The sequence below is a fragment of the Kitasatospora sp. NPDC056273 genome (genome assembly GCF_042268845.1).
Classification (GTDB): Bacteria; Actinomycetota; Actinomycetes; order Streptomycetales; family Streptomycetaceae; genus Kitasatospora.
The window spans coordinates 50785-108244 of sequence record NZ_JBHJSJ010000014.1; the positions used below are offsets into that span (position 1 = coordinate 50785).

A 57460-nucleotide genomic window follows, 5' to 3' on the forward strand; every position below is an offset into this window, starting at 1 on the left:
TCTCCCCCGCCAACCTCGCGGGGCGCCGAATCGGGCGCGGCGGCCCCCCCCGGGGATCGGGCGGCACGGCAGCGTTCGTAACGGGCGGGACGGGGTCAGGCCGTGAAGTAGCCGCTCAGGTCGGCGATCACGTGGGTGTCACCCCAGTTGTTGAAGAACGTCACCCGGCCGTCCACGACCGGGACGACGACCAGGTTGGCCCTGGTCTGCCCGGCCGTGAAGTTGAGGTTCGACACGCCGGGGCGGTCGGTGCCGTGCGGGTAGACGATCAGGTGGCCGTCCGCCGTCGGCTCGGTGACCGTGACGTTGAGGACCACGGCGGTGACGCCGCTGACCGGCACGCCCTCCAGGCCCGTCACCCGCATGCTGACGATGCCGCCGCCGCTCACCGCTCCGGCTCGGGCGCCGACACCGTTGCGGGTGTCCAGCAGCCGGACGGGGGTGGTGGGGGAGTAGGTCGAGCCGGAGTCGCCGTAGTAGCCGGTGACGTCGGCGATCAGGTCGACGTCGCCCGCGCTGTTGCGCAGGTCGACCTTGCCGTTGACGACCGGGACCGTCACCAGGTTGGCGACGATCTTCCCGGCTTCGTAGTTGAGGTTGGAGACGTTCGGCAGGGGCCGGCCGTCGGGGTAGACGATGATGTGGCCGGAGCCGGTCGGGTTGACGGCGGTGACGTTCATGACGACGGCGGTGACGCCGGTCGCCGGGACGCCCTTGACGCCGGTGACCTGGAGGCTGACCACGCCGCCCGCGCCGACCCGCTGGGCGGGGGCGCCGGTGCCGTCCCGGGTGTCCAGGAAGCGGGCCGGGGTGATCGGGGAGAAGGCCGATCCGGTGGCCCCGTCGGTGTAGTAGCCGGTGACGTCGGCGATCAGGTCGACGTCGCCCGCGCTGTTGCGCAGGTCGACCTTGCCGTTGACGACCGGGACCGTCACCAGGTTCGGGACGATCTTTCCGGCTTCGTAGTTGAGGTTGGAGACGTTCGGCAGCGGCTGGCTGTCGGGGTAGACGATGATGTGGCCGGAGCCGGTCGGGTTGACGGCGGTGACGTTCATGACGACGGCGGTGACGCCGGTCGCCGGGACGCCCTTGACGCCGGTGACCTGGAGGCTGACCACGCCGCCCGCGCCGACCCGCTGGGCGGGGGCGCCGGTGCCGTCCCGGGTGTCCAGGAAGCGGGCCGGGTCGATCGGGACGAACCGGCTCTTGGACGGGGTGGTGGCGGCGGTGACGGTGAAGGCGTCGGGGAGCGAGACCCCGTAGACGCCGTCGAGTTCGATGCTGTAACCACCCGGCGCCAGGCTCCTGGTGTCGAGCAGCACGTCGAGCGCGGTGCCGTCGGCGTTCACCGAGACCGTCTCCAGGAACTGCGTGCCGGAGGCACCACTGCCCACCAGCTTCGCCTTGCTGCCCAGGGTCAGTCCGGTGCCCCGGATGACGGCCTGGACCCTCGTCCCGGCGGCCCCGGTGGAGGGGCTGACGGACGCCAGGACGGGCCGCGGCCGCGGTATCGGGCAGGAGGAGTCGCAGGTTCCCTGCACGCTGTACTCGACCGGCGTGCCCGCGAGGGCGTTGGTCACGACCAGCACGGCCTGATCGGCCTGGGAATCGGACAGGCACCGGCCCCCGAAGACCCCGTAGGAGGAGGCGCACTGGTAGCCGTATTCGTCGGTCCACTTGGAGCCCCGGAACAGGCGCAGCTGCGGGACGTCGGTGAGCCCGGTGGCGCTGCTGGTGCCGACCACGTTGAAGGACTGATTGGCCTTCATGTCGACCACCGCGCAGTAGGCGGTCGAGTCCTCGGTGAGAACCCCGCTGTGCTGCGGGAAGCCGTCGACGGAGGCCGGGTTCGCGGCACACTCGGGAGCCCAGCCCGCGGCCGTCTGGAACTTCCAGGCGTCCACGCTGCTGTGGATCGGCTTGCCCTGGTACCCGGAAGCGAGCACGAGCGCGGTGTACGTGCTCGACCCCGTGAGCCGGCAGGAGACGCCGAACTGGGTGCAGAGCGGCTTGCCCTCGCCGTCGATCACGCTGAGCAGCGCGTTCTTCCCGTACGGGCCGTCCGAGGTCCGGATGCCCAGCGTGTACTTGTCGCTGCTCGCGCCGGTGAGCCGGACGCAGCGGGCGTCCAGCGCCGAGGCCAGGTCGAAGGAGGCGCCGGGGCCGCCGACCCTGGTCGAGGCCGGGACCAGGCAGTTCGCGCTCGACGAGATGTCGCGCCGGGCGATCTTGTAGGTGTCCGCTCCTCCCCAGCCGTTCAGCAGCGCGGTGTACGGGACGTCGGTGGCGAGCCGGCAGGTCTTGGCCGAGTTCCCGTAGGAGACCGCGGTGCAGACCGGCACGCCGGCCGCGTCGAACACCGTCACGTCGGCGTTGAGCTGGTTCCTGGTGTTGGTGTAGTCGATCAGCTCGGATACGGAGTGCCGGTCGGCGGGCAGGAGCAGGCAGGCCTGCGGTGCGGCGGCCGTCAGCGGGACCTCGACGCCCCAGGAGCCGTCGAACCCGCTCTGCGGCCAGGCGGTGCAGCCGGCGGTCTCCTCGGTCCGGTGGACCACCAGTCCGTAGGCCTTGGACGGGGTGCCGGTCAGCACGACGCGGAACGGGGCGGTGCCGGTCAGCTTGCAGGTGGTGGAGCCGCCGATGTCGCACTGCTTGGCGCCCGAGGCGTCGACGACCCGTCCGCCGGCCGTGGTGCCGTCGGCGGGCGGCCGGTTGATCAGGTAGACGCCCTTGCCGGAGGCGGTCGGCAGGGTCAGGCAGAGCTGCTGGCCGGGCCCGCCGAAGGTACCGGTGGCCGGGCCGGCCGTCAGGCCGGTGTCGTTGGCCGCGACGCAGCCCCGGGTCTCCTTGGCGGAGTGGAAGGCCAGGCCGAACGCGCCGACGGAGACCGCGTACGGGTCGACGGCCCAGGTGTAGTCACCAGGCGGCAGCTCGCAGGAGCCCTGGGAGCAGAGCCCGCCCTGCGGGGCCCCGTCGGCGGTGTACAGCCCGCCGGCGACGGAGCCGTCGCCCTGGAGGACCGTCCCGAACTCGTACTGTGCGGACTCCGGGACGCGCAGCGTGCGGCAGCGGGTGACCGGGGTCGGGTCCGGGGAGACGCCGAACGCCTGGGGCTCGACCAGCGTGCAGCCCTCCGGGTGGGAGAGCCGCGCCGCGAAGAAGTCGTACGTCAGGGCGGTGGCGTTGTAGCGCTGGGCGGTGATCCGGTACGGGGCGGTGCCGGTGAGGCGGCAGTCGGAGGAGGCCCACTTGTCGCAGACCGGGGTGCCCGTGGCGTCGTAGACGACGGTGGTGGCGCCCCGGAGGGTGGCTCCGGTGCGGAGCATGTCGCCGGCGGCGAGGCCGTTCACCTGGTAGCAGTCACCGGCCGAGCCGAGCGCCAGGTCGCCCTGGTACACGGTCGGGGCGCCGAGGGTGAGGTCGGCGGGGCCGATCGTGCGGCAGGCGGTGGTGGACCGCAGCGGCAGGTACGAGAGCGCGAGCGCGGTTGGCGCGCTGGTGACGGTGCCGACCTTCAGCGTGTACGTGCCGGCCCGGGTGGTGGCGCAGCGCAGGGACTGGCTGCTGCCCCAGCTCGGGCCGACCGGGTCGTCGCAGGTCACGGCGGTGCCGTCGGGGGCGACCACGGACGGGATCAGGGATCCCTGGGCGGCGGCGATCTGTACGAGCAGCAGGTCCTTCTGCTGTGGCAGGTCGATGCCGAAGGTGACGGTCCCGCTCTGGTCGACGGTGCAGCTCGCCACGGTGTTGGGCTGCAGCGCCGCCGGGCACGGGCCGCTCGGGTCGGCCTGCCGCAGCTGCTGGGCGAGGGCCTCCTGGTCGGCCTTCCGGTCCGGTGCGGCGGCGGCTGCGCTGCCCTCGCCCGCGGCCGGGTTCGGAGCCGCGGCCGGAGTCGAGGTCGGGTCCGGCTTGACACCCGGGTCCGCCGGGGCGCCCGCCTGCGGCGAGGCGGTGGCGGCCGTCGGTGCGGCTCCCACGGCCTGGGCCGGGGCGGCCTGGCCCATCAGTGAGGCCAGGACGGTCAACAGGAGGGCTCCGGAGGCGGCTGCGCGGCCTCCTCCCCCTCGCTTTCGTCGTACTTGTCTGCCGATCGGCAGCACGTTCATCTACTCCCCCCACCTTGGACAGGTCGTGCGCACGGAAAGCGCACATGTGATCGAGCGGGCGGAGTCTAGCGGGGCGTACACGGCTGGTGCCACGGGATAGAAGGCCCTGACCAGCCGCTTCCGTTCCTCGTGCCGAAGCCGTTCCGGCCGCCGGTGGCGTGACGTACCGTCCGTCGGTATGGCCCTCGATCAGGCGCGCGTGAACCAGCTCTTCCTCCCGGACACCTACGCGCACGGCGTTCCGTACGAACTCCTTCGGGAACTCCGCGAGTTCGCCCCCGTCTGCTGGGTCGAGGAGCCCCCCGTCGGCGGGTGGCCGGGTGGGCCGGGGTACTGGGCGGTGCTGCGGCACGCGGACGTGAAGCACGTGCTGCGCAGTCCCGAGCTGTTCTCCTCGCACCTGGGGGCCACGCAGATCCGTGACCCCGACTCCCCGGCGGACCTGGCGTTCGCGCGGGCGATGATGCTCAACCAGGACCCGCCCGACCACTCCCGGCTGCGCCGGATCGTCGCGGGGGCGTTCACCCCGCGCGCCCTGGCGGAGCTGGCCGGGGCGGTGGACGGGCGGGTGCGGGAGCTGGTGGAGGAGGTGCGTCCGGCCGGTCGTGCGGACTTCGTGCGGCTCGCCGCCGACCTGCCGGTGTGGACGCTGGCCCGGGTGATGGGTGTGCCGGAGCAGGACCGGGGGTTGCTGCTGGACTGGGCGAACCGGGTGATCGGCTACCAGGACGCCGACTACGCCCACTCCGGCACCGCCGATCCGGCCGCGCTCACCGAACTCGGCCGTGCCGCGCTCGCCCGCCGTCCGACCACCCGGACCGGTCCGGACGGCCGCCCGGTCAACCCCCGTTCCCGCGCCGCCCTGGCGGACATGTTCGCCTACGCCCACGGCCTGGCCCGGCGGCCCGCCCCGGGCGGCCTGCTCTCCCGGACGCTCGAAGCGGGGCTGACGGTCGAGGAGTTCGAGACGATGTTCTTCCTCTTCGCCGTCGCCGGGAACGAGACCGTCCGCAACGGCCTGCCCGGCGGCCTGTACGCCCTGCTGAGCCATCCGGAGCAGTACGAACTGCTATGCGAGAGACCGGAGTTGGTCCCCACCGCCGTCGAGGAGATGCTGCGCTGGTGGCCGCCCGTCATGGACTTCCGCCGCACCGCGACACGGGACGTGGAGCTGGGCGGACGGGCTATCCGGCGGGGGGACAAGGTGGTGGTCTACCACGCCTCCGCGAACCGGGACGGGGCGGTGTTCCCCGACCCGGACCGCTTCGACGCCACCCGTAGCCCGAACGACCACGTGAGCTTCGGGTACGGCCCGCACTTCTGCCTCGGTGCCCAACTCGCCCGCCTGCAGCTGAGGTCGGCGCTGCGCTGCCTGGTCGAGCGGCTGCCGGGGCTCCGGCTCGTGCCGGGGCGGCCGCCGCGGCGGCTGGTCTCCAACTTCCAGAACGGGCTCAAGTCACTGTGGGTCCAGTGGGGTTGAGGCGGCCCTCCGGATGCGCCCGGTGTGCCCGGTGCGCCCGGTGCGTCACTCGAAGCGCTCGGGGTCGCCGGCCCCGCGCCGGGTGATCTCCGCCTCGCCGCTGGAGAAGTCGACGACCGTCGTCGGTACCGTGCCGCAGTCGCCGGAGTCCAGCACGGCGTCCAGTTGGTGGTCGAGCCGCTCCTTGATCTCCCAGCCCTGGGTCATCGGCTCGTCCTCGCCGGGGAGGAGCAGGGTGCTGGAGACCAGGGGCTCGCCGAGCTCGGCGAGCAGGGCCCTGGTGACGACGTGGTCGGGGATCCTGACGCCGACCGTCTTCTTCTTCGGGTGCAGCAGGCGGCGCGGCACCTCCTTGGTGGCGGGGAGGATGAAGGTGTAGCTGCCCGGCGTCGCGGCCTTGATCGCGCGGAAGACGTTGTTGTCGATGTGGACGAACTGGCCCAGTTGGGCGAAGTCCATGCACATGAGGGTGAAGTGGTGGCGGTCGTCGAGGCGCCGGATCGACCGGATCCGTTCGAGGCCGTCGCGGTTGTCCAGCTGGCAGCCCAGGGCGAAACAGGAGTCGGTCGGGTACGCGATGAGGTCCCCGGAGCGGAGGCCGGCGGCCACGGAGCCGATGGTGCGCGGCTGGGGGGACTCTGGATGCACGTCGAAGTACTTCGCCATTGGTCGACCCTAAGCGATCCCGGCCCCCGATCGGTGCACGGCGGGCCAGCGGGTACGGGCAGCAGGTACGGCCAGCGGGTACGGGCAGGGCGGCCGGCCGGCCGCCGGAGCGGTCAGCCCGCGCAGTCCGGGCACAGCCCCCGGTAGGTGACCTCCGCCTGCGCCACGACGAACCCGAAGCGCTGCTCGGACGGCAGGTCGGCCAGCGGGTCGCCCTGCGGGTGGACGTCGCGGATGGCGCCGCAGCCCGTGCAGATCAGGTGCTGGTGCGGGTGGTGCGCGTTCGGGTCGTAGCGCTTGGCGCGCCCGTCGGTGGCGACCTCGACGACCTCACCCAGGGTGACCAGTTCGCCGAGCGTGTTGTAGACCGTCGCCCGGGAGATCTCCGGGAGGCGCTCGGCGGCCCGGGCGTGCACCTCGTCGGCGGTCAGGTGCACGTGCTCGCCGTCCAGGACCTCGGCCACGACACGCCGCTGGGAGGTGAGGCGCCAGCCGCGCCCGCGCAGCCGCTCCAGGAGGTCACTCATATCGGTTCACCTATTCAGGTAATGGGGAGGACCGGAGTTTACCAATGCGCTTCCGGTGCCCTCCGGATCCCGATCGGATATGGGCTTGGTGTCTTTCTTGACTTGGATTCCGTCCACCGTAGGATCGGCTCCGGCGCTAGCCTGGACAGCAGCAGCACGTGACTCCCGGCACCACTCCCGTCACCGCCGTACGCGGTGCCGAGCGGGAACACCACGGGGCGCACCAGGCCAGACCGCAGCAGTAGGTGCCGTAGGTAGCAGATGAAGACACCGTGATCCGCCTTGTGAGGGAAGGATTCCCATGTCTGACAACCACGATGCAACCGGCGTAGAGGCGAACGCGGAGGGCTGCCCGGTGAACCACGGGCGCGCGCCGCACCCCACCCAGGGCGGCGGGAACCGCCAGTGGTGGCCGGAACGGCTCAATCTGAAGATCCTCGCGAAGAATCCCGCCGTGGCCAATCCGCTCGGCGCGGAGTTCGACTACGCCGAGGCCTTCAAGACCCTCGACCTCCCGGCCGTCAAGCGGGACATCCAGGAGGCCCTCACCACGTCGCGGGACTGGTGGCCGGCCGACTTCGGCTACTACGGCCCCTTCATCATCCGGATGGCCTGGCACAGCGCCGGCACCTACCGGATCAGCGACGGCCGCGGCGGCGCCGGCGGCGGCCAGCAGCGCTTCGCCCCGCTGAACAGCTGGCCGGACAACGCCAGCCTGGACAAGGCCCGCCGCCTGCTGTGGCCGGTGAAGAAGAAGTACGGGCGCGCCTTGTCCTGGGCCGACCTGATCATCCTGTCCGGCAACGTGGCCCTGGAGGGCATGGGCTTCCGGACCTTCGGCTTCGGCGGCGGCCGGGTCGACGAGTGGGAGCCGGACGAGGACGTCTACTGGGGCCCCGAGACCACCTGGCTCGGCGACGAGCGCTACACCGGCGACCGCCAGCTGGAGAACCCGCTGGCCGCCGTCCAGATGGGCCTGATCTACGTCAACCCCGAGGGCCCCAACGGCAACCCCGACCCGCTCGCCGCCGCCCGCGACATCCGCGAGACCTTCTACCGGATGGCGATGAACGACGAGGAGACCGTCGCGCTGATCGCCGGCGGCCACACCTTCGGCAAGACCCACGGCGCCGGCCCGGCCGACAACGTCGGCCCGGACCCCGAGGCCGCCCCCATGGAGCAGCAGGGCCTCGGCTGGAAGAGCAGCTTCCGCACCGGCGTGGGCGCCGACGCGATCACCAGCGGTCTGGAGGTCACCTGGACGGCCACCCCGATCACCTGGGACAACAGCTTCTTCGAGACGCTGTTCGGCTACGAGTGGGAGCTCACCAAGAGCCCGGCCGGCGCCTGGCAGTACAAGCCCAAGGACGGCGGCGGCGAGGGCACCGTGCCGGACGCGCACGTCCCGGGCAAGCGGCACGCCCCGAACATGCTCACCACCGACCTCTCGCTGCGCTTCGACCCGGTCTACGAGCCGATCTCCCGGCGCTTCCTGGAGAACCCGGAGGAGTTCGCCGACGCCTTCGCCCGCGCCTGGTACAAGCTGACCCACCGCGACATGGGCCCGGTCGTCCGCTACCTCGGCCCGGAGGTCCCCGCCGAGCACCTGCTCTGGCAGGACCCGCTGCCGGAGGTCACGTACCAGCGGATCGGCGCGGCCGACGTCGCCGACCTCAAGCGGCGGATCACCGCCACCGGCCTGTCGGTGTCCGAGCTGGTCTCCACCGCCTGGGCGGCCGCCTCCTCGTTCCGCTCCAGCGACAAGCGCGGCGGCGCCAACGGCGGCCGCATCCGGCTCCAGCCGCAGATCGGCTGGGAGGTCAACGAGCCCGACCGGCTGGCCACGGTGCTGCGCGCCCTGGAGGGCGTCCAGCGGGAGTTCAACGCGCAGGCCGGCGAGAAGCAGGTCTCGCTCGCGGACCTGGTGGTGCTGGCCGGCGGCGTCGGCGTCGAGCAGGCCGCGAAGGCGGCCGGCCTGGCTGTCGAGGTGCCGTTCGAGCCCGGCCGGGTGGACGCGCCGCAGGAGCTGACCGACACCGAGTCCTTCGCCGCGCTGGAGCCCAAGGCGGACGGCTTCCGCAACTGGGTCGGCAAGGGCAACCGGCTGCCGGCCGAGTACCTGCTGCTCGACAAGGCCAACCTGCTGGGCGTCAGCGCCCCCGAGCTGACCGTGTTGGTCGGCGGCCTGCGCGTGCTGGGCGCCAACCACGGCGGGTCCGCGCACGGGGTGCTCACCGGGACGCCGGGCGTGCTGACGAACGACTACTTCGTCAACCTGCTGGACCTGGGCACCAGTTGGAAGGCCACCTCGGAGGACGCGCACACCTTCGAGGGCCGGGACGAGTCGGGCCGGGTGAAGTGGACCGGCACCCGCGCCGACCTGGTCTTCGGCTCGAACGCCGAACTGCGGGCCGTCGCCGAGGTGTACGCGAGCGACGACGCCAAGGAGAAGTTCGTCGAGGACTTCGTCGCCGCCTGGGCCAAGGTCATGAACGCGGACCGCTTCGACCTGGCGTGATCCGCACCCGCGGCTGACGCGGCGGGAGCCCGGGGTGTCGACCCCGGGCTCCCGCCGTCGTTTCCGGGCTCCCGCCGCCGTTACCGGGCGGCGTCCGCGGACCCCACGCTGACCAGCCCGGTCTCGTACGCCGCGACCACCACCTGGGCCCGGTCCCGCAGGCCCAGCTTGCCGAGGATCCGGGCCACGTGCGTCTTCACCGTCGCCTCGGACAGCCCCAGCCGGGCGGCGAGTTCGGCGTTGCTGAGGCCGCGGGCGAGCAGCGCCATCACCTCCAGCTCGCGCGGGGTGAGCGTGCCCAGCTCCCGGTGCGGGGCGACGGCGGCGGCGCCCGGGTCGTCCGGGCGGGCGAAGCGCTCGACCAAGCGGCGGGTGATCGCCGGGGCGAGCAGCGCGTCCCCGGTGCGGACCAGCCGGACGGCGGCCGCCAGGTGCTCCGGGGTGACGTCCTTCAGCAGGAAGCCGCTGGCCCCGGCGGCCATCGCCGCGTAGACGTAGTGGTCGAGGTCGAAGGTGGTCAGCATGATGATCCGGGGCGGCTGCCGCGCCCCGTCCGCCAGGATCCGGCGGGCGGCCTCCAGCCCGTCCAGGCCGGGCATCCGGATGTCCAGCAGCACCACGTCCGGCCTGGTGCGCCGGACGGCGGCGACGGCCTGTTCGCCGTCCTCGGCCTCGGCCACCACGTCGATGCCCTCCGACTCCAGGATCAGCCGGAACCCGGTGCGGACCAGGGCCTGGTCGTCGGCGACCACCACCCGCAGCGGCTGCTCGTTCATGAACTCTCCAGGGGGACAAGGGCCTTGACGCGGTAGCCGCCGCGCGGCCGGGGGCCGGTGTGCAGGGTGCCGCCGTAGACGGCGAGGCGTTCGCGCAGGCCGAGCAGGCCGCGTCCGTTGCCGGTGGCGGCGGCGCCGGTGGGGCGGCCGCCGGTGTCGGTGACCTCGACCAGCAGCCGGTCGGGGGCGTACTCGACGGTCACCGCGGCGTCGGCGCCGGACGCGTGCTTGACGGTGTTGGTGAGCGCCTCCTGGACCACCCGGTAGGCGGCCAGCTCGACCCCGGGCGGGACGGGCCGGCGCTCGCCGCGGACGGTCAGCTCGACCGGCAGCCCGGCCTGCCGGACGCCGTGGACCAGCGCCTCCAGGCGGCCGAGGCCCGGCTGCGGGCTGAGGTCGGCCTCGGCGGCCGGGTCGCCGGCGCCCTCCGAGTCGATGGTCAACAGGCCCATCACGTGCCGCAGTTCGGTCATCGCCGCGCGCCCGCCGGACTCCACCGCGGCCATCGCCTCGCGGGCCTTGTCCGGGGCGGTGTCCAGGATCTTGCGGGCCGCCCCGGCCTGGATCGTCATCATGCTCACGTTGTGGGTGACGACGTCGTGCAACTCCCGGGCGATCCGGGCCCGTTCGAGCTCCACCGCGCGCTCCAGCGCGGCCAGCTGCCCGCGCTCCAGGGCGGAGAGCCGCTCCCGCCCCTCGTCCACCCGGCGGCGCCACATCCGCAGTTCGTAGGCGACCGCGAACACCGGCACCAGGACCAGGACGGCCATCACCCCGTTGGGGAAGTGCGGCAGCTTGGCCGCGGCGAAGAGCACCACGAGGGCGGCGGTCGCGGCCGGCAGGCTCAGCAGCAGGGCCGTCGCGCGGCGCCCGTACGCGGCGGCGCTGTACGCGGCGACGATCACCGCCACGCCCGCCGCGTACGCGATGTCCTCCGACTCGTGCCGGACCAGCAGCGCGGCGGGCAGGACCACCCAGAGCACCGCCAGCGGGTGGCGCCGGCGCAGCACCAGCGGCAGCGGGACGAGCGGCACCAGCAGCAGCAACAGGCTGTGCCGGTCCGGATGGCCGGGGTTCTGCGCGATGGTCGCGTAGCGCCCGCCGGTGAGCGCGAGGAAGAGGGCCAGGGCCAGGTCGAAGGCCAGGCCGCGCCTGGTCGGCCGGTGCGGCGGCGGTCCGCCCGGGCCGCCGGCCAGCCGGACCGCCGCGCGCAGCCGCCGCACCGTCGGATGGTTGATCACCGGGACATTGTGGGGGCCGCGGGCGCCGGGGGACAGCCCCGCGGGTGGCGGGCGGCGGGTACACCCGGCGACTACGTCGGAAGGATGACGCCGCGCCCGGGTCCGCCGGACGCGGTAGCGATGGTGCGGCGGACGGCTGACGCGGGCGCGGGCCGCCCGTTCGTACCTTCGTCCTCGTCAGCAGGCGGGCAACGACGAGGAGCGGGGACATGAGCGGCGATCCGGTGATCGAACTGAACGGGGTGAGCCGTCACTACGAGGGCGCCCGGGCGGCCCTGGACGGGGTCACGCTGAGCGTGCGGACGGGGGAGTCGGTGGCCGTGCTCGGCCCGTCCGGCAGCGGGAAGTCCACCCTGCTGAACCTGGTCGCCGGGCTGGACCGGCCGAGCGCCGGGATGGTCACCGTGGCCGGGGTGCGGGTGGACCGGCTGGGCGAGGCGGCCTCGGCCCGCTACCGGCGCGGCACGATCGGCATGGTGTTCCAGTTCTTCAACCTGCTGGACGACCTCACCGTGGCCGACAACGTGGTGCTGGCCGGCGAACTGGCCGGCGTCCCGCGCGCCGAGGCCCGGCGCCGGGCCGCCGAACTGCTGGAGAGCCTCGGCATCGACCGGCACGCCCGCGCCCACCCGGGCCGGCTCTCCGGCGGTGAGCGCCAACGCGTCGCGGTGGCGCGGGCGTTGATGAACCGGCCGACACTGCTGCTGGCGGACGAGCCGACCGGGGCGCTGGACTCGGCCTCGGGCGAGGACGTCAAGGAGCTGTTCCGGGAACTGCACGAGGACGGGCAGACCGTCCTGCTCGTCACCCACGACCTGACCCTGGCCGAGGACTGCGCCACCCGTACCGTGCGGATGCGGGACGGCCGGGTCGAGGCGGACTCGGGTCCGGGGTCGACTTCGGGGCCGGACGTGGCTTCGGGTGCGGCTGCGGCTGCGGCTTCGACTTCGGGTGCGGCTCCGGGCCCGGCGGTGACGGCATGAGCGCGCTCGGCAGGGTCGTCCGGGCCGGTGTGCGCAGGCGCCGGACGCAGTCCGTCGCGGTCGGGCTGGCCGCCCTGGTGGCCACCACCTGCTCCGTCCTCGGCGGCTCGCTGCTGGTCGCCTCCCAGGACCCCTTCGACCAGGCCTTCGACCACCAGCACGGCGCCCACCTCACCGCGCGCTTCGACGGCGCCCGGGCGAGCGCCGACCAGCTCGCCGCCACCGCGCACGCCCCCGGGGTGGCGGCCGCGGCCGGGCCGTACCGCACCGTCACCGTCGACCCCGAGCCGGGCCCCGGCCTGGGCATGCCGCCCGGGGTGACGATGGGGCCGATGACCGTCGCCGGGCGTGGCTCGGCCGCCGTCGGCGTCGACAACGTCACCCTGGTCCAAGGGAGTTGGCCGCAGCAGCCGGGCGAGGTGGTGGTCGACGCCGGATACCACGACCAGCCGAGGGGGCTAGGCGGCAGCCTGCGGGTGCCCGGCCTGCCGGGGGCGCCGACCCTCAAGGTCGTCGGCCTCGCCCGCTCCGTCAGCCGTACCGCCGACGCCTGGGTGACCCCGGAGACCGTCGCCGCCCTCACCGCGCCCGGCAGCACCCCCGGCTACCAGATGCTCTACCGCTTCAGCGACGCCGGCAGCGCCGACGCCATGGCCGCCGACCGGGCCGCCGTCACCGCCGCCGCCCCCGCCGGGGCGCTCACCGGCGCCCAGTCCTGGCTCACCGCCAAACAGGGCTCGGACCGCAACACCGCGCTGTTCCTGCCCTTCATGGTCGCCTTCGGCCTGCTCGGCATGGCGATGTCCGTGCTGGTCGCGGGCAACGTGGTGGCCGGCGCGGTCGGCACCGCCACCCGGCGGATCGGCGTGCTCAAGGCGCTCGGCTGCACCCCCGCCCAGGTGGTGCGGGCGTACGTCGCCCAGGCGCTGGTCCCGGCCGCCGTCGGCACCCTGCTCGGGGTCGTCGTGGGCAACGCGCTGACCGTCCCGGTGCTCGCCACCACCGGCTCGCTGTACGGCACCGACACCTCCGGCCTCGTCCCCGGGGTGGACGTCGCGGTGGCCGGCGGCACCCTGGCCGCCGTCGCGCTGGTCGCCTGGGCCGCAGCCGCCCGGGCCGGCCGGCTGCGCACGGTGGACGCGCTCGCCGTCGGCCGGACCGCGGGCGGCACCCGGCGGGACGTCCTGGCCGCCCGCGCCGCCGCACTGGCCGCCCGGCTGCCGCTGCCCAGGCCGCTCAGCCTCGGCCTCGCCCAGCCCTTCGCCCGCCCGGCCCGCGCGGCCGGAATGCTCGCGGCGGTGCTGTTCGGCACGGCGGCGGCCGTCTTCGCGGTGGGCATGGGCGGGACGATGAGCTGGGTGCAGGAGGCGAAGACCCGCGACGCGGGGGACGTCGCGGTGCACCCGGTCCGGCCGGACGGCCCGCCCGGAACGGCGCCGGCCAGGCCCGCCCCGGCCGACCGGGCCGACCGGGCCGTGGTCACCGCCGCGCTGGACGCCCAGCCGGGCACCGCCGGGTACCTCGGCAACGGCACCGAGGACGTCACCGTCCCCGGGGTGGCCGGCGCCACCACGGTGACCGCCTTCGACGGCGACTCGTCCCGGGCGGGCTACAAGATGGTCAGCGGCCGCTGGTACCGGGGCCCGGGCGAGGCCGTCGCCCCGTCCACCTTCCTGACCGAGGCCTCCGTCAACCTCGGAGACCAGGTGACCTTCACGACCCACGGCCGGGCCGTCACCGTCCGGATCGTCGGAGAGGTCTTCGACCCGCACGTGCAGACCAACGAACTGCTCACCGACGCCGGCAGCTACCCGCCCGGAACGGCCCCGACCCCCGACTTCTGGTTCGTCAAGCTGAAGCCGGGCACCGACCGCGCCGGTTACGCCGCCGCCCTCACCGCCGCGCTCGCCCCGGCACACATGACCGCCGACACCGGCGGGCCGCACGGCTCCAGCGGCTCGATCGCCGCCCTGAACTCGCTCACCGCCACGCTCACCCTGCTGCTGCTCGTGGTCGCCGGGCTCGGGGTGTTCAACACCGTCGTCCTGGAGATCCGCGAGCGCACCCGGGACACCGGCGTCGCCAAGGCGCTCGGCATGACCCCGGCCCAGACCGTGGGCGTCGTCCTCGCCTCGGTCCTGCTGGTCGGTGCCGTCGGCGGCGTGATCGGCCTGCCGGTGGGGCTGCTGCTGCACGGCCTGACGGTGCCCGCGATGGGACACAGCGCCGGGCTGAACTTCCCGCCCGCCGCGCTGGACGTCTTCGGCACCCCGGCGCTGGTCCTGCTCGGCCTCGGCGGCGTGCCGATCGCCCTGCTCGGCGCGCTGCTCCCGGCCGTACGGGCGGCGCGGGCGCGCACCGTGGACGCGCTGCGGGCGGAGTGACGGCGGGGGCCGTACGGAACCGGACGCCCGGTCCCGTACGGCCCCCGCGCGGCTCAGAAGGCCCCGTGCCGTTCAGGAGGCCCCCGCGTCGTTCGCCTTCTGCTCGGCCGCCCGGACCCGCTCGGCGAACTCGCGCGCGTCGATCCGCTCGACCGAGGCCCCGTGCCGGGCGGCCAGCTCGTCCGCCGGGGCGGGCGAGGACTCCCGGAGCTCCACGGCGAGCAGCGCCCCGCCGTCCGGCACCCGGGGCGAGAGCATGATCAGCCCGGCGCCGCCCTCGCTCGCCTGGTGCTCCTCGGCCGCGTTGCCGAGCGCCGCGCCGGCCGCGAAGCCCAGCAGCACGCCGACCGGCCCGCCGAGCAGCCCGATCAGGCCGCCCAGCACACCCGAGCCGACGGTCGCCACCCCCGCGCCCCGGGTGAAGGTGTCCGCGACTTCCAGCAGCCCGTCGGCGCTGCGCTCCATCGCCGCCACCATCCGCAGGCCCGGCAGGTGCTGCGCCTCGTCGAAGGCCGGGCGCCAGGCGGCGGCGTCGGGGAAGGTCAGCAGGACGACGTTGTGCTGGTCGCTCATCGCGCTCCGATCGGGCCGGGGCCGGAGGTGGCCGGGCTTCCATCGTGACCCCCGGTGCGGGGCGCTGCCACCCCGGCGGCCTCAGCGCGGTTCGTCCGCCGGGTGGTTGAACACCGGCCCGAGGTCCGGCGGGAGGTGTTCGACGAGCAGGGCGACGGCCTCCTCCGGGGTGGTGGGCGTGCCGAGCACCCCGGCGCCGCCCTGGCCGCGGACCTGGTAGCCGCCGCCGTCCAGCGGAACGGCGAACGGCACGCCCGCGGCGGTCCACGGGGCCGAGGTCGACAGGCTGAAGTGCAGGTCGTGGTGGCTGGTCCAGGGGAAGAGCCGGCCCAGCCGGGGCTCGGCGCGGGCGGCCTTCAGCAGCCGCACCAGGCCGTCGTGGCAGCTGCCGGGGCCGTGCCCGATGTCCTGCTGGAGCCACTCCCAGGACAGGACGATCCCCTCCCAGCGGGCCTCCACCGCGGCCTCGGGACCGATCGCGCGGGCGGCGGCGACGTCCGGCAGGACGGGCTTGGGCAGGGCGCCCCTCTGATCATCTGATCGCATGGTGAGCAGTCTGCCCCAGCGCTGCCCGGAACGGAGAGGGTCGTCGAGTCGGGGCGGCTTCGCCGGTCGAACGTCAGTCAGTCCGAGGCATCCTGTCGGTCGATCAGATCATCGAGGCGGATTCCTCGCACCGGGCTGTCGCTGCCGTCGCCGCAGGCTACCCGGCCGCGCCGCGCAGGCGGCGCCAGGTGCGGCCGACGGAGGCGAGCCCGGGGCGGCCGTCGGCGGGGGTGGCGGACTCCCAGGTGCGGGCGGCCTCGGTGAGGGTTTCCGCGGGTTCGGCCGGGGCTGCCGGGGCGTGGGGGGTACCGGTCCGGGCGGCGCGGGCGGCGCGCAGGAGGTCCTCCGGTCCGAGCGCGTCGAGCCTCGTCCGGGCGTGGGCGAGCAGGGCGGCGCAGGCGTCGGTGATCGCGGGCTCGCCGAGCGGGCGGGCCGGCAGGCCGAGGCCTTCGGCCAACTGCCCTTCCAGGGCGGTGCGCAGGTCCTGGACGGAGAGGTCGCGGACGGTCAGCGACAGGTGGGCGGACAGGCCCCCGGCGCCGACCGCCCGGTGGGCGAAGCCGCGCGGGATGTAGAGCACGCCGCCGGGTTCCAGGACGCCGTGCAGCCGCAGCGGGGAGCGCTCGTCCTCGGGGAGTTCGCCGAGCCGCCAGTCCGCCGTCGTCGGCGCGTCGTGGACGTACCAGGTCTTGCGTCCGGCGGCCTGGAGGACGAACACGTCGGCGTCGTCGCGGTGCACGGCGAGGCCCTGGGCGCCGGCCGGGGTGACGAAGAAGAAGGCCTCCACCCGCCGGTCGAGTTCCTCGGACAGTCGGGCCACCAGTTCGCCGGTCGGGCGGTGCCACTGGTCGACGCAGCGCAGCAGCAGGGTCGCCCCGCGGCGCAGCTGGGCGAGCACCTTCGCGCGGTCCGCGAAGCCGTGGTGCGCCGTGCCGTTGACGGTGCGCGAGGTGGTGAAGGCCTCCGGCGGGATGGTCACCTTGTCGGAGCGGACCATCTCCAGGTAGGGCGTGCGCAGCAGCCCGCCGTCGAAGGCGGCGTCGAGTTCGTCGAGGTCGAACGGCGAGGCGGGCGCGGCGGGCGAGGCGGGCGCCTCCGGGGCCTTCCGGGGGAAGAGCGCGGGCTCGCGCTGCCACTGGCGGCCGGTGAAGCCGTCGACGTCGCCGACCCAGTCGGCCAGTGTGGGCGATTCCATGGTGTGTCCCGTGGTGTCAGGGGTCTTCCGGGGCGGCGGGGGTGTTCCGGAGGCGGCGCCGGGGCGTCAGGCCCGGACCCGCGCCTCGAACCGTACGGCGAGCAGGGAGCGCAGCGGCACCTGCGCGTCCTGCCGCGGGCTGTGGACGACCAGCCGGTTGTCCAGGGCCGCGGTCAGCAGCTGCTCGGCCAGCGGCACGATCAGGTGCTTGGCCCAGCAGCGGGCGCCGTCGAAGCCGAAGGGCATGAACCCGGGTGTCTTCTCCGGGTCCGCGACCCCGTCCCAGCGCTCGGGGCGGAAGTCCAGCGAGTCGGACCAGTAGTCGGGGTGGCGGTGCATCAGCAGCGGGAAGAGCGCGACGTCGTCCTCGGGCCGGATCTCGGGGTGGAGTTCGGTGTACGCCGCGCCGCCGTTGCGGTAGAGCATCCAGGCGGGCGGGAGCAGGCGCAGGGTCTCCCAGAGGACGTCGGTGAGCTTGGCGCGGTGCTCCGGCCGGTCCCGTTCCGGGCCCATGAGCCACAGGGCGTTGCCGGCCAGGGCGGCCACGCCGTCGCAGAGGGTGGCCGTCGCCCGGCGGTACATCGCGATGGCCTGCTTGCGTTCCAGCGTCTCGTCGGCGCCGCGGATCAGTCCGGCCAGTTCGGTGCCCCCGTCCTGGTCGGCGGAGCCGGGCCAGGCGGTGACGGCGCGGTCGACGAGCCGGGAGAGGGTGTCGGAGCGGGTGACGCCGCGCTTCGACAGCAGGGAGACCGGCAGCGGGTCGTCGGAGAACAGCCAGCGGCGCAGGTAGGAGGTGCCCGCGTAGGGCCAGGAGCCGGCCATGCCGCGCGCCGGGGGCGGCGGCTTGCGGATGCCCGCCATGGCGTCCTGCCCCAGTGCGCGGATGGTGCGCGTCGCGCTGTCGTGGGGGATGTCGGAGCCGGCGGCGGGCTTGTAGACCGATCGCTCGGTGGAAAGGACGGGGCGGGCCGCGACGATTTCGGCCATCAGCCGGGAGTCCGAGACGCCGACCTTCGACGGGTCGATCCGGAACACCTTCTCGTCCCTGGCCAGCAGCTCCTGAATCCTCGGGGCGAACACGAGGGAACGGCTGCGCGCGGTTGCCGTCGCCATTTCTTCCACGGGAATCCGGCCTCCAATGCGAAATGGCAGGTCAGTGTGTTCGGCGTGGCGCGCGGAGGAATCCCGGACGCGCCGTGGCGCCGGCGGGGGCACGGCCGACCCGGCCCCCGCCAGCGGCTGGACACGTTAGATAACGTGCAGCACCCACGCGTGGTTCGCGAGGTCGTCGTTCTTCTTGAACTTCTTGACGAGCGCCTTGACCATCTTCATGACTAACTCTCCATTCCGGGGATTGGCGGGTGTGGCGAGAATGCCGCACCCGAGCCGTCAGAGATATTCGGCATTCCGTTGCCGGAGGCCGAACCGGTTGATCTGTTCATGGACACTAACCGAAACTTCGCCGCCCGGACACCCCCTCGGCAGAGGAATATGCGATCTCTTACGGGCCGTTGACGGCCTATTCGATGGCCGAATCGTTATAACCCCTGGATATCCCCGGGCGGGGGGGTCGGAACGGGAAAGCGAAAGGGCCCCGCGAAGTCGCGGGGCCCTGCTGCCTGCGGCAGTCGGTCGGTCGTGGGGCGTCGGTGTCAGTTGTAGGTCGTGGTGACCGTGACGCCGCCGAAGCCCTGCTGGGCGTAGAGGCTGAAGAAGACGTAGCCGGCCGGCGGGTTGGTGATGGTCAGGGTCTCACCGTTGCCGCCGGTGGCGGACTTGGCCGTGGAGGAGCCGGTGGTGGCCCAGGAGCCGGCGTTGTAGTAGAGGTCGGCGTTGCCGGTGCCCCCGCTGGTGGTGATGGTCAGCTGCTTCACGCCGGCCGGCAGGTTCAGGAAGCTGTAGCTGTAGTTCCCGGTGGTGGCGGCGACGTTGTCGCGGCGGCAGTTCTTGTCGTACTGCCGGGCGTCGGTGGCGGTGCAGAGCGGGGCCTTGGGCTGCTCGGTGGTGGGCAGCGAGCCGCAGTTGTCGGCGGCGCAGGCCTTGAGCCAGGTGGCGAAGTCGGCGTCGTACGCGGTGCCGATGGTGGTCTTCAGCAGCGTGCGGGCGCCGTTCCAGTCACCGGCGCGGTACTTGGCGAGCAGCGCGTCGACGTCCTGCGGGTGCGACTGGAGCATGTAGCGGACGGCCAGGTAGCCCCAGTTGTAGATCCGGGTGGAGTCCGCGTTGTCGTAGGTGGTGTCGAACAGGGTGCTCAGCGCGTAGGTGCCCTTGCCGGCCTGGGCGACCGCGTCGTCGTAGTGGGCGCCGCGGTAGCTGTAGGAGACGTACTCGGCGAGGCCCTCGACCCACCAGATGGTCGGGGTGGTCATGCCGGCCTCGAAGTCGCCGTACATGTCGTAGCGGCCGTCGAGGTAGTGGGTGTACTCGTGGTTGAGGTTCCAGATCTGGAACTGGGGGCGCAGCCAGGAGGCCTCGTGGGCGATGAAGCGGGCCTGGTTGCCGACCGTGGCCGGGTTGCCCTCCTCGTACATGCCGCCGTTGTCGACGTCGATCTTGTACATCTCCCAGGCGTACAGGCTGTAGTTGTAGTAGTCGTCGAAGACGACGACCTCGAGGTTGGTGTTGTTGTCGTTCGGAACCGGGCCGTTGTCCTTGACCACCTTGTGGAAGAACGCGTCCTGGTTGACCAGGCTGGTGCAGGTGTCGGCGAGCTGCTGCGCGGTCATGTCCTGGGCGCGGATGCGCAGGTTGGCGTTGCAGGTGTGGTCGACGGTGAGCACCAGCGGCACGAGCTTGGCCGGGACGTCACAGGTGCCGTAGTAGGAGCAGTTGCCGGCGTCCTTCTTCTCCGTGAACCAGAGCAGGTTCATGGTGAGCGGACCGGTGTTGCCGACCAGCGGGTAGCGGTTGATCAGGTCCTTGACGATCGGCCGGCCCTGGGCGCGCAGCGCGTCGTTGGCGACCAGGTTGCCGAGCTGGATGCCGATCTTGGTGACGGTGTCGCCGCCGTTGAGCTGGCCGCTGTTGCGGGTGACGAAGGACGACACGGTGGTCGCGAAGGCCGGGTCGGCCTGGAGGGCGGAGACGAACTCCGGCAGGTCGAAGCCGCGCTCGATGACGGTCTCGGTGTTGGCGACGGCGGTGGCCATCGTGGCGGGCCAGCTGCCGGTGTAGTCGTTCAGCAGCCGCTTGACGACGCCGGTGTAGCGGGCGTTCTCCTGGGCGCTGTCGATCAGGGTGACGGCCTCGGCGAGGGTGGCACCGTTGGCGTCGGTGGCGTCCTTGCTGTGCGGGGCGGCGTAGAAGGCGTCCAGCGCACCGCGGATGGCGGTCTGGAGGCCGGTGCCGTACGGGCCGACGACGTCCTTGTTGTACCACTGCACGTAGTAGCCGGCCCGCAGGAAGAGCACCAGCTGCCCGGCGGAGGTGGAGTTGTCGCCGGGGTAGGTGGCGGCGGTGTCGCGCAGGGCGTTGGCGACGGTCACCATCTGGGCCTCGTTGAAGGCGCCCTTGGCGTCGTTGCCGGTCAGCGTGAACAGGGTGTTGACGCAGTCGAGCCCGGCCCCCTTGACCTGCTGGACCAGCGCGGCACCGGACTTGCCGGTGAAGGCGGAGACGTCGCAGGCGGCGGCGGTGAGCGCCCGTGCCGACCTGGCGGCGCCGACGGTGCTGCCCGCCGTCGGGGCGGTGGCCTTGGCCTGCGGGTCCGAGACCAGCGGACGGGCGTCCTTGGGGGTGTCGGGGGACTTGGGCACCGGGATCGTGCGCGGTGCGGCGGTCTGGCCGGCCGAGGTGGCGGGCTGACCGGCCGGGGCGGCCGCGGGGGCGGCGGCCTGCGCCGCGGGTGCGAACAGGCCGAGCGAGAGGAGGAGGGCGGTGCCGAGCGCAGGGAGTCTGCGCGCGCCGTCCTTCGCTATCGAGGAGGGACGCATCTGTGGGGGCCTCCGGGGCCGTTGAGGGTGGGGGTGGCCGCGCTGCGTGGGGCGCACGGGCCTTGCTGTGTGACATGTAAAATGGCACAACGGCGAACACGGAGGGAAGCCCCGGGAACGGATTGCCGGTCTACGAGACCGAAACGTTGCCGGAGGGGCGCCGGTGCGGCGGAGTGACGGGCCGCCGGGGTGACGGGGCGTGCGGGCCGGGCGGGTCGGCCGGGTCGGCCGGGTCGGGGCGAGTCGGCTGGGCCGGGCAGGCCGGACGGGTGGTCAGCGGCGGTCATTGTGCCCGACGGGACGTGCGGGAATAAGCAGGAGCCCATGCTTCGTTCTTGCAACTGATACGCAATAGTGTTGTCCCGGCACGATCACCACCGTTCAACCCGCCGAAAGGGGCCGTGTCCTGATGGGCACCTACACGCTTCCCGACCTGCCGTACGACTACTCCGCGCTGGAGCGGGCGATGTCGGCCGAGATCCTGGAGCTGCACCACTCCAAGCACCACGCCGCGTACGTCAAGGGCGCCAACGACACCCTGGACCAGCTGGCCGAGGCCCGCGACAAGGAGCAGTTCGGCGGCCTGGTCGGCCTGCAGAAGACCTTCGCGTTCCACCTGTCGGGCCACGTGCTGCACTCGCTGTTCTGGCAGAACCTCTCGCCCGAGGGCGGCGACCGCCCCGAGGGCGAGCTGGCCGACGCCATCACCGAGCACTTCGGCAGCTTCGACGCCTTCAAGAAGCAGCTCACCACCGCCACCACCGGCGTGCAGGGCTCCGGCTGGGGCATCCTGTCCTGGGAGCCGCTCGGCCAGCGCCTGATCGTCGAGCAGGTCTACGACCACCACGGCAACGTCGGCCAGGGCACCACCCCGCTGCTGGCCTTCGACGCCTGGGAGCACGCCTACTACCTGCAGTACCGCAACGTCCGCCCGGACTACGTCACCCGCCTGTGGGACGTCGTCAACTGGCAGGACGTCTCGGACCGCTTCGCGGCCGTCAAGAGCGCCTGACCCGGTTCGGGTGACGGAGGGCCCCGGACCGGTCGGGCGGTCCGGGGCCCTCCCCTTGCGCCCCAAGGGGCGTCCCGCGCGGGCGCGTTGACGCCGGGCGCGGCCGACACCCCGGCGGACCGGTGATTGCACCGTTCCGCTCGCTCGATTCAACCCGGCGTTCGCCCGCGGGCCGCATACGGTCCGTATGCTCGGGCCACTGTCGGTGACCGGCGGTCGACGGCCGCCCGGCCCGTCCGCTCGTGTCCTGAGCGAAAGGCCGTGCGATGGCCCCGCGTCTCTCCCTCGTCGTCCCGATCTACAACGTCGAGCGCTACCTCGGGGAGTGCCTGGACTCGATCGCGGCCCAGACGTTCGAGGACTTCGAGTGCGTCCTGGTCGACGACGGCTCGACCGACGACGGCCCCGTCATCGCCGAGGAGTACACCGAGCGGGACGGGCGCTTCCGACTGGTCCGGCAGCGGAACCAGGGCCTCGGCGCCGCCCGCAACACCGGCTGGCGCCACCTCACCCCCGGCACCGAGTACCTGGCCTTCGTCGACAGCGACGACGTCGTGCCACCGCACGCCTACCAGCTGATGATCAGCACCCTCGACGGGACCGGCTCCGACTTCGCCGCCGGCAACGCCCTGCGGCTGCGCACCTCCGGCCTCAGCCCCTCGCACGCCCACCGCCGCCCGTTCCACGAGACCCGGCTGCGCACCCACATCGGCGAGACCCCCGCCCTCGTCACCGACCGCACCGCCTGGAACAAGGTCTACCGGCGCTCCTTCTTCGACGGCGCCGGCCTGACGTACCCCGAGGGCATCCTGTACGAGGACGCCCCGGTCAGCGTGCCCCACCACTTCCTCGCCGCACGCGTCGACGTGCTCGCCGACCCGGTCTACCACTGGCGGGTGCGCGAGGACGGCGACCTCTCCATCACCCAGAAGAAGACCGACCCGCGCGGTGTCGTCGACCGGGTCCGCTCGATGGAACTCGTCCGCGAATGGCTGCTCGCCCGCCCCGAACCCGCCTTCGCCGAGCACCTGCGCGCCTACGACCGCAACTGCCTGGTCGAGGAGATCCCGATGTTCTTCTGGACCGTCCCGGACGGCGACCGCGCCTACCGCGCCGCCTACCAGCAGCACGTCGCCCGGCTCCTCCGGGCCATCGGCCCCGAGGCCCAGGCCGGCCTCAGCCCCCAGCTCCGCCTCAAGTACCGGCTCACCCAGGCCGACTCCATGCCCGCCTTCGTCGCCGTCCAACGCGCCCACCGCCTCGCCCGCCGCACCCGCCAGGCCCTCCGCCGCTGAGCCGGGGGGGCGCGGGGCGGACGGGTACGGCGGCTCAGCGGACGGGACCGGCGCGGTCGGCGCTGTGCAGGAGGACGGGCAGGGCGGCGGCCAGCCGGTCGTACTGGTCGTGCGGGTCGTGCTGGTCCTGCCGGGCGGCGAACGGCAGCCGCAGGCGGCTGCGGAAGCCGTCGACGGCGGAGAAGGCGGGCCCGGGCACCACCAGCACCCCGGCCCGACGGGCCAGTTGGGCGGTGGCCTCGGCGTCGGTGCCGGGGAGCTCGACCCACAGCGCGGAGCCGCCGGCCGGCCGCTCCCAACGCCAGTGCGGCGCCTGCGCGGTGAGCAGCCGCTCGGCCGCGGCGAGGCGCTCGCGCAGCTGCGCGCGGCGCCGGGCCCGCGCCTCCGGCAGCCCCTGGAGCAGCCGCACCGCGAGCAGCTGCTCCACCACCGGGCAGGAGAGGTCGACGGACTTGCGGAGCTCGGCCAGGCGGTGGATGACCGGGCGGGAGGCGCGGATCCAGCCCAGCCGCAGGCCGCCCCAGTAGAGCTTGGAGAGGGTGCCGATGGTCGCGGCCGTGCCGTCCGGCAGCTGTGCGGCGAGCGGGGGCGGCGCGCCGTCCTCGGACAGGGACAGCTCCGCGTACGCGTTGTCCTCGACGGTGTACAGGCCGCGCTCGGCCAGGACGGCGACCCAGGCCCGTCGGGTCGGCCCGCTCATGGCGCGCCCGGTCGGGTTGTGCACGGCCGGCTGGAGGTACACCAGGCGCGGGCGGATCCGGCCGGTCAGCCGGGCCAGGGCGGCGGGCCCGTCGTCGTGCGCGTCGGTGGCGCGGGCCGCGCCGGAGCGGGAGCCGTACGCGGGCAGCGGCACCAGGCGTGCGCCCCGGGCGCGCAGCGCTTCCAGGGCGCCCCGGTAGGTCGGGTCCTCGACGACCACGGTGTCGCCCGGCTCGACCAGCCCCTGGGTGATCAGCCAGAGCGCCTGCTGGGACCCGGCCGTGACCAGGATCTGGTCCGGCGAGGTCGGCAGGCCGGCCACGCGGTACTGCTCGGCCAGCAGCTCGCGCAGCCGCGGCAGCCCGTACGGGAGGTAGCCGTCACCGGCGAGCGCGGCGGTGAGGTCCCGGCCGGACAGCGAGTCGAGGGCGTCCGCCACGGCGGGCAGGCCCTCCAGCGCCCCGCTGGAGAGGTCGACGACGCCGTCCCGGGTGCCGAAACTGGCGAGCCGCCCCTCGCCGACGGGCTCGCCGACCGCTCCCGAGGCGCGCAGCCGCGAGCCGCTGCCGTGCCGGCTCTCCAACCGCCCCTCCGCCTCCAGCAGCCCGTACGCGGAGGTGACGGTGGAGCGGCTGACCCCGAGGGCTGAGGCCAGCGCCCGCTGCGAGGGCAGCGCGGTGCCGGGGGCCACGTCGCCGCGCTCGGCCAGCTCGCGCAGCGCGTCCGCGAGCAGCCGCGGCAGGGCCCCCGGGCCATCGGCGGCCCAGCCGGTGAGCAGGCGCGACAGGCGGGTGGCGGGGATCCGGTCCATGCCGTCCATGATGCCCCGGTGGCCCCAGCCGCCATCCGGCCCGGTGGCCAGGCCGGATGGCAGGCCACTTGCCCGCAAGTGGTCTTTGCCGCCGTCCCGGCCCCGCCGGATGATCGGGGCACCGTCCGTTCAAAGGAGCAGGGACATGGCGACCGTCGTACTGGTCGGGACACTGGACACCAAGGGCGCGGAGTACGCGTGGCTCGCCGAGCGGCTGCGGGAGGACGGCTGCGAGGTGGTCATGGTCGACGCCGGCGTGCTGCCGCCGCCCCCCGGCACGCCCGCCGCCGACCTCGGCCCGGAGGAGGTCGCCCGGGCCGCCGGGCACGACCTGGCGGCGCTGCGCTCCGCGGGCGACCGCGGGGCGGCCGTGACGGCGATGGCTCAGGGCGCCGAGCGGCTGGTCGGCGAGCTGTACCGGTCGGGCCGGCTGCACGCCGTCCTGGCGGTGGCGGGCAGCGGCGGGTCGTCCATCGCGGCCCGCGCGATGCAGGCGCTGCCGGTCGGCGTGCCCAAGCTGCTGGTGTCCACCATGGCGGGCGGGGACGTGGCACCGTACGTGGGCAGCAGCGACGTCACCCTGATGTACAGCGTGGTGGACGTCGCGGGCATCAACTCGGTGTCCTCGCTGATCCTCGGGAACGCGGCGGCGGCCGCCGCGGGCATGGCCGTCCGGCACGAGCGGGTGCTGGCCGCCCCGCGTCCGCACGGCCGCCCGCTGGTCGGCGCCAGCATGTTCGGCGTGACCACGCCCGCGGTCGACGCCGCCCGCGAGCGCCTGGACGAACTCGGCTACGAGGTCCTGGTGTTCCACGCCACCGGAGCCGGCGGCCGGGCGCTGGAGAAGCTGGTCGCGGGCGGCTTCCTGGCCGGCGTCCTGGACCTGACCACCACCGAACTCGCGGACGAACTGGTCGGCGGCGTGCTCAGCGCCGGGCCCGACCGGCTGACCGCGGCCGGACGGGCCGGCATCCCCCAGGTGGTCGCGCCGGGCGCGCTGGACATGGTCAACTTCGGCCCCCGGGAGACCGTTCCGGAGCGCTTCGCCGAGCGCCGGCTGCTGGTCCACAACCCCACCGTGACCCTGATGCGCACCACCGCCGAGGAGATGTCCGCCGTCGGCGCCGACCTCGGGCACAAGCTCAACGCGGCGCGCGGCCCGGTGACGGTGCTCTGGCCGCTCGGCGGGGTGTCCGCCGTGGACGCGCCGGGCGGGCCGTTCCACGACCCGGCCGCCGACCGGGCCGGCCTGGCGGCGCTGCGCTCGGCGCTGGCCGGCGGCCCGGTCGAACTGCGCGAACTGGACGCCCACCTGAACGACCCTGCCTTCGCCGTCGCGGCCGCCGACCGGCTGCACCAGCTGATCACCGCGCACGCCTGACCGTTGCCGTTACCCCCCATCGAACGACACCCACCGAACGAGGAGCCCACCCGTGAACCGCACCGAAGCCCTGGCCCGCCTGACCGCGCAGATCACCGCCGGGAAGCCGGTCATCGGAGCCGGCGCCGGCACCGGCCTGTCCGCCAAGTGCGCGGAGGCCGGCGGCGTCGACCTGCTGATCATCTACAACTCGGGCCGCTACCGGATGGCCGGCCGCGGCTCGCTGGCGGGCCTGATGCCGTACGGCGACGCCAACGCCATCGTGCTGGAGATGGCGGGGGAGGTCCTGCCGGTGGTCCGCGAGGTGCCGGTGCTCGCCGGGGTGTGCGGCACCGACCCGTTCCGGATCATGGGCAACTTCCTGGACCAGCTGAAGGCCGTCGGCTTCACCGGGGTGCAGAACTTCCCCACGGTCGGACTGATCGACGGCACGTTCCGGGCGAACCTGGAGGAGACCGGGATGGGCTTCGGCCTGGAGGTCGACATGATCCGCCAGGCCCACGAGCGCGAACTGCTCACCGCCCCCTACGTGTTCCACCCGGAGCAGGCCGCCGACATGGCCCGGGCCGGCGCCGACGTGCTCGTCCCGCACGTCGGGCTCACCACCAAGGGCTCCATCGGCGCGGCCACCGCGCTCACCCTCGACCAGGCGGCGGCCGCCGTACAGGAGATGCACGACGCCGCGAAGCGGGTCAACCCGGAGATCATCGTGCTCTGCCACGGCGGCCCGATCGCCGAACCCGAGGACGCCCGCTACGTGCTGGAGCACACCACCGGGATCGCCGGGTTCTTCGGCGCCTCCTCGATGGAACGGCTGCCCACCGAACGCGCCATCACGGAGCAGGCCCGCGCGTTCAAGTCCCTGCCGCTCGGCTGAGCACGGCGGGCGGTGGCCGGACGGCGGCGTACCCGGGAACGGGAGCGCCGCCGCCCCGCCCTCCCGGCGGCGGGAAGTCCCGGTGCCGGCGCGGTCCGCGTCCCGACCGACGACCGGTCGGTCGGTCGGTCGAGGACCTCGCCCAGGACGTCCTCCGGGCCGCCGCCTGGTAGCGGCGGAGCCCCGCAAAACGGTTGGCAGGCTGCCACCCGCCCCGGTGAGAATGGGCGGATGATCGCCGCCGCGCCCCAGGGCCCCGTCCAGCCGCCACCCGTCGTCACCGAGCTCGCGGCCGGACGGCCGGTCCGGGCCGTCTGGGAGAACGAACTCGGCGGACTGACCTTCCAGCTCGGCCACGGCGACACCCGGCAGTTCGTGAAGTGGACGCCGGCCGGCAGCGGCACCGGCACCGGCATCGACCTCGCGGCGGAGGCGGTCCGCCTGCGCTGGGCCGCGAGCTTCGCCGTGGTGCCACCGGTCATCGGCGAGGGCGCCGACGAAACCGGATCCTGGCTCGTCACCCAGGGCCTGCCCGGCCGGTCGGCCGTGGACGAGCACTGGAAGCGCGACCCCGCCACCGCCGTCCGCGCCATCGGCGCCGGCCTGCGCGCGCTCCACGACGCACTGCCCGTCGCGGACTGCCCCTTCGACTGGTCCGCCGAAGCACGCCTGACGAACGCCCGGGCCAAGGCGGAAGCGGGCCGCACCGACCCGGCCGACTGGCCGGAGGAACTGCGCCACCACGGCACCGTCGAACGCGCCCTGGCCACCCTCGCCGACATCCCCCCGATCGACCACCTCGTCGTCTGCCACGGCGACGCCTGCGCCCCCAACACCCTGATCGGCGACGACGGCACCCACACCGGCCACGTCGACCTCGGCACCCTCGGCCTCGCCGACCGCTGGGCCGACCTCGCCATCGCCACCTGGAGCACCCAGTGGAACTACGGCCCGGGCTGGGAGCAGCCGCTGCTCGACGCCTACGGCATCGCCCCCGACCCGGACCGGACCGCCTACTACCGGTTGCTGTGGGAACTGACGGACTGAGCCCCGCATCGGCCAGGAGGTGGCCGCTGCGATTCTCGAACAACCGGGGCCTGGCGAGATCCCGTACCGCATCCGCGCATGAGCGATAGGTGGTGGCCGTCCTCTCGGAGTGGCCGGACATGGTCGAGTTCCGGCTCACTGCCGTCCAGGCGGGCATCCGGCGCGTCCGGCTGCCACCGCAGCCGGACGCGCTCAACAGGCACCAACTGCTCCGGACCCCAGAGCCGAGGGGGCGCGCAGGGGTGTGCCCGGGAGCGGGTGCGGTCCTACCGCAAGGGCTACCCGTTCGCCGGGTCGTCGAGCCAGGCGGTGTGCCCCTCGGGCGTGACGGTCAAGCCGAACCGGTCCGGCCCGGGGCGGTCGTTGTCGAGCCACCAGCGGTGAGCGGCCTCGACCTCCTCCCAGAGCCGGCGCCGGCCGTGCTGCCACACCGTGTAGCGCTCGGTGTTCTCGCGGCCGTCCCAGTCGACGGCCGCCCAGGAGCCGCCGTCGGTCGTTGCCACCCAGAGGCGGGTCACCACGCCTTCGACCTCGGGGCCGTGGTGCCAGGCGTACCAGAGGTCGCCGAGGCGGTGGCCGAGGGCGAACTGGGTCTCGAAGGCGGAATCCGCGACAGCCCACGGGTCGAGGGCGGTCGTGGACTCGGTGGGCACGTGCTCGTCCAGGGCGACGTCCCGGAAGAGCCGGAGGTCGAGGCGCTGGGTACGCATCAGCATGAAGGCGCTGTCAGGGGTGTAACGGCCGCTGGCGGTCCCGTCGTCGCCGACGGTGAGGCGGAGCAGTCCGCCGTGACTCCAGTCGTCGCACCACGGGGTGAGGATGACTCCGCCAGGCCGGCTCTGGCGGATCCAAGCGTACGGAACCCGCCGTACCGAGCACGTGGCCACCACACGGTCGTATGGCGCTTGGACGCCCCAGCCGAGACCTCCGTCACCCCGGACCACGGTGGGGGCGTAGCCGGTGGCCTTGAGGTTGGAACGAGCGAGTTCGGCGAGGACGGGATCGATCTCGATCGTGGTCACGTTGGCGTCACCCAGCCGGTGGGACAGGAGAGCTGCGTTGAACCCGGTGCCCGTGCCGATTTCGAGGATCCTCATCCCCGGTTCGACGTCCAGGAGTTCGAGCATCCGGACGACGATCGACGGGGCGGAAGCCGAGGAGGACGGAAGGGCGTCGGACGGGTCCTTCACCTCCTGCCCGTCGTTGATCTGCGTCACCACCGGCTCGTCCGCGTAGGCGGCGGCCAACCACCGGTCGGGCTCGCGTCCACGGTCGCACGGCGTGAGGGAGCCGCCGTCGGGCCCCAGCCAAATGCGGTCAGGGAGAAAACGGTGGCGCGGGGTCGCTTCGGCCGCCTTGCGCCACTCCGGGGCCACGTCGTGGCCGAGCTGGCGGGAAACAGCCTGCAGCAGGCCGGTCGTTCCGGCCTGCCGCAGACTCTTCTGGCTGGTGGTCACTTCTTGTCGTTGTCCTTGCCGTGCTTGCTGGTGGACTTTCCCGACTGGTGATCCTGGTTCTGCGGCGTCGTGTTGAAGTCCTTCTTGCCGGCGTGCTTGCCCTGACCGCCGTCGTTGGCGCCGCTGCCGCCGCCGGAGCTTCCGCCCTTGCCGAGGCCCCATCCCATGGGAGTCTCCTACCTGGTCGTGGTGGTCGTCGTGGAGTTGCGGCCGGTCGGCCCGCTCACCGGCATGTCCGGCCCGGGGCCGGGAGGCGCCGGCGGCCTCGGGGGTTTGGGCTGTGGGGTGGTCATGTGTCCGCTCCTGTCGTTCGCCGCGTCCGCGTGTCATGGCCGTTCTGGGACTGCCGAGTTCGATCCGGTTCGCCCTCGTCCGCACTGTCGGCCGCGCATCCAGAATCGAGTCACCGAACGCAGTCGGCGATGTCCAGACGGTAATCTCACGGTGGAATGGATCGATTGACGAGGGGTTCGCCTCATGGGCACTGCGCTCGAACCGATCAGGCTGGCCGACCTCGCCTGGCAGAACGAGCAGGTGCGGTGCGCGCTGCGGGACCGCGATGTCGCCGCGCTGTTCCGCTATGTGCAGCACCACAGCGGCGCGAGTCAGGCCCGGTTGGCGGTTCAGGTGGGTATGACGCAAGGCCGGGTGAACGAGATCCTCAACGGCCGTCGGCTGGTGACGAAGCTGAACGTCTTCGAGCGGATCGCCGACGGGCTCAACCTTCCCGACGATGCGCGGCGGCTACTCGGGCTGGCACCACGGCCGGACGGCCGACGGGCGTCCGGATCAGCCTTTGATCTGGCAGCGTTCCCCGAGATCGTCCGTGTGTACGGCGACCAGGAATCGGCCTCCGCCGAGATCCAGTGTGCGGCGGGATCGGCAGCCGAACTCGACGTCCTGGCCGTGCGTGGCCTTGGTCTCCTCGCCCTGCGGGATTCCCTGTTGCGTCAGCACCTGCGCCGCGATGGCGGCCCCGCCCCCCGTCTGCGGGTGCTGCTCCTCGATCCGGAGTCGCCGGCTGCCGAGTTCCGTGCCGCCGAGATCGGAGAATCCACGGCTTCGCTGGCCGGAGGTATCCGACTGGCGGAGGCCCGGCTGCGGGAGCTGTCCGACTACGGACAGGTCGAGGTCTACCGGTACCGCACGATGCCTGTGTGGCGGATCATCCGGCTGGACCGCACCCTGTTCGTCGGAGCCTTCGACGCGGATTGGGAAGGGCACGAGTCGGCAACCTATAAGGTGCTGCCCACTCCGCACGGCCCCTTGTACCGGGGCTGGTGCCGGCAGTTCGATGCCATGGTGGACAGTGCCGAGCGTGTGATCTGAGGGAAGGCAGAGGGATGGCGATCGAAGCGGAGCTCAAGGCGATCGTGCGGGACCCGGAGGGCGTGCTCAAGCAGCTGGAGGAGCGGTACGGTTCCGGCCGGGCCGAGGTCTACCGGGACACGTACTATGACGCGCCGGACGGCAGTCTGATGGGCGCTGACCGGGAGCTGCGGATCCGTACCGTGCACAGCCAGGACGACACGCGCACCGTGCTGACGTACAAGGACGCCCGGGTGGACGAGGCGTCCGGGTCGAAGCCGGAGGCCGAGACCAGGGTCGCGGATGCCGACGCGATGCACGAGATCGTCCGGGGCCTCGGCTTCACTCCGCGAATCGCGTTCGAGAAGCGGTGCCGCAACTACAGCTTCCAGCAGGACGGGTGGCCTGTGCTGGCCACGCTCGTTCGCGTTCCGGAACTGGATGGCGCGACGTTCATCGAGGTGGAGACATCGGTTGCCACGGCGGCTGAGCTCACCCCCGCCCTCTCCCTGGTCCGTGCCGTACTCGGAGAACTCGGCATCAGCGAGGACGACTTGACCACCGAGTTGTACACCGATGCGGTTGCGGCGGCCCGGCCCGCGTAACGTCGGTCGTGGCGTGGATGAGAGGAGTCGGCAGTGACGGACGATCTGGGCTCGGTGGCGAGGTTCCTGTTCGAAGCCGGGACGCTCAAGCAGACCAAGCGCACGGGCTGGTGGATGGCCGGTGTCCGTGACCCCGAGTCGGTCGCCGAGCACTCCTGGCGGGCCGCGTTGATCGCCTCGGTCATCGCCAGGCTCGAAGGCGCCGATCCGGCGCAGGCCGCGTTCCTGGCGGTCTGGCACGACTCCCAGGAATCGCGCACCGGGGACGTCAACCACCTGGGCAAGAAGTACGCGCCGAGTGCGGATCCGGTGGCGGTGACGGCCGACCAAGTCGGGGGAATGCCGGACGTCCTGGCCTCGACCATCAGGGACCTCGTCGCGGAGTACGAGGCGAAGGAGTCGTTGGAGGCGGTCTGCGCCCGGGACGCGGACAAGCTGGAATGCCTGATCCAGGGCGTCGAGTACAAGGCGCAGGGCTACGCGAACGCGCAGCGGTGGATCGACAACAGCCGCGGCCGGCTCACCACGAAGACCGCGAACGACCTCGCCGATGCCGTCCTGGCGACCGATTCCCTCGACTGGCTGCGGGCCGCTCTCGGCGAGAAGCCGATGTGACGCGGTCAGCGGCGGGCTCCCTCCGGCCAGATCACCCCGACCGGGACGCCTTCATGATGCGGAGGCTCATGGCTCACGCGGCCTTCTGCTGTGCGACCTCGCGGGTGCGCTCCAGGAGTCGGCGCACCGTGCCGTTGGCGGCGTGGGCCGGGAGGGCGGTGTTCAGTGCGCGGAAGTGTTCGTCGCCGCGGACGGAGCTGAGCGTGACGTAGTCGTCCAGGAAGGTGTCCCAGGTGGCGCAGGCGGCTTCGACGTGGCCGAGTTCCATCTGCCGACGGGCGAGCAGGCCGTTGCCGTGCACGCGGCCCTGCTTCTCGTTGGCGGGGCGGGCCCGGTCGGAGAGCTGGAGCTCCTTGACTGCCCCCGGGAGGTCGCCGAGTTCGTACAGCACGTGCGAGACGTGGAAGTGGTACGCGCTCTGGTCGTAGCCGCCGATGGAGTCGTTGCGGCCGTCGGCCTGGGCCAGCGCCGTCTCGGTCTCGGCGAGGCGTGCGAAGGCCTGGCGCCGGTCCTTCACCATGGCGGCGCCGTGCGCCTGTTGGCCGGTGAGGAAGGCCCGCAGGCGGGGGCCGGAGGCCGGAGCGGCCTCGGCGGCCGAGTCGGCGAGTTCGAGGGCTTTTGGACCGTAGCCGAGGTTGGACGCCTGGAGTGCCATGCCACGCAGGGTGCGGCAGTACGTCACGTGGTCCTGGGCTTCCCGCGCGAGCTTGAGGGCCTGGACGTAGTACTTCTGGCCGAGGCCGTGGGCGGTCTCGTACATCGCCATCCAGCCGGTGAGGTAGGTGAGATCGGCGGCTGCCGACAGCAGGTCGGCCTTCACCTGGGTCGTGCCGGACGCCTGGAGCCAGGGCCCGACCGAGTTGACCAGGAACGCCGCAGCCATCGGGCGGGCGTGGGCGGCGCCGAGCTCGTCGAGGATGCCGGCGATCCGGTCGGTCACCGTCCGTACGGTCTGGACCTCGCCGTCGCCGACACGCACGGTTCGGCCCGCGGCGGCACGGGTGATCCGCTCGGGGCTCTCGTCGAACTCCGGCAGTGTCAGGGTCAGTGAGTAGAGACCGGCGGTCAGGACGCCACGGCGTGAGGGGTCCATGTCGGACCTGCCGATCGACCGTGCGGCGAGCTCGGGGTTGGGTGTGCGCGGTCGAGGGGTCATCGCGGTCCCGTCCTCTGTGCAACCGGTTCAACGGCTGCATCAGCATCTCCGGTTCTCCACGTCGATGTACCCGAGTTGACTCGTTGTCAGCCGTTCGGGCGACGGAAGAGGGCCAGAACGGGCCTGGCATGGCGTGGAGTTGTCGGGCTGCGACCGGATGGGATTCCCAGGAGAACCCGAGAAGCGCCGTGCCCCACGCGGGGGTGGGGCACGGCGCTCGGTCTGCGAGACCCGGGTCAGGCGAAGAAGGCGTCCAGGATCTGCTGGGCCGCCAGCCCCGCCGGGAGGGTGCCGGCGCGGACCTTGGCTTCCAACTCGGGGGTCAGGCGCCGTACTTCGGGGTTCTCGTGGAGGCGGGCGTAGAGCTGGTCGTGGACCATGGACCAGGTCCACTCGACCTGCTGGTCGCGGCGCTTCGCCGCCAGCGCGCCCGTGGCGTCCAGCACCTTGCGGTGCTGCTGCAGCCGCTCCCACAGGACGTCCAGGCCCGCGCCGTCGAGGCCGCTGCAGGTGAGCACCGGCGGTGTCCAGGCGGCGTCCGGGGCCTGCAATAGCCGTAGCGCGCCCGCGAGTTCGCGGGCCGCCGCCTTGGCGTCGCGCTCGTGCGGGCCGTCGGCCTTGTTGACGGCGATGACGTCCGCCAGCTCCAGGACGCCCTTCTTGATGCCCTGGAGCTGGTCGCCGGTCCGCGCCAGGCTGAGCAGCAGGAAGGTGTCGACCATCCCGGCCACCGTCGTCTCGGACTGGCCGACGCCGACCGTTTCGATGAGGACGACGTCGTACCCCGCCGCCTCCATCACCACCATGGACTCACGGGTGGCCTTGGCGACTCCGCCGAGCGTGCCGGACGTGGGGGAGGGTCGGACGAAGGCGGCAGGGTCGACGGCGAGGCGCTCCATCCGGGTCTTGTCACCCAGGATGGAGCCGCCCGTCCGGCTGGAGGTCGGGTCGACGGCGAGCACCGCGACCCGGTGGCCCTGGCCGGTCAGCATCGTCCCGAAGGCGTCGATGAAGGTCGACTTGCCGACACCGGGCACGCCCGTGATGCCCACCCGGACCGCGCCGCCGGCGTGCGGCAGCAGCCGTTGGAGCAGCTGCTGCGCGAGTGCGCGGTGGTCGGGTCGGGAGGACTCGACGAGGGTGACGGCGCGCGCGATCCAGGCGCGCGAGCCGTCGAGTACGCCCGTCACATAGCTGTCGAGGTCGATCGTCCGCGGAGGCATGCGTTCAGGCAATCACAGCTCGTGGCCGAGGTCGGCCGCCAGGGACTTGAGCAGGTCGTACGCCGCGTCCGGGATGACCGTCCCCGGGGGGAAGACCGCCGCGGCGCCGGCCTCGTACAGGGCGTCGAAGTCCTGCGGCGGGATGACTCCGCCGACCACGATGGTGATGTCCTCCCGTCCCGCCGCGGCGAGTTCGGCGCGCAGCGCGGGCACCAGCGTGAGGTGTCCGGCGGCGAGCGAGGACACGCCGACGATGTGCACGTCGGCCTCGACGGCCTGGCGGGCGACCTCGGCCGGGGTCTGGAAGAGCGGGCCGACGTCCACCGTGAAGCCGAGGTCGGCGAAGGCGGTGGCGATCACCTTCTGGCCGCGGTCGTGGCCGTCCTGGCCCATCTTGGCGACCAGGATGCGCGGACGGCGGCCCTCGGCCTGCTCGAACCGCTCGACCAGGTCGCGGGTGCGCTGGAGGGAGGCCGACGGGCCCGCTTCGTCTCGGTACACACCGGAGATGGTACGGATCTGGCCGGAGTGGCGGCCGTAGACCTTCTCCAGGGCGTCGGAGATCTCGCCGACGGTGGCCTTGGCCCGGGCCGCGTTGACGGCCAGGTGCAGCAGGTTGCCGTCCAGTGAGCCGCCGCGCTGCGGGCCGGCCTCGGCGGCGGCCGTCAGCGCGCGCAGCGCGTCCTGGCACGCGGCCTCGTCGCGTTCGGCGCGCAGCCGGCGCAGCTTCTCGACCTGCCGTGCCCGCACCGAGGAGTTGTCGACCTTGAGCACGTCGATCTGCTCGTCGTTCTCCACCCGGTACTTGTTGACGCCGATGACCGGCTGGCGGCCGGAGTCGATCCGCGCCTGGGTGCGGGCGGCGGCCTCCTCGACGCGCAGCTTGGGGATGCCCGCGTCGATGGCCTTGGCCATGCCGCCGGCCGCCTCGACCTCCTGGATGTGCTCCCAGGCCCTCGACGCGAGGTCGTGGGTCAGCTTCTCGACGTAGGCGGAGCCGCCCCACGGGTCGATCACCCGGCAGGTGCCCGACTCCTGCTGGAGCAGCAGCTGGGTGTTGCGGGCGATCCGGGCGGAGAAGTCGGTGGGCAGGGCGAGGGCCTCGTCCAGGGCGTTGGTGTGCAGCGACTGGGTGTGGCCCTGGGTCGCGGCCATCGCCTCCACGCAGGTGCGGGTGACGTTGTTGAACACGTCCTGGGCGGTGAGCGACCAGCCCGAGGTCTGCGAATGGGTGCGCAGCGACAGGGACTTGGGGTTCTTGGGGTCGAACTGCTTGACCAGCTTGGCCCACAGCAGCCGGGCCGCGCGCAGCTTGGCGACCTCCATGAAGAAGTTCATGCCGATCGCCCAGAAGAACGACAGCCGCGGTGCGAAGGCGTCCACGTCCAGGCCCACGTCCAGGCCCGCGCGCAGGTACTCCACCCCGTCGGCCAGGGTGTAGGCCAGCTCCAGGTCGGCCGTCGCACCGGCCTCCTGGATGTGGTAGCCGGAGATGGAGATCGAGTTGTACCGGGGCATCTTCTGCGAGGTGTACGCGAAGATGTCCGAGATGATCCGCATCGACGGCTGCGGCGGGTAGATGTAGGTGTTGCGGACCATGAACTCTTTGAGGATGTCGTTCTGGATGGTCCCGGCGAGCTTCTCCGGCGGTACGCCCTGCTCCTCGGCCGCGACGATGTACAGCGCGAGGACGGGCAGCACGGCGCCGTTCATGGTCATCGACACGGACATCTTGTCCAGCGGGATGCCGTCGAAGAGTTGGCGCATGTCGTAGATCGAGTCGATCGCCACGCCCGCCATGCCGACGTCGCCGGTAACCCGCGGGTGGTCGCTGTCGTAGCCGCGGTGGGTCGGCAGGTCGAAGGCGACGGACAGGCCCTTCTGGCCGGCCGCGAGGTTGCGGCGGTAGAAGGCGTTGGACTCCTCGGCGGTGGAGAAGCCCGCGTACTGGCGGACGGTCCAGGGCTGGTTGACGTACATGGTCGGGTACGGCCCGCGCAGGTACGGGGCGATGCCCGGGTAGGTCTCCAGGAAGTCCAGCCCGGCGAGGTCGGCCCCGGTGTACAGCGGCTTGACGCCGATGCCCTCGGGGGTGTCCCAGAGCAGCTCGTCGACGTCCTTGCCGGTGGACTGGCGCCAGGCGGCCCGCCACTGCTCGTCGGTGACGCCAGGGCCGCCCGTGAGGCTGCCGCCGGCGCCGTCCAGCCCGATTCCGGTGAAGTCGGGGATCATCGAGCGGCTCCGATCTGGTCCAGCAGGGAGGTCAGGACGGCGACCGCGTCGCCCCCCGCGAAGATGAACTCGTCCACGCCGTCGGGTACTTCGGCGGGTCGCCCGGCGAGCAGCACCCGTTCGGCGCCGGCCGCCTTCAGGGCGCCGGCGACCGGGGCGGCGTGCTCGGCGTACAGCGCGTCGCTGGAGCAGAGGCAGGCGACGGTCGCGCCGGAGGCCCGGAAGGCCTCGGCGAAGGCCGCCGGGTCGACGGACTCGGCCGAGACCGTCGCGATGCCGCCCGCCTGGAAGAGGTTGGCGGCGAAGGTGGTGCGCGCGGTGTGCGCGGAGGCGGTGCCGATCGAGGCGAGGAAGAGGTTCGGGCGGGCGCCGTGCGCGGCGGCGTGGGCGTCCGAGCGGTCCCGCAGCGCCTCGTAGGCCTCGGCGCGGCGCACCCGCGGCAGCCCGCCGCCGGGTGCGGCCGGGGCCGGTTCGCGGACCAGCGGCTGCTCGTCCAGGTGCGGGAACTCGCTGACGCCGGTGACGGGTTCGCGCCGCTTGGCGAGCCGTACCGAGCGCTCGGCCCAGGTCGCGGCGATCCGCTCGCCGACGAGGCCGGACTCCAGGGCGGCCCGCTGTCCGCCGGCCCGCTCGATCTCCTGGAACCAGGCCCAGGCGGCCCGGGCCAGCTCCTCGCTCAGCTGCTCGACGTACCAGGAGCCGCCGGCCGGGTCGATCACCCGGGCCAGGTGGGACTCCTCCAGCAGGATCGCCTGGGTGTTGCGGGCGATCCGGCGGGCGAAGGCGTCCGGCAGGCCGAGTGCGCTGTCGAAGGGCAGCACGGTGACGGCGTCCGCGCCGCCGACCCCGGCGGCCAGGCAGGCGATCGTGGTGCGCAGCATGTTCACCCACGGGTCGCGGGCGGTCATCATCACCCGGGAGGTGACGGCGTGCTGGCGCTGCGCCGAGGCGGCCGCACCGGCCCCCGAGACCTCGGCGACCCGGGCCCAGAGGCGGCGCGCGGCACGGAACTTGGCGATGGTGAGGAACTGGTCGCCGTCGGCGGCGTAGCGGAACTCCAGCTGGCCGAGCGCGTCGTCGACCGGGAGGCCGGCGGCGGTCAGCGCGCGCAGGTAGGCGACGCCGGTGGCCAGCGAGCAGCCCAGCTCCTGGGCGGGGGAGGCGCCTGCCTCGTGGTACGGCAGGGCGTCCACCGTGAGCGCCCGCAGGCCCGGGTACCCGTTGGCGCAGCGGGCGGCCAGCGCGGTGGCCTCGGCGAGCAGCGCCCCGGTGCGGTCGGTCCGACCGGTGCGGGCCTGGAGGCCGAGCGGGTCGGCGCCGAGGTTGCCGGCGGCGGCGCCGGGGGAGACCTCGCGCTCCTCGTACAGGTTGAACAACTGCTCGGCGGCGTCGGTGAATTCGGCGCCGGCGTCGAGCGCCACGGCGGCCAGGTCCAGGTACACGCCGGTGAGCGCCTCGGGCAGGGCGTCCACCGGGAGGCCCGCGCCGCCCAGCTCCAGCCAGAGCGAGCTCACGCCGTGCTCCAGGTCGGCCAGGACGGCCTCGTTGGCGCGCCGGCGGTCCGGGTCGGCGTGCCGCTGGCGGACGTCCCAGCCGGCCACGGCGGAGCCCTGCGGCCGGCCGCCGCGCACGAACGGCGGGAAGCCCGGGTAGCCCGGGTCGGCGTCGGTGTCCTCGGCGGTGTACAGGGGGCGTGCGCTCAGCCCGTCCTGGAGCCGGGTGGTGAGCGCCTGCTCGGCGGCGGGACCGTCCTCGGGCTGGGCACCGGACTTGCGCAGCACGCCCTGGACGAGCTGCTGCCACTGCTCTCGGTGCGCGGCCGGGAACTCGGCAGCGAGGGGGAGCCCTTCGGGCGGGACCTTCATGTGCGCAGGTTAGCGCCCGTGCGCGGGGCTGCAGGAGAGGAATCTCATGTGACCTTTCCCTCGGTTCGGCCGCTCGCGAGCACTCTCCGGGGCGGGGGGTGCCATGGCGTGCGGGGACGGCTGGCACCCGCGGCCGATAGGGGTGTCGGCAGGGGGTCGGAGGTCAGGGGGTCGGAGGCGCCGGGTGGGGTCGTCCGGGGTGTCCGCGGAGGCGGGCGGCGCGGTCATCCGAGCGCGTCGTCCGGGGGGGCGTCCGGGCCGTCGTCGGTGATCCGACCGGCGGTCGTCGGGTGGTGGGAGGTGTCCGCGGTGTCCGGAGGTGTCCGAGGTCAACGCCGATGGCACGGAACGCGATCGATGTCCTGTCATGCTGTCAAAACGTCATGATCAGGGGGATTGCGGAACCCGGCCCCTCATCTATTAAGTTACTTCGAAGAAGGTGGGCGGGGCAGCACCCCCCCGTTGCTCGTCCTGCCCGCCTTCGTCGTCCCCAGGCACCGGCCGAGCCGTCCCCCCGCTCCGCCCGGACCGTCCCGAGATTCCCCCGAAGGAGAGCGACCGCCATGGGAAAGCGCCGCAAGCCCAGCCCCCCGAGCCGGGCCCGCATGGCGGTCCTCACCACGGCCATGGCGGCCGGCGGCGCGGTCCTCGCCTCCGGTACCGCCCACGCCGAGCCGACCCCGAACCTCGCCACCGTCAAGGAGCAGGTCGACCAGCTCAACGAGGACGCCGAGCAGGCGATCGAGAAGTACAACGGCTTCCAGGCGAAGCAGCAGAAGCTCCAGGGCGAGGCCAACCAGATCCAGGAGAAGGTCGTCCGGGGCCAGGAGGCGATGAACGAGCTGCGGACCCGGCTCGGCGCGGTCGCCGCCGACCAGTACCGCACCAACGGCATCGACCCGTCGGTCCAGCTGATGCTCGACTCCGACCCGGCCGCCTACCTGGAGCGCGCCTCGGTGCAGAACCAGGTCTCCGACTCCCAGGCGAGCCTGCTCAAGCAGGCCCAGGACGAGCAGCGCAAGCTCGACCAGGACCGCGCCGAGGCCACCGCCACCCTGGCCGCGCTCGACTCGGTGGGCACGCAGCTGGCGGAGCAGAAGAAGGACATCCAGACCAAGCTGTCCCAGGCGCAGGAGATGCTGAACAAGCTCAGCGCCGAGGACCGGGCCAAGATCAACGCCCAGCAGAACGCCGAGAAGGCCAAGGCCGAGGCCCAGCAGGCCGCCGCCGCCGCGGCGAAGGACCGCGCCTCCCGCTCCGCCGACCGCCCGGACATGAACGCCCCGGTGCCGTCGGCCAGCGGCCGGGCCGGCGCCATCATCGCGTTCGCCCAGGCCCAGCTCGGCAAGCCGTACGGCTGGGGCAAGAACGGCCCCGCCACCTTCGACTGCTCCGGCCTCACCAGCCAGGCCTACCGCGCGGCGGGCGTCACCATCTCCCGGACGTCCGAGGAGCAGTGGAAGGACGGCCCGCACGTCGACCGCGCCAACCTCCAGCCCGGCGACCTGGTGTTCTTCTACGACGACCTGCACCACGTCGGCCTGTACATCGGCGACGGCAAGATGATCCACGCCCCGCGCACGGGCAAGAACATCGAGGTCCTGCCGATCTCCGTGATGCCCTACAAGGGCGCCGTCCGCCCGGCCTGACCGCGTCCGATCGCGTGCCGCGACGGCCCGCTCCCGCTTCGGCGGGGGCGGGCCGTCGTCGTCCGTGGGTGCCGTTGTCGTGTGCCCGGGGGCGGCCGGGCCGGGCCGGTCAGAGCGCGGCGAGCCGCCGCAGCACGTGCGCCGGGTCGGTGAGGCCGCAGGCCCGGCGCACGGCGGCGTCGTGGGCGGCGGCGAGGGCGTCCAGCCGGGTCAGCCGGGTGCGGCCCTGGCGGGAGAGGTGGGCGGTGATCCGACGGCGGTCCTGGTCGTCCTGGCGCCGGTAGACCCAGCCGGAGTCGGCCAGCGAGTCCACCAGCCGGCTCAGGCTCGCCTGCGGGATCAGCAGGGCCTGGGCCAGCTCGCCCATCGCGTGCCCCCGGTCGTCCGCGAGGACGCGCAGCAGCCGCCACTGGTCGACGGTGCAGTCCTCCTCGGCGAGGGCGGCGGCGAGGCCGCCGGAGAGCCTGCGGTGGGCCAGCGTGACCAGCTCGACCAGCAGCGGCTCCGGGGCGGCCGGGGGGCGCGCCGCGGCGGCGACGGTCTGCTCGGCGGCCGGGGCGGCGGTCCGGGCGGCGGGATCGCCGGGACGGCCGTCGACCCCCGGTGCGGCACCAGCTGCGGTCATCGGACCCTCCCGTTCCGGCCTTCCCCGATATCGGCGGTACGACGATACTCGCACCGTGAGCATCGAGGTGAGGGTGATCGATCCGCTCGATGCGCTGCACTCGGCTCGGGACGGGGCGGCGTTCCGGGTGGGCCTCGTCGTGCCGCAGTCCGGCCCGCTCGGGCTCACCGGCCCGTCCGCGCTGGACGGCGCGCTGCTCGCCGCGCACGAGGTCAACGCGGGCGGCGGGGTCCTCGGCCGCCCGCTGGAGCTGGTGCTGGTGGACGGCGGCGGCGCGCCGGGCCCGGTCGCCGGGGAGGTGCGGCGCCTGCTGGACGCCGGGGCGCTGGACGCGCTCGCCGGGTGCCACACCAGCGATGTGCACCGGGCGGTCGAGACCGTTGCCGCGGGCCGTCTCGCGTACGTCTTCACCCCGCCGCACGAGGGCGGCTCCCGGCTGCCCGGCGTGCTCTGCACCGGCATCGACCCGTCCCGCCAATTCGGCCCGGCGATCCAGGAGTTGACGGATCGTCACGGGATCGGCCGGTGGGCGCTGATCGGCAACGACTACATCTGGCCGCGCTCCGTCCACCGGGCCGCCGAGGGACTCGCGGCGCGGGCCGGCGCCCGGGTGGTGCTGGAGCGGCGGGTCCCCTTCGGGGCGGTCGAGGAGGCGCTCGACCCGCTGCTGGACGCGCTGCGTTCGGCCCGCGCGGACGCCCTGCTGCTCAGTCTGATCGGGCGCGACCTGGTGCAGTTCAACCGGGCGCTGCGGCGCAGCGGGCTGGACCGCGGGCTGGTGCGGCTCTCCGGCTCCCTGGAGGAGAACGGCCTGCTCGCGCTCGGCGGCGACGACACCGGGACGCTGTACGCGGCGATGCCCTCCTTCGCAACGCTGGCCGAGGAGCGCCGGCAGAGCCTCGCCGAGCGGCACCGGGCCCTGTGCGGTCCGTGGGCGCCGGTCCTGGACGCCTACGCGGTGGGCCTGTACGAGGGCCTGCGCCTGCTCGCCGATCTGGCGGCCCGTCGGGCCCTGGCCCCGGACGGCCTGCTGGCGGCCGCGGGCCGGCTGCTGCACGGCGGGGCCGCGGGCCGGGCGCCGATCCACCTCGCCCGCGCCGAGGGCCTCGGCTTCGCCGTCCTGCCCCGGTAGGTCAAGCCGGCTCCGGGCACTCCGTTCTCGTCAGGTGGAATGTCGGAACGAAACCCTTCCATCTGGAAATAGTTCCCTCTACAGTCTCCCCACACCCCTCGCAGGGTCGTCACGGAGAGAGAGCACCATGGCCGACACACCCGCACCCCAGGGCATCGAGAGCTACGGCTATCAGCAGGAACTGCGCCGTTCGCTCGGCTTCACCGACCTGCTCGTCTACGGGCTGGTGTTCATGGTGCCGATCGCACCGTTCGGCATCTTCGGCGGCGTCTTCCAGGGCTCCGGCGGCATGGTCGCCCTGGCCTACGTCCTCGGCATGGTGGCGATGATGTTCACCGCCCTGTCGTACGCCCAGATGTCCCGGGCCTTCCCGATGGCCGGCTCGGTCTACACCTACGCGGGCCGCGGCATCGCCGCCCCGGTCGGCTTCCTGTCCGGCTGGATGATCCTGCTCGACTACGTGCTGGTGCCCGGGCTGCTGTACCTGATCGCCGGTGTCGCGATGAACTCGCTGGTGCCGTCGATCCCGGTCTGGCTCTGGCTGATCGGCTTCGTGCTGCTCAACACCGTGGTCAACTACCTGGGCATCGAGACCACCAACCGGGTCAACAAGGCGATGCTGATCGGCGAACTCGTCGTGCTGGCCCTGTTCGTGGTGGTCGGCGTGATCGCCCTGGCCAACGGCAAGGGCCGGGGCTTCGACTTCACACCGCTGTACAACGGGCACACCTTCTCGTGGAGCCTGGCCTTCGGGGCGGTCTCGATCGCGGTGCTCAGCTTCCTGGGCTTCGACGGCATCTCCACCCTCTCGGAGGAGAACCGGGACTCCGCCAAGGCCATCGGCCGGTCCATGGTCGCCGCGCTGCTGCTCGCGGGCACACTGTTCATCGTGCAGACCTGGGTCGCCTCGCTGCTGGTCGCCGACCCCGACGCGCTGATCCGGGACGGCGATCCGAACGGCACCGCCTTCTACGACGCGGCCCGCACCGCCGCCGGCGGCTGGCTCGCCACACTGACCGCCGCCTCCACCGCCGTGGCCTGGGGCTTCGCCAACTCGCTGGTCGCCCAGGCGGCCACCTCCCGGCTGCTGTACGCGATGGCCCGCGACCGCCAGCTGCCCGCCTTCCTGGCCCGGATCCACCCCACCCGCCGGGTGCCGGTCAACGCGACCCTGCTGACCGCCGGGATCTCGCTGGTGCTCGGCCTCTACACGGCCTCGCGCGAGGACGGCATCACCCTGCTGAGCACCCTGGTCAACTTCGGTGCGCTGTCCACCTTCCTGGTCCTGCACGTCGCCGTGGTCGTCCACTACCTGGTCCGCAAGCGCAGCAAGGACTACTGGCGGCACCTGATCGCCCCGGCGCTCGGCTTCGCGATCCTCGCGTACGTGGTGGTCAACGCCAACATCGCCGCCCAGCGGCTCGGGTTCGTCTGGCTGCTCGTCGGCGGGATCGTGCTCGCCGGGCTGGTGGCGACCGGGCGCAGGCCCCGGCTGGCCGTCGCCGAGACCGAGGCCGATGCTGAGGCCGCGGCCACCGGTGCCACTGCCGCGAACGCCACCGCCACGAACACCACCGCCACGAACACCACTGCCGCGAACAGCACCGCCATGAACAGCACCCCCGCCGAGGAGAAGCAGTGAGCCTGCCCGAGACCGTCCGGCTGTCCCCGACCCCGGAGGACTACGCCTACACCTTCGGCGGCCGCGCCCCGCTGGTCACCGTCCAGCCGGGCACCGTCGTCGAGTTGACCACCGAGGACTGCTTCGGCGGCAAGGTGCGCGGCACCGGGGACCTGCCCAGCCAGGTGTGCGTCTTCCCCTACCTCAACCCGGTCACCGGCCCGATCGCGGTGGCGGGCGCCGAGCCCGGGGACGTCCTCGCGGTGCACTTCGCGGAGATCACCCCGGCCCGGGAGTACGGCGTCTCCAGCACCTTCCCGCACTTCGGCGCGCTGACCGCGACCCACACCACCGCGATGCTGCACGCGCCGCTGGAGGAGCGGGTCTGGGTCTACGAGCTGGACGCCAAGGCGGGCGTCTGCCGGTTCCGGGCCCGCAACAGCGGGTTCACGGTGGACCTGCCGCTCGACCCGATGCACGGCACGGTCGGTGTCGCCCCGGCGGCCGGCGAGGTGCTGGCCTCGATCACCCCGGGCGCGCACGGCGGCAACCTGGACACCCCCGAGATGCGGGCCGGCACCACCGCCTACTTCCGGGTCAACGTCGAGGGCGGCCTGCTCGCCATCGGTGACGGCCACGCCCGCCAGGGCGAGGGCGAGGTGTGCGGCACGGCGGTGGAGGCGGCGATGCGCACCACCGTGATCGTCGACCTGGTCAAGGGCGGGGGACCGGCCTGGCCCCGGCTGGAGAACGACGACTTCCTGATCAGCACCGGCTCCGCCCGTCCGCTGGAGGACGCGTTCCGGATCAGCCAGCACGACCTGGTCGGCTGGACCGGCGACCTGCTCGGCCTGGACCAGCTGGACGCCTACCAGCTGGTCAGCCAGGCCGGGTTGGCCCCGGCGGCGAACGTCTGCGACACCAACTACACGATGGTCGCCAAGCTGCCGAAGACCCTGCTCGGCCGGGCCCACGCCTACGACGGGCTGCACGACCGGCTGCGCCGGACGGCGGAGGCGTACCTGCGGCACCGCTGACGACGAGGCGCCGCCGGCAACGCGGGCCCGGGCGCGCCGGTTCAGGCGCGCGGGTCAAGGCCACGGCAAATCCCACGAACCCCCACCCCCCACCCCCACCCGGGGCCCGTCGGCACCCCCACGCCGACGGGCCCACGGGGGCGTGTTCGGGGACGGATCCGAGCGCGAGGACTACCCGGCCTCCCGGGACCTCGCGTGTTCGAGGGCGGCGAGCAGGGCCGAGGCCTCCGCCCCGCTGATCCGGTCGACGAAGTGGAGCAGCGCGCCCGCCCGGTCGGGTGTGGTCTCCAGCGCCCGGTGCATCAGCCGGGCGGTGTACTCCTCGCGGGTGCAGCTCGGCCGGTACACCCAGGCGCGGCCGACCTTGTCGCGGCGCAGCCAGCCCTTGGTGTGCAGGATGTCCGCGACCGTGGTGACGGTGGTGTACGCGACGGCCCGGTCCCGCTGGAGGTCGTCGACGACCTCGCGCACCGTGGCGGGCCGGTCCCAGGACCAGAACCGGTCCATGATCTCGGCCTCCAGGTCCCCGAACCCCCGCAGCACCGCCCTCTACTCCCTCTGCTCCCTCGCCGAACCGGACGCCGACGCCCTTGGCCCGCCGGATCGCGGCCCATGGTACGGCGAGCGCCGGGCGCCCGCCCCCGGGTGAGGGGGACGGACGCCCGGCGCGTAGCGGTCGGTGCCCGGGTGGTGCCCAAGCGGTGTCAGCCGGTGGTCGGTACGTGTGCAAGACGTGTCCGAGGCCGACGGGGCCGTCAGGACAGCCGCCGCCCGAGCGGGATGCGGGAGCGGGTGAACAGCGCCGCGAGCAGCCCCGCGACCACCGGCAGCACCAGCACGATCAGCAGCAGCTCGCCCCAGGGCGCGGTGATCAGCGCCGGCTTGGCCCCGAACCCGCTGGCCCGGGACTTCAGCAGCCCCACCGCCGGCACGAACCCGTTGACCGCCCCGAGCAGCGCGCCCAGCAGGGCGATCAGGGTGCACTGGAGGCCCGCCATGCTCCGCCGGATCCGCGGCGGCGCGCCGACCGCGGCCAGGGTGGCCTGGTCCTGCCGGGAGTCGGCGGCCGCCAGGCCGGTGGCGATCCCGGCCGCGCCGAGCACGACCAGCGCGGCGAAGCCGGTGAGCGCCAGGCTGAGCGCGTCGCCCGTGGGCTGGTAGCCGCGCTCCACCTCCAGGGTGGCGAAGCGGTCCAGCCGGACGGCGGCCGCCGCGGCGCGCTGCTGGGCCTTGCGGTCGGGCGGGGTGGCGGGCAGCCAGACCGAGCCGGACGGCCGGGACGTGAGCCCGAGTGCGGGCAGCGCGGAGGGCAGCGCCAGGCCCTGGGCGAAGTCGGCGGCGGCCGGGTTGTCGACCAGCACCGCGTCGACCGGGACCTCCTGGACGTCCGGCTTGGGCACCTCGCCGGGCTGCAGCGGAGCGCCGCCCCCGCCGCGCAGGACCATCACGGCCTTGCCGTCGGCGCCCACCAGGGACCGGTCGAAGACCAGCAACTTACCGGCGGCCAGCGCCTGTTCGGCGGCCGGGTCGTGGACGGCGAACAGGTTGTGCAGCACGGTGACGTCACCGGCGGCGATGTGCGGCGGCGAGCCCAGGCCGCGGCGCTCCGGCGGGCCCTGGAGCTGGACGACGCTGGAGCAGTTGTCGCAGAAGCGGTACTCCACCTGACCGAGGTCGCCGCGCGGGCCGAGCCCGGACAGCTGCTTCTCCAGCTCGGCCCGCTCCTCGGTGAGCCGGGGCCCGTCGACGTACGTCATCAACTGGACGGCGCCGTACGGGGCCTGCGGCCGGTAGTCGCGCCGGTCCTCGGCGTCGGTGCTGGTGGAGTAGACGCCGATGGCGACGGCGCCGGCCACCGCGGCCATCACCGCGGCCACCGCCGGAGCGGTGCGCGAGCGGTGCCGGGCGGCGTCGCGCAGCGCCAGCCGGGGGCCGAGCGGCAGCCGCCCGGCGGCCCGGCCGATCAGGGCGACCAGCATCGGGGTGCACAGCAGCAGGCCGATCTCGGCGGTCACCGAGCCGCCGAGCACGGTGAGCGTACGGGTGTCGTAGCCGCCCGCGCCCGGCTGGTCGCGCTTCACGGCGCCCGCGCCGTACATCGCGAGCACGGCGCCGAGGACGAGCAGTCCCAGGCCGGCGAAGGTGACCAGCCGGCTGGGGGCACGGACGGTGTCCCGGCCGGTCAGGCCGGCGGTGACGCTGCGCCGGGCGGCCTGCAGCGCGGGCAGCGCGGCGGCGAGCAGCGCGGTGAACAGGCCGATCCCGGCGATCGCGAGGAGGTCCAGCGGCGGCACGGCGAAGTGGCCGAAGCGCACGCCGCCGAACTGCTCGATCCGCGGCCGCAGCAGGGCGACCACCGCGGTGCCGAGCACCACGCCGACCACCGCCCCGGTCGCGCCGAGGACGACGCCGCCGCCGAGCACCACCGCGCCGACGTGGGCCCGGCTCCCGCCGGCCGCGCCGAGCAGGGCGAGCTGGCGGCGCGAGCGGCGGGCGCCGACCGCGAAGGCGGGCCCGGCGAGCAGCGCGATCTCCAGCAGCGCCATGCCGCTGACGACGGCGACGACCATCTTGGTGTTGTTGGCGGCCGTCGGGTCGTGGTAGCGGTACGCGTCGCGGTAGTAGGGGACGGCCTGCTCGGGCGGCGGGGCGATCGCCACCGAGCGCGCGGTCAGGGTGTAGCCGTGGGCATTGAACCGCTGGACGGCGGCCCAGTCGAGGGAGGCCCCGGACGGCAGCCGGACCAGCCAGCCGGACCGGGTGGCCGAGGGCTTCTCCGCGACGGGCCCGCCGGCCGCCAGCGCGGTGTTCAGCGGCTCGATCAACTCGCCGGGCCGGGCGACGAGTTCGACCCGTCCCAGCTCGCTCGGGTGCTCCACCACGCCGGTGATGGTGTAGGTGGTGCGCTCCAGGCCCTGGAGGGTGGTGGTGGCGCCGGTCTTGAGCCCGGAGCGGTCCAGGAAGGCCCGGGTGACGGCGACTTCGTGCGGGGCGCTCGGGGCGCGGCCCTCGACCAGGTCGAGCCGGCCGCGCCAGATCGGGTCGCCGAGGTCGGCCTCGGTGGTGAGGGTACGGACCAGGCCCTCGGGCGAGTCCGCGCCGGCCTCCGGCCCGGGCCGGGCCGGGGTGAGCGCGCTGCCGGGCGGCAGCAGCGCGGCGACCAGGGCGGCCGGGTCGGTGCTCGCGCCCTTCTCCTGCTCGGCCGTCGGCTTGTCGCCGGGGCGGGCCGGGACGGTGAAGGCACCGTCCTCGGCGATCGGGGCCTGCTCGACCGGTGTGCCCGGGGCGAGCGAGGTGACCAGGGCGTCCGCGCCGCCCACCACCCGCTCGACCCGTTCGGCCGGGGTCAGCTGCCCGCTGCGGTGGACCACGTCGGCGCCGGTGACGCCGAGCACGGGCAGCGCGATCATGGCGGCGATCAGCGCGCTGCGGCCCTTGGCGCGCAGCGCGTCGCGGCGGGCGATGCGCAGGGCGACCCGCCAGGCTCCGAGCCTCACTGCGCCACCTCGCCGACCGCACGGGACGGGTGCACCGCGGCGAGGCGGGCGGAGGAGCGGCGGCCGGGGGCCTCCGAGGCGACCGCGCCGTCCCGCAGGTGGACCACCCGGTCCGCCCAACTGGCGTGGGCCGCCTCGTGGGTGACCATCATCGCGGCGGCGCCGGCGTCGCAGCGGGCGCGCAGCACGGCGAGCACCGCCTCGCCGGTGGCCGAGTCGAGGGCGCCGGTCGGCTCGTCGGCGAGCACCAGCCGGCGCTCGCCGATCAGGGCGCGGGCGATGGCCACGCGCTGCTGCTGGCCGCCGGACATGTCGTCGGGGAAGCGGTCGGCGAGCTCGCCGATGCCCAGCTCCTCCAGTGCGGCCAGCGCCTCCCGGCGGGCCCGGCGGCCCGGGACGCCGTCGAGTTCGCGCGGCAGCGCGATGTTCTCGGCGGCGGTCAGGGCCGGGATCAGGTTGTAGTCCTGGAACACGTACCCGATCGAGCGCCGCCGGAGGTCGGCGAGCCGGCCGCGGCCGAGGCCGCCGAGGGCGACCCCCTCCACCAGCACCTCGCCGTCGCTGGGCTGGTCCAGCCCGCCGGCCAGGGTCAGCAGGGTGGACTTCCCGGAGCCGGACGGGCCCATGACGGCGACGAACTCGCCCGGGTGGACGGCCAGGTCGATGCCGCGCAGGGCGTGCACCTCGGCGGCGCCCCGCCCGTGCACGCGGGTGACGTTGGCCAGGCGCAGGACGGGTGCGGGCCGGTTCGGATCGGTGTGGGACACACTTCCCCCTCGTGAGCTGCTCAACTGCATATGTCGGTGAACTATATATGTCGGAGGACGTGACGCAAGGCGGGCCGGTTCCCGGACGGCGGTGATCGGGTTCGGTCAAACTTCTACAAAGCTGTCGAGGAAGAGCGGGAAACCCCTGCCCCGGTCGTTCGGAGGCGGTCTATGCTCGGGACGGCTCACGGCTCCGGAGGCGCCCGAGACCCCCGATGCGCCGACGCGCCGTCACATCGTCCGGGGCCGACCGCACGGCCGGCCCCCGCGCCCTGCGCGCCTCCCCGCCGACCACCGTGGCGATGGCCATCATCGAGGTCGCCCGGCCTGCCGGGAGCATCGACCGCGTGCCACCGTCCGTCCCCCTCCTCCCGTGAAGGAGGTGCCGTCGTGCACACCCTGACCACCGTCGACTTCCTGGTACGGCTCGCCACCGGCGTCGCCTGCGGCGCGCTGATCGGCGTCGAACGCCAGTGGCGGGCCCGGATGGCCGGCCTGCGCACCAACGCCCTGGTCGCCGCCGGCGCCACCCTGTTCGTGCTCTACAGCGAGGCCGTCGGCGACGCCGGCAGCCCCACCCGGGTCGCCTCCTACGTCGTCTCCGGCATCGGCTTCCTCGGCGGCGGCGTCATCCTGCGCGACGGCGCCGGCGTACGCGGCCTCAACACCGCCGCCACACTGTGGTGTTCGGCCGCCGTCGGGGTCCTCGCCGCCTCCGGCAAACTGCGGTTCGCCGTCCTCGGCACACTCGCCGTCCTCGTCGTCCACCTGGTCCTGCGCCCGGCCGGCCGACTCCTCGACCGGGCCCCGCAGGCCGGCAGCGACCCCGACTCCACCACCCGCGCCACCGTCCACCTGGAATGCGACCGCAAGTCCGAGACCCACATCCGGGCCCTGCTGCTCCAGGCCCTCGCCGGCTCCGGGCTCTCCCCGACCGGCCTGCGCGCCCGCCGCACCGACAACGGCGACGCCACCAGCCTGCGGGCCACCGTCGCGATCACCGGGCAGGTCGCCCCGGCGCTCGAACAGGTCGTCACCCGGCTGTCCTTGGAGCCCGGCGTACGCGACCTGCACTGGCACCTGGAGGACGAGCCGGAGGACCCCGGCAACCCGGCGCTCGCCTGACGGGCGGCGCGGACGTACCGTCACCACCCGGACCGCGTCGCCGGACCGTGTCACCGGACCGCGTCACCCGGACCGGGTCACCCGAACCCCCGCCCGAACCGACTGGAGGCAGGATGCAGACCCCCGATCCCGAGCACGGGCCGCTGGTGCCGATGCTGCTGGTGCTGACCGTGGTCACCGGAGTGGTGGACGCGGTCAGCTACCTCGAACTCGGCCACGTCTTCGTCGCCAACATGACCGGCAACGTGGTGTTCCTCGGCTTCGCCCTGGCCGGCGCGGCCAACCTCTCCGCCACCGCCTCGCTGGCCGCCCTCGCCGCCTTCCTGCTCGGCGCCCTGGCCGGCGGCCACCTCGCCCGCCGCCTGCCCGGCCACCGCGGGCACCTGCTGACCGCCGCCGTCGCCGTCCAGTCGGCGCTGGTCGCGGCGGCCACCGTGCTGGCGGCCGTGGCCGGCCACACCTCCGAGCCGGCCCGCTACACCCTGATCGGGCTGCTCGGCTTCGCCATGGGCGGCCAGAACGCGGTGGTCCGCGCCCTGAAGGTCCCCGACCTCACCACCACCGTGCTGACCATGACCATCACCGCCCTCGCCGCCGACCGCACCGGCCCCCGCCGGCTGGCCTCCGCCGTCTGGATGTTCGCCGGCGCCCTCCTCGGCGCCCTCCTGGTCCTTCACGCCGACATCCCGCTGGCCCTGGCCCTGGCCCTCGCGCTGCTCCTCGCCGTCGCGGCCCTCACCCACCGCGCCGCCAGGGCCGTCCCCGCCCCCGCCTGGACCCACCCGCGCTGACCGGGCGTCCGGTGATCCGCCGCCCGCCCGCGACCGGCGCCCGGCACGGACGGTGTCGAACCCCCGCTCTCCCCAGGGGGTTTCGGGCTGCCGGCCGGTGGCCCTCGGCCCGGACGGCGTTCCGGGCGGCCTCGACCTCCGGCGACCGGCCGGGGTGACCGGCTCAGTCCTCGCTGCGGTGCCCGGCGCGGCCGCTCCAGAGGGGTTCGAGGCGCTCCCACTCGGTGCTCCAGGCGGCCTCCGCCCGGCGGTCGAGCGCCTGGAGGCGCAGGCGGAGGGCGAGGGCGAGCAGGGCCAGCAGGACGAGGAGGGCGCCGGCGCCGGTGCAGGCGGCGGAGACGGCGAGGGCCACCCGGTCGGCCGGGGCGACGGAGACGGTCCCGGCCGCGTCGACCCAGACGGGGATCCGGCTGCCGGTGACGGCGGAGTGCGGGGCCTGGACGGTGCCGTGGCGCGGGCTGCCGTCGGGGGCGGTCCAGTCCGCGTCGACGTCCACCTGGTTGCTGTAGCCGCCGGCGAAGCGGCTGCCGGTGGCGGTGGTGCGGTCCGGGACGCCGCCGACCACGGCGTCGACCTGCTGCAGCCGCCCGCGGTCGGCGTCGGCCCGGTGCGCGGTGGCGCGGTAGAGGAGCAGCGAGCCGCCCGCGCACAGGGCGAGGGCGAGCACCGCGCCGAGCACGGCGGACAGCCAGGCGCGGGCGCGGGAGCGGTCGAGGGGGCGGGCGAGCGGCTCGTGCCGGGCACCGAGTGCCCGCCGCAGCCGCCGGCCGGTGCGCCGCGGGAGCGACGCGGGCAGGGCCGGACGGGGAGTGCTGGACACGGTGAGGGCTCCTCAGGGGCGCGGGGACGCTGGGCGGTTACGCCCCAATGTCCACCCGGCGGCCCCCCGCGCACAAGAGTCGTGCGCGTTCGGAGGACCGCCGGTACCTGCCGGTCAGGGCCGGTCGGCCCAGTGGCCGGGACGTTCGGCCCTCGGCATCCGCACCCGGTCCGGGCAGGCTGGGGTGTGGCGGCGTCCTCCCGGTGCTTGGGCGCGGCCGTGGCCCGGTCGGCCGTGGGGGCGCCGGGCCGAGGTACGGGGCAGGGGGTGGTCGTGGGGCCACCCCCTGCCTGTGCCGTGTCCGGCTCCGGCCCGTTCTCCGCCCTTTCCTCGCCGATGAACTGACGATGTCCCAGGTCGGGGCCATATTCTGCCCAGATATACACTCGGGGTATACGCCGGGTGTATGTTTCCCCCATGAGTGTTCCTTTGACCCTTCTGGGGCTGCTGGAGCGAGAGCCGAGCCACGGCTACGACCTCAAGCGCGACTACGACGCCCTCTTCGGCCGCGGCAAGCCCCTTCCGTACGGCCAGGTCTACTCGACCCTCGGCCGGCTGGCCCGCGACGGCAAGGTGGTGGCCGGCGAGGCGGAGCCCGGCGACGGGCCCGAGCGCAAGCGGTACGTCATCACCGAGACCGGGGCGACCGAGTTCGAGACCTGGCTCCAGGAGCCGGTCGCGCCCGAGCCCAACCTCCAGTCCGTGCTGTTCACCAAGGTGGTGCTGGCCCTGATGCTGGGCCGGGACGCCGAGCACTACCTGGACACCCAGCGCGCCGCCCACCTGCGCCGGATGCGCGAGCTCACCGAACTGCGCCGCACCGGAGCCCTGGTGGACGCCCTGCTCGCCGACCACGGCCTGTTCCACCTGGAGGCCGACCTGCGCTGGATCGACCTCACCGCCGCCCGCCTGGACGCGCTCGCCGCGGAGGTGAACGCGTGACCGCCGTGATCGAGGCCCGGGACATCGCCCTCGCCTTCGGGGAGACCCCCGCCCTGCGCGGGGCCAGCCTGTCCGTCCAGGCCGGCGAGGTGCTCGCCATCATGGGCCCCAGCGGCTCCGGCAAGTCGACGTTACTGCACTGCCTGGCCGGCATCCTGGTGCCCGACGCGGGGGAGGTGCTGTTCGACGGGCAGCGCCTGGACACCATGCCGGAGGCCCGGCGCAGCGCCCTGCGCCGGGACAGGTTCGGCTTCGTCTTCCAGTTCGGCCAGCTGGTGCCGGAGTTGACGGCCGAGGAGAACGTCGCGCTGCCGCTGCTGCTGAACGGCGTGCGCCGCTCCGCCGCGCTGGCCCAGGCCCGTCCCTGGTTCGCCCGGCTCGGCCTGGACGGCATGGAGCAGCGCCGCTCCGGCGAGTTGTCGGGCGGTCAGGCACAGCGGGTCGCGCTGGCCCGCGGCCTGGTGGCCCGGCCGCGGGTGCTGTTCGCCGACGAGCCGACCGGCGCGCTGGACTCGCTGACCGGCGAGCAGGTGATGGAGCTGATGGTCGTCTCCGCCAAGGAGCAGGGCACCACCGTCATCCTGGTCACCCACGAGGCCCGGGTCGCCGCGTACGCGGACCGCGAGGCGGTCGTCCGCGACGGCCGGGCCCGGACGCTCTCGGCCGGCGCCGGAACGGTGGCCCCGTGATCGCCTTCTCGCTCCGGCTGGCCGTCAGCGGCGGCCGGGAGGCGGTGGCCCGGCTGCTGATGATCGCGGCGGCGGTCGCGGTCGGCGTGGGGCTGCTGCTCTCGACCTTCGCCGGCGTGAGCGCGATCGACCGGGCCAACGAGCGGCAGCTCTGGATGAACACGGGCGTCAAGGGCGCGACCGCGGCCACCTCGGCGGACCCGCTCTGGTGGGGCGCCCGGATGGACTACTACCGGGGGAGGACCGTCTTCCGGGCCGATGTCGCCCCGACCGGTCCCGCCTCGCCGCTGCCGCCCGGCCTGAGCCGGCTGCCCGGGCCCGGCGAGTACTACGCCTCGCCCGCGCTGGAGAAGCTGCTGCGCGACACCCCGGCCGTCGAACTGGGCGACCGCTTCCCCGGACGGCAGGTCGGCACCCTCGGCGAGGACGGGCTGCCCTCCCCGGACACCCTGGCGCTGGTCGTCGGCCGCACCGCGGACGAGGTCAAGGCCCTGCCGAGGGCCACCACCGTCACCAGCCTCGCCACCGTCCTGCCCCACGACTGCGAGTACGACTGCTACGGCGCGGGCGTGCACGGCGACGCGATGGTCCTGGTGCTCACCGTGGTCGCCGCCGCGCTGATCTTCCCGGTGCTGGTCTTCATCGGCACCGCGACCCGGCTCTCCGCCGCCACCCGGGAGCAGCGCTACGCCGCGATCCGCCTGGTGGGCGCGACGCCCGGCCAGGTGTCGGTGATCTCGGCGGTGGAGTCCACCCTGGCCGCGGTGATCGGTACGGCCCTCGGCTTCGGCCTGTTCGCCGCGCTGAAACCGGTGGTGGCCGACGTGCCGTTCACCGGCGACCGCTTCTTCGCCTCCGACCTGAGCCTGACCCTGCCGCAGGCGGCCGGGGTGGTGCTGGGCGTGCCGGTGGCGGCCGCGCTCGCCGCCCGGCTCGCGCTGCGCCGGGTCACCGTCTCGCCGCTCGGGGTCTCCCGCAGGGTCACCCCGAAGCCGCCGAGCGCCTGGCGGCTGGCACCGCTGGTGGCCGGCCTCGCCGAACTCGGCTACTTCGTGGGCAACCGCCCGGAGACCACCGACGGGCAGTCCACGGCCTACCTGACCGGTTTCGTGCTGGTGATGCTCGGGCTGGTGGTCTCGGGGCCGTGGCTGACCATGGCCGCGGCCCGGGCGGTGGCCCGGCGCACCCGCCGTCCGGCCGCCCTGATCGCGATGCGCCGCCTGGCGGACGACCCGGGGGCGGGCTTCCGGTCGGTCGCCGGCGTGGTGCTGGCGCTGTTCGTGACCACCGCGACCCTGGCCATCATGAGCACCATCAACGCGAACCAGGGCATGCTCAACGGCGCCCCCGAGGTGCGCAAGGCGATCGTGGACGCCCCCTTCGGCAACCGGAACGACGCGGCCCTGCTGCCGTCGGTGTCCGATCGCGTGCTGGCCCGGGCGCGGGCCGTCCCCGGGTTCCAGGGGATCGCCCTGGTGCACGAGGACCCGGCCGGTACGGGCCAGCGGAGCGGGCGGGGCATCGTGCCCGGCCTGGTGAGCTGCGCGGACCTCGCGCAGATCCCCGTGGTCGGCCACTGCGCTCCCGGCGCCGCCGTCGCGGCCGTCGACCCCTACCAGCTGGTCGGCCTGGTGGACGCCTCCGACCGCGAGTGGCCGGCCGCACCGGTCTCCGCGGCCGAGGCGGCCGGGCTCCCGGTGCGGATGCTCTACGCGACCACCGACGGCTCCAAGGCGGCCAAGGAACAGCTGCGGACCCTGTTCATGAAGGAGTTCCCGCACTACGAGGCGAGGCTGGCCGAGGACTGGTCCTCCGCCGGGCAGAAGAAGCTCCAGGGCTGGCGGCAGCTGGCGAACGTGGTGCTGCTGACCACCCTGCCGATCGCCGGGTGCAGCCTCGCGGTGAGCGTGGTGGCCGGACTGTCCGACCGCCGGCGGCCGTTCGCGATGCTGCGGCTGACAGGCGCACCGCTGCGGCTGCTGCGCAGGGTGGTCGGACTGGAGAGCGCGCTGCCGCTGCTGGTGGTCTCGGCGCTCGCGATCGGGACGGGCTTCGCCGCGGCGGCGATGTTCCTCAAGGCGCAGAAGGACTACGACCTGGTGTCCCCGGGCCCGGCGTACTACGGGCTGACCGGTTTCGGGCTGGCCGCCTCGCTCGGGATCATCGCCTCGACGCTGCCGCTGCTGAAGCGGATCACCGGACCGGAGGCGGCCCGCAACGGCTGAGCGCCGTCAGGCGGTCGGCTGCCCCGTCACCCGTTCCAGCGGGCGACGGGGTAGCCGTGCGTTCCGGCCAGCAGCCGCGGGGACAGCCGCGGCAGCCAGCTGCCGAGCACCAGCGCGGACGGGTAGAACATCGGCTCGGGCAGCGCGTCCACCGGGACGCGCTCCCAGCCGCCGCACGCGTGCGGCTCGGTGACCACGGCCTCGGCCAGGCTCGGCGGCGCCAGCACGGCGGCCGTCAGCCGGGGCCGGCCGAGCTCGTGGTCGAGGTGGACGGCGAGCACCCGCATCTCCTCGGCGGGCAGCACGATGCCGGTCTCCTCGGCGAGTTCGCGGGCCGCGGTCCGCTCGAAGGACTCGCCGAGGTCGACCTTGCCGCCGGGCAGGCTCCAGGTCGGCGGTTCGCCGGCCGTGGTCCGGCGGCCGATCAGCACCCGGCCGTCGCCGGTGGGCACGATGACCCCGGCGCCGAGCAGCGGCGCGGTCGGCGGGACCGGCGCGGCGGGCGCGGCCGGCCCGGCGGGTCCGGTGGGCGCGGTCGGTCCGGTCGGCCCGGACGGTGCGGTGCTCAACTCGCCATCCCCTTCGGCTGGTTACCAGTTGGAGCGGTCGTAGTCCTTGAGGAAGCAGCCGTACAGGTCCTCGCCCGCCTCGCCGCGCACGATCGGGTCGTACACCCGGGCCGCGCCGTCGACCAGGTCGAGCGGGGCGTGGAAGCCCTCGTCGGCGAGGCGCATCTTGTCCGGGTGCGGCCGCTCGTCGGTAATCCAGCCGGTGTCGACGGCGGTCATCAGGATGCCGTCGGACTCGAACATCTCCTGCGCGCTGGTGCGGGTGAGCATGTTGAGCGCGGCCTTGGCCATGTTGGTGTGCGGGTGGCCGGCGCCCTTGTAGCCGCGCGAGAAGACGCCCTCCATCGCGGAGACGTTGACCACGTACTTGCGGCGGGACGCGGAGGCGGCCATCGCCGGGCGCAGCCGGCTGATCAGGATGAACGGCGCGGTGGAGTTGCAGAGCTGGACCTCCAGCAGCTCCATCGGGCCGACCTCGCTGACGGTCTGCACCCAGCTGTTGGTGTCCGCGAGGTCGGGCACCAGGCCGCCGGCGTCGATCGCGGTGCCGGCCGCGATCCGGTCGGGCGTCGCGGAGCCGGTGACCAGGGCGAGCGAGGTGACGTCCTCGGCGGTGATCCGCTGCGTGTCGCCGCCCGCCTGGTGGGGGAGGGCGGGCAGGTCGACGCTGCCGCTGCCGAAGCGGCCGATGGTGGTGGCCTGGGGCAGCTCGCCGGCCGGCAGCGGGGCGGACTCGGCGTTGACCAGCTCGCGGTAGGACTCCGGCGGGCGGCGCACGGTCTGCGCGGCGTTGTTGATCAGGATGTCCAGCGGGCCGTCGGCGGCGACCTCGTCGGCCAGGGCCATCACCTGGGCCGGGTCGCGCAGGTCGATGCCGATGATCTTGAGGCGGTGGATCCACTCGGCGCTGTCCGGCATCGCCGTGAAGCGGCGGATCGCGTCGTTGGGGAAGCGGGTGGTGATGGTGGTGTGGGCGCCGTCGCGCAGCAGCATCAGCGCGATGTACATCCCGATCTTGGCCCGGCCGCCGGTGAGCAGCGCGCGCTTGCCGGTGAGGTCGGCGCGGGCGTCCCGGCGGGAGCGGTTCTTGACCGCGCAGTCCTGGCAGAGGTTGTGGTAGAAGGCGTCGACCTCGATGTACCGCTGCTTGCAGGTGTAGCAGGAGCGCGGACGCTCCAGGATGCCCGCGATCTCGGTGGTGGTGACGGTGGTCAGGCCGAAGGCGCCGGCCGTCTCGTCGTCGATCCGGGTGGGCGCACCGGTGGCGGTACGGGCGGTGACCTCGCGGTCGTTGGCGGTCTTGCGGGCCCGGGTCTCCTGGCGGCGGCGCTGCTTGAGGGTGCGGAATATGCCGCCGACGGCCTTGCGGACGGTGATCGCGTCCGGGTGGTCCACGTGCAGCTCGTCGAGCTCGGCCAGCACCTCCAGGCAGAGCCGCAGCCGCTCGGGGTCGAGGCCGGG

General features: G+C 73.7%; 45 protein-coding genes (1 of these 45 cut by a window edge). 21 read left to right on the forward strand and 24 right to left on the reverse strand.

The features are described from left to right. Positions 1–95: 95 nt before the first annotated feature. On the reverse strand, positions 96–4025 hold the full coding sequence (locus ACFCY1_RS15210; protein ID WP_375874836.1) for a hypothetical protein: 3930 nt from the start codon (positions 4023–4025) through the stop codon (positions 96–98). A gap of 259 nt (positions 4026–4284) precedes the next feature. On the opposite strand from ACFCY1_RS15210, the gene ACFCY1_RS15215 reads away from it, so the two are divergent. Next, positions 4285–5586 carry a cytochrome P450 gene (locus tag ACFCY1_RS15215; protein WP_375874837.1) on the forward strand — a complete coding sequence of 434 codons (1302 nt, stop codon included), beginning with the start codon at positions 4285–4287 and terminating at the stop codon, positions 5584–5586. A 45-nt stretch (positions 5587–5631) separates the two neighbouring features. Here ACFCY1_RS15215 and ACFCY1_RS15220 read toward each other — a convergent pair whose 3' ends face one another. Together ACFCY1_RS15220 and ACFCY1_RS15225 are read right to left on the reverse strand one after the other, a co-directional pair. Next, positions 5632–6252 carry an L-threonylcarbamoyladenylate synthase gene (locus ACFCY1_RS15220; protein ID WP_049650747.1) on the reverse strand — a complete coding sequence of 207 codons (621 nt, stop codon included), beginning with the start codon at positions 6250–6252 and terminating at the stop codon, positions 5632–5634. Between the two features lie 113 nt (positions 6253–6365). After that, entirely contained in the window at positions 6366–6779 is a 414-nt protein-coding gene (locus ACFCY1_RS15225; protein ID WP_375874838.1) for a Fur family transcriptional regulator, read from the reverse strand. Between the two features lie 301 nt (positions 6780–7080). Here ACFCY1_RS15225 and katG point away from each other — a divergent pair, with 301 nt between their 5' ends. Next, entirely contained in the window at positions 7081–9297 is a 2217-nt protein-coding gene (gene katG / locus ACFCY1_RS15230) for a catalase/peroxidase HPI (protein ID WP_049650745.1), read from the forward strand. 80 nt (positions 9298–9377) lie between these two features. Here the strand turns inward: katG and ACFCY1_RS15235 are convergent, their stop codons facing one another. Next, the gene (locus tag ACFCY1_RS15235; RefSeq protein WP_049650744.1) at positions 9378–10073 is read right to left on the reverse strand and encodes a response regulator transcription factor; all 696 of its coding nucleotides are present in this window, start codon (positions 10071–10073) and stop codon (positions 9378–9380) included. Next, positions 10070–11314, reverse strand: a complete 1245-nt coding sequence (locus tag ACFCY1_RS15240; protein WP_375874839.1) for a sensor histidine kinase — start codon at positions 11312–11314, stop codon at positions 10070–10072. The genes ACFCY1_RS15235 and ACFCY1_RS15240 overlap by 4 nt, the downstream gene beginning before the upstream one ends. Before the next feature lie 209 nt (positions 11315–11523). Between ACFCY1_RS15240 and ACFCY1_RS15245 the strand changes: the two genes are divergently transcribed. Continuing rightward, entirely contained in the window at positions 11524–12297 is a 774-nt protein-coding gene (locus ACFCY1_RS15245) for an ABC transporter ATP-binding protein (protein WP_375874840.1), read from the forward strand. Beyond that, positions 12294–14681 carry an FtsX-like permease family protein gene (locus ACFCY1_RS15250; protein ID WP_375874841.1) on the forward strand — a complete coding sequence of 796 codons (2388 nt, stop codon included), beginning with the start codon at positions 12294–12296 and terminating at the stop codon, positions 14679–14681. The genes ACFCY1_RS15245 and ACFCY1_RS15250 overlap by 4 nt, the downstream gene beginning before the upstream one ends. 72 nt (positions 14682–14753) lie before the next feature. Here ACFCY1_RS15250 and ACFCY1_RS15255 read toward each other — a convergent pair whose 3' ends face one another. The 5 genes from ACFCY1_RS15255 to ACFCY1_RS15275 all read right to left on the reverse strand — a co-directional run bounded on the left by ACFCY1_RS15255 (position 14754) and on the right by ACFCY1_RS15275 (position 20927). Beyond that, positions 14754–15254 (reverse strand): histidine kinase, encoded by a 501-nt coding sequence (locus tag ACFCY1_RS15255; RefSeq protein ID WP_375874842.1) that lies wholly within the window; start codon positions 15252–15254, stop codon positions 14754–14756. An 81-nt stretch (positions 15255–15335) separates the two neighbouring features. Continuing rightward, a complete protein-coding gene (locus ACFCY1_RS15260) occupies positions 15336–15800 on the reverse strand; it encodes a DUF6193 family natural product biosynthesis protein (protein WP_375874843.1) in 465 nt (154 codons plus the stop codon). Between the two features lie 157 nt (positions 15801–15957). Further along, entirely contained in the window at positions 15958–16995 is a 1038-nt protein-coding gene (locus ACFCY1_RS15265) for a JmjC domain-containing protein (protein WP_375874844.1), read from the reverse strand. A 66-nt stretch (positions 16996–17061) separates the two neighbouring features. Beyond that, positions 17062–18108, reverse strand: a complete 1047-nt coding sequence (locus ACFCY1_RS15270; protein ID WP_117487008.1) for a cytochrome P450 — start codon at positions 18106–18108, stop codon at positions 17062–17064. A 539-nt stretch (positions 18109–18647) separates the two neighbouring features. Continuing rightward, positions 18648–20927 (reverse strand): M9 family metallopeptidase, encoded by a 2280-nt coding sequence (locus ACFCY1_RS15275; protein WP_375874845.1) that lies wholly within the window; start codon positions 20925–20927, stop codon positions 18648–18650. A 409-nt stretch (positions 20928–21336) separates the two neighbouring features. Between ACFCY1_RS15275 and ACFCY1_RS15280 the strand changes: the two genes are divergently transcribed. Further along, positions 21337–21939, forward strand: coding sequence for a superoxide dismutase (locus ACFCY1_RS15280; protein WP_049649981.1), 603 nt, complete (start codon positions 21337–21339; stop codon positions 21937–21939). A gap of 266 nt (positions 21940–22205) precedes the next feature. Beyond that, on the forward strand, positions 22206–23234 hold the full coding sequence (locus ACFCY1_RS15285; RefSeq protein WP_375874846.1) for a glycosyltransferase family 2 protein: 1029 nt from the start codon (positions 22206–22208) through the stop codon (positions 23232–23234). Between the two features lie 34 nt (positions 23235–23268). On the opposite strand, the gene ACFCY1_RS15290 is transcribed toward ACFCY1_RS15285, so the two are convergent. Beyond that, positions 23269–24744: a PLP-dependent aminotransferase family protein gene (locus tag ACFCY1_RS15290; protein ID WP_375874847.1), complete on the reverse strand. Its 1476-nt coding sequence runs from the start codon at positions 24742–24744 to the stop codon at positions 23269–23271. A 145-nt stretch (positions 24745–24889) separates the two neighbouring features. Between ACFCY1_RS15290 and ACFCY1_RS15295 the strand changes: the two genes are divergently transcribed. From ACFCY1_RS15295 to ACFCY1_RS15305, 3 genes are all read left to right on the forward strand, one after another. Beyond that, positions 24890–26125 carry a Tm-1-like ATP-binding domain-containing protein gene (locus ACFCY1_RS15295; protein WP_375874848.1) on the forward strand — a complete coding sequence of 412 codons (1236 nt, stop codon included), beginning with the start codon at positions 24890–24892 and terminating at the stop codon, positions 26123–26125. A gap of 52 nt (positions 26126–26177) precedes the next feature. Continuing rightward, the gene (locus tag ACFCY1_RS15300) at positions 26178–27002 is read left to right on the forward strand and encodes a phosphoenolpyruvate hydrolase family protein (protein WP_375874849.1); all 825 of its coding nucleotides are present in this window, start codon (positions 26178–26180) and stop codon (positions 27000–27002) included. A 231-nt stretch (positions 27003–27233) separates the two neighbouring features. Next, the gene (locus tag ACFCY1_RS15305; protein ID WP_375874850.1) at positions 27234–28049 is read left to right on the forward strand and encodes an aminoglycoside 3'-phosphotransferase; all 816 of its coding nucleotides are present in this window, start codon (positions 27234–27236) and stop codon (positions 28047–28049) included. A gap of 278 nt (positions 28050–28327) precedes the next feature. Here ACFCY1_RS15305 and ACFCY1_RS15310 read toward each other — a convergent pair whose 3' ends face one another. Beyond that, a complete protein-coding gene (locus tag ACFCY1_RS15310) occupies positions 28328–29506 on the reverse strand; it encodes a methyltransferase domain-containing protein (RefSeq protein ID WP_375874851.1) in 1179 nt (392 codons plus the stop codon). Continuing rightward, positions 29503–29673, reverse strand: a complete 171-nt coding sequence (locus ACFCY1_RS15315) for a hypothetical protein (protein WP_375874852.1) — start codon at positions 29671–29673, stop codon at positions 29503–29505. Before ACFCY1_RS15315 ends, ACFCY1_RS15310 begins: the two co-directional genes overlap by 4 nt. 310 nt (positions 29674–29983) lie before the next feature. On the opposite strand from ACFCY1_RS15315, the gene ACFCY1_RS15320 reads away from it, so the two are divergent. The 3 genes from ACFCY1_RS15320 to ACFCY1_RS15330 are packed head-to-tail and all read left to right on the forward strand — an operon-like array spanning position 29984 to position 32034. Next, complete coding sequence (locus ACFCY1_RS15320) at positions 29984–30835, forward strand: helix-turn-helix domain-containing protein (protein ID WP_375874853.1); 852 nt, start codon at positions 29984–29986, stop codon at positions 30833–30835. 14 nt (positions 30836–30849) lie between these two features. After that, positions 30850–31419: a class IV adenylate cyclase gene (cyaB, locus tag ACFCY1_RS15325; protein WP_375874854.1), complete on the forward strand. Its 570-nt coding sequence runs from the start codon at positions 30850–30852 to the stop codon at positions 31417–31419. Positions 31420–31452: 33 nt separating this feature from the next. Beyond that, positions 31453–32034 (forward strand): HD family hydrolase, encoded by a 582-nt coding sequence (locus ACFCY1_RS15330; protein WP_049649992.1) that lies wholly within the window; start codon positions 31453–31455, stop codon positions 32032–32034. Positions 32035–32107: 73 nt separating this feature from the next. On the opposite strand, the gene ACFCY1_RS15335 is transcribed toward ACFCY1_RS15330, so the two are convergent. The 4 genes from ACFCY1_RS15335 to mutA form a co-directional block, all read right to left on the reverse strand. Next, complete coding sequence (locus tag ACFCY1_RS15335) at positions 32108–33190, reverse strand: hypothetical protein (RefSeq protein ID WP_375874855.1); 1083 nt, start codon at positions 33188–33190, stop codon at positions 32108–32110. Positions 33191–33426: 236 nt separating this feature from the next. Beyond that, on the reverse strand, positions 33427–34413 hold the full coding sequence (gene meaB, locus ACFCY1_RS15340) for a methylmalonyl Co-A mutase-associated GTPase MeaB (protein ID WP_375874856.1): 987 nt from the start codon (positions 34411–34413) through the stop codon (positions 33427–33429). Positions 34414–34425: 12 nt separating this feature from the next. Then, a complete protein-coding gene (scpA, locus tag ACFCY1_RS15345; protein WP_074002557.1) occupies positions 34426–36645 on the reverse strand; it encodes a methylmalonyl-CoA mutase in 2220 nt (739 codons plus the stop codon). Then, on the reverse strand, positions 36642–38510 hold the full coding sequence (gene mutA / locus ACFCY1_RS15350) for a methylmalonyl-CoA mutase small subunit (protein WP_375874857.1): 1869 nt from the start codon (positions 38508–38510) through the stop codon (positions 36642–36644). Before mutA ends, scpA begins: the two co-directional genes overlap by 4 nt. Positions 38511–39073: 563 nt before the next feature. Between mutA and ACFCY1_RS15355 the strand changes: the two genes are divergently transcribed. Further along, positions 39074–40159, forward strand: coding sequence for an NlpC/P60 family protein (locus tag ACFCY1_RS15355; RefSeq protein WP_117486995.1), 1086 nt, complete (start codon positions 39074–39076; stop codon positions 40157–40159). 109 nt (positions 40160–40268) lie between these two features. Here ACFCY1_RS15355 and ACFCY1_RS15360 read toward each other — a convergent pair whose 3' ends face one another. Next, positions 40269–40784, reverse strand: a complete 516-nt coding sequence (locus ACFCY1_RS15360) for a MarR family winged helix-turn-helix transcriptional regulator (protein ID WP_117486994.1) — start codon at positions 40782–40784, stop codon at positions 40269–40271. 55 nt (positions 40785–40839) lie between these two features. Between ACFCY1_RS15360 and ACFCY1_RS15365 the strand changes: the two genes are divergently transcribed. The 3 genes from ACFCY1_RS15365 to ACFCY1_RS15375 all read left to right on the forward strand — a co-directional run bounded on the left by ACFCY1_RS15365 (position 40840) and on the right by ACFCY1_RS15375 (position 44574). Then, the gene (locus ACFCY1_RS15365; RefSeq protein WP_375874858.1) at positions 40840–41916 is read left to right on the forward strand and encodes an ABC transporter substrate-binding protein; all 1077 of its coding nucleotides are present in this window, start codon (positions 40840–40842) and stop codon (positions 41914–41916) included. 127 nt (positions 41917–42043) lie between these two features. Continuing rightward, entirely contained in the window at positions 42044–43558 is a 1515-nt protein-coding gene (locus ACFCY1_RS15370; protein WP_375874859.1) for an APC family permease, read from the forward strand. Continuing rightward, positions 43555–44574 carry an acetamidase/formamidase family protein gene (locus ACFCY1_RS15375; protein ID WP_375874860.1) on the forward strand — a complete coding sequence of 340 codons (1020 nt, stop codon included), beginning with the start codon at positions 43555–43557 and terminating at the stop codon, positions 44572–44574. Before ACFCY1_RS15370 ends, ACFCY1_RS15375 begins: the two co-directional genes overlap by 4 nt. A gap of 171 nt (positions 44575–44745) precedes the next feature. Here ACFCY1_RS15375 and ACFCY1_RS15380 read toward each other — a convergent pair whose 3' ends face one another. The 3 genes from ACFCY1_RS15380 to ACFCY1_RS15390 form a co-directional block, all read right to left on the reverse strand. Next, entirely contained in the window at positions 44746–45114 is a 369-nt protein-coding gene (locus ACFCY1_RS15380) for a BlaI/MecI/CopY family transcriptional regulator (protein WP_049650008.1), read from the reverse strand. Between the two features lie 215 nt (positions 45115–45329). After that, complete coding sequence (locus tag ACFCY1_RS15385) at positions 45330–48071, reverse strand: FtsX-like permease family protein (protein ID WP_375874861.1); 2742 nt, start codon at positions 48069–48071, stop codon at positions 45330–45332. Then, positions 48068–48868, reverse strand: a complete 801-nt coding sequence (locus ACFCY1_RS15390) for an ABC transporter ATP-binding protein (protein WP_375874862.1) — start codon at positions 48866–48868, stop codon at positions 48068–48070. The genes ACFCY1_RS15385 and ACFCY1_RS15390 overlap by 4 nt, the downstream gene beginning before the upstream one ends. A 360-nt stretch (positions 48869–49228) precedes the next feature. On the opposite strand from ACFCY1_RS15390, the gene ACFCY1_RS15395 reads away from it, so the two are divergent. Next, the gene (locus tag ACFCY1_RS15395; protein WP_375874863.1) at positions 49229–49963 is read left to right on the forward strand and encodes an MgtC/SapB family protein; all 735 of its coding nucleotides are present in this window, start codon (positions 49229–49231) and stop codon (positions 49961–49963) included. A 113-nt stretch (positions 49964–50076) separates the two neighbouring features. Continuing rightward, a complete protein-coding gene (locus tag ACFCY1_RS15400; RefSeq protein WP_375874864.1) occupies positions 50077–50754 on the forward strand; it encodes a YoaK family protein in 678 nt (225 codons plus the stop codon). Between the two features lie 163 nt (positions 50755–50917). Here ACFCY1_RS15400 and ACFCY1_RS15405 read toward each other — a convergent pair whose 3' ends face one another. Beyond that, positions 50918–51574: a hypothetical protein gene (locus ACFCY1_RS15405; protein ID WP_375874865.1), complete on the reverse strand. Its 657-nt coding sequence runs from the start codon at positions 51572–51574 to the stop codon at positions 50918–50920. A 417-nt stretch (positions 51575–51991) separates the two neighbouring features. Between ACFCY1_RS15405 and ACFCY1_RS15410 the strand changes: the two genes are divergently transcribed. From ACFCY1_RS15410 to ACFCY1_RS15420, 3 genes are read left to right on the forward strand one after another with little or no spacing between them, the layout of a single operon-like run. Further along, positions 51992–52516 (forward strand): PadR family transcriptional regulator, encoded by a 525-nt coding sequence (locus tag ACFCY1_RS15410; protein ID WP_049656925.1) that lies wholly within the window; start codon positions 51992–51994, stop codon positions 52514–52516. Then, the gene (locus tag ACFCY1_RS15415; RefSeq protein WP_375874866.1) at positions 52513–53205 is read left to right on the forward strand and encodes an ABC transporter ATP-binding protein; all 693 of its coding nucleotides are present in this window, start codon (positions 52513–52515) and stop codon (positions 53203–53205) included. Before ACFCY1_RS15410 ends, ACFCY1_RS15415 begins: the two co-directional genes overlap by 4 nt. Further along, entirely contained in the window at positions 53202–55430 is a 2229-nt protein-coding gene (locus tag ACFCY1_RS15420) for an FtsX-like permease family protein (protein WP_375874867.1), read from the forward strand. The genes ACFCY1_RS15415 and ACFCY1_RS15420 overlap by 4 nt, the downstream gene beginning before the upstream one ends. A gap of 26 nt (positions 55431–55456) precedes the next feature. Here the strand turns inward: ACFCY1_RS15420 and ACFCY1_RS15425 are convergent, their stop codons facing one another. Then, on the reverse strand, positions 55457–55999 hold the full coding sequence (locus ACFCY1_RS15425) for an NUDIX hydrolase (protein ID WP_079272129.1): 543 nt from the start codon (positions 55997–55999) through the stop codon (positions 55457–55459). 21 nt (positions 56000–56020) lie between these two features. Continuing rightward, on the reverse strand, positions 56021–57460 hold the 3' portion of the coding sequence (locus ACFCY1_RS15430) for an SDR family NAD(P)-dependent oxidoreductase (protein WP_074002653.1). 12 nt of this gene lie beyond the right edge of the window; only the last 1440 of its 1452 coding nucleotides appear in the window; its start codon lies off the right edge, out of view — the gene reads right to left on this strand; the stop codon is at positions 56021–56023.

What these genes read in the sequence shown, in the direction of transcription:
- ACFCY1_RS15235 (WP_049650744.1), bottom strand. Translation starts at nt 10,073, where the DNA reads ATGAACGAGCAGCCGCTGCGGGTGGTGGTCGCCGACGACCAGGCCCTG.
- ACFCY1_RS15270 (WP_117487008.1), bottom strand. Translation starts at nt 18,108, where the DNA reads ATGGCGACGGCAACCGCGCGCAGCCGTTCCCTCGTGTTCGCCCCGAGG.
- ACFCY1_RS15285 (WP_375874846.1), top strand. Translation starts at nt 22,206, where the DNA reads ATGGCCCCGCGTCTCTCCCTCGTCGTCCCGATCTACAACGTCGAGCGC.
- ACFCY1_RS15245 (WP_375874840.1), top strand. Translation starts at nt 11,524, where the DNA reads ATGAGCGGCGATCCGGTGATCGAACTGAACGGGGTGAGCCGTCACTAC.
- ACFCY1_RS15265 (WP_375874844.1), bottom strand. Translation starts at nt 16,995, where the DNA reads ATGGAATCGCCCACACTGGCCGACTGGGTCGGCGACGTCGACGGCTTC.
- ACFCY1_RS15410 (WP_049656925.1), top strand. Translation starts at nt 51,992, where the DNA reads ATGAGTGTTCCTTTGACCCTTCTGGGGCTGCTGGAGCGAGAGCCGAGC.
- ACFCY1_RS15400 (WP_375874864.1), top strand. Translation starts at nt 50,077, where the DNA reads ATGCAGACCCCCGATCCCGAGCACGGGCCGCTGGTGCCGATGCTGCTG.
- katG (WP_049650745.1), top strand. Translation starts at nt 7,081, where the DNA reads ATGTCTGACAACCACGATGCAACCGGCGTAGAGGCGAACGCGGAGGGC.
- ACFCY1_RS15260 (WP_375874843.1), bottom strand. Translation starts at nt 15,800, where the DNA reads ATGCGATCAGATGATCAGAGGGGCGCCCTGCCCAAGCCCGTCCTGCCG.
- ACFCY1_RS15335 (WP_375874855.1), bottom strand. Translation starts at nt 33,190, where the DNA reads ATGACCCCTCGACCGCGCACACCCAACCCCGAGCTCGCCGCACGGTCG.
- ACFCY1_RS15250 (WP_375874841.1), top strand. Translation starts at nt 12,294, where the DNA reads ATGAGCGCGCTCGGCAGGGTCGTCCGGGCCGGTGTGCGCAGGCGCCGG.
- ACFCY1_RS15295 (WP_375874848.1), top strand. Translation starts at nt 24,890, where the DNA reads ATGGCGACCGTCGTACTGGTCGGGACACTGGACACCAAGGGCGCGGAG.
- cyaB (WP_375874854.1), top strand. Translation starts at nt 30,850, where the DNA reads ATGGCGATCGAAGCGGAGCTCAAGGCGATCGTGCGGGACCCGGAGGGC.
- ACFCY1_RS15320 (WP_375874853.1), top strand. Translation starts at nt 29,984, where the DNA reads ATGGGCACTGCGCTCGAACCGATCAGGCTGGCCGACCTCGCCTGGCAG.
- ACFCY1_RS15360 (WP_117486994.1), bottom strand. Translation starts at nt 40,784, where the DNA reads ATGACCGCAGCTGGTGCCGCACCGGGGGTCGACGGCCGTCCCGGCGAT.
- ACFCY1_RS15315 (WP_375874852.1), bottom strand. Translation starts at nt 29,673, where the DNA reads ATGGGATGGGGCCTCGGCAAGGGCGGAAGCTCCGGCGGCGGCAGCGGC.
- ACFCY1_RS15355 (WP_117486995.1), top strand. Translation starts at nt 39,074, where the DNA reads ATGGGAAAGCGCCGCAAGCCCAGCCCCCCGAGCCGGGCCCGCATGGCG.
- ACFCY1_RS15305 (WP_375874850.1), top strand. Translation starts at nt 27,234, where the DNA reads ATGATCGCCGCCGCGCCCCAGGGCCCCGTCCAGCCGCCACCCGTCGTC.
- ACFCY1_RS15215 (WP_375874837.1), top strand. Translation starts at nt 4,285, where the DNA reads ATGGCCCTCGATCAGGCGCGCGTGAACCAGCTCTTCCTCCCGGACACC.
- ACFCY1_RS15275 (WP_375874845.1), bottom strand. Translation starts at nt 20,927, where the DNA reads ATGCGTCCCTCCTCGATAGCGAAGGACGGCGCGCGCAGACTCCCTGCG.
- ACFCY1_RS15280 (WP_049649981.1), top strand. Translation starts at nt 21,337, where the DNA reads ATGGGCACCTACACGCTTCCCGACCTGCCGTACGACTACTCCGCGCTG.
- ACFCY1_RS15255 (WP_375874842.1), bottom strand. Translation starts at nt 15,254, where the DNA reads ATGAGCGACCAGCACAACGTCGTCCTGCTGACCTTCCCCGACGCCGCC.
- meaB (WP_375874856.1), bottom strand. Translation starts at nt 34,413, where the DNA reads ATGCCTCCGCGGACGATCGACCTCGACAGCTATGTGACGGGCGTACTC.
- ACFCY1_RS15370 (WP_375874859.1), top strand. Translation starts at nt 42,044, where the DNA reads ATGGCCGACACACCCGCACCCCAGGGCATCGAGAGCTACGGCTATCAG.
- ACFCY1_RS15390 (WP_375874862.1), bottom strand. Translation starts at nt 48,868, where the DNA reads ATGCAGTTGAGCAGCTCACGAGGGGGAAGTGTGTCCCACACCGATCCG.
- ACFCY1_RS15290 (WP_375874847.1), bottom strand. Translation starts at nt 24,744, where the DNA reads ATGGACCGGATCCCCGCCACCCGCCTGTCGCGCCTGCTCACCGGCTGG.
- scpA (WP_074002557.1), bottom strand. Translation starts at nt 36,645, where the DNA reads ATGATCCCCGACTTCACCGGAATCGGGCTGGACGGCGCCGGCGGCAGC.
- mutA (WP_375874857.1), bottom strand. Translation starts at nt 38,510, where the DNA reads ATGAAGGTCCCGCCCGAAGGGCTCCCCCTCGCTGCCGAGTTCCCGGCC.
- ACFCY1_RS15220 (WP_049650747.1), bottom strand. Translation starts at nt 6,252, where the DNA reads ATGGCGAAGTACTTCGACGTGCATCCAGAGTCCCCCCAGCCGCGCACC.
- ACFCY1_RS15225 (WP_375874838.1), bottom strand. Translation starts at nt 6,779, where the DNA reads ATGAGTGACCTCCTGGAGCGGCTGCGCGGGCGCGGCTGGCGCCTCACC.